Here is a 57,671-nt window from a genome sequence, read left to right on the forward strand (position 1 = left end):
GGAAGAGCCCCGTCGCTTGGTTCGTAAGATAGCCGGGCATATCTGTGCCGTGACCAAGAAAGTGGATGAGATGGTAGAGGCCCGCAAGAAAGCGAACCGCTTGACCGATATGCGGGAAAAGGCGATCGCTTACCACGACTCGGTAGCCCCTTATTTGGATGAGATCCGTGACCATATCGACGATCTGGAGCTGATGGTGGACAACCAGATGTGGCCGTTGCCGAAGTATAGGGAACTCCTGTTTATCCGATAAAAAACACCAGTACTGGCGTTGCCTTGCGCCAGTATCGGCATAGCCTCACACTGATATAGGCGCAGCCTTACACCGATACTGGCATAAGGCTACGCCTATACTCCCGTTTACCACTTCACATAAGAAGCATTCATCAAGAAGTCATAATCATGTTTCATCGCTTGCAACGGTGTCATATTATAACGCTCTTGCTCAATGAAGTAATCCTCTAATCCGGCTTTCTCCGCCACAGCGAATAAGGATTTGAAGTCTACGATTCCGGCGCCCATCTCTGTGCTGCCCTTTCCATCTGCGTTCGCGTCTTTCAAGTGCCAGTTGGCGAAACGACCGGGATAACAGTTCACGTAATCATGACATTTAAAACCGCCATACACTAATTGAGCCGTATCGATCTGGAAAGTAACCAGCCCTTTGTCCGTATTCTCGATCATCACGTCGAACGGGATCTTTCCTTCCAACTCATGGAATTCATCCACATGGTTATGGAAAGCGAAACGCAACCCGTTCGCCTTTGCGATCTCACCACATTTATTAAATTGATCCGCTAAACGCTTCACGTCCGAAAGGCTCTTGATATCTTTGGAGGGATAACCCGCCTGAACAATCCATTTACAGCCTACCTCTGCCGTATCGGCGGCATTCTTTTTCCAGAAGTCCCATCCCTTGGTATCACCCTCCGCCAGCAAACCGCTTCCGGTATGGGAACCTACCATACGGGCACCCAGATCCGCCAGATATTTCTTCATCTCGGCCGGGGATTTCCCATAGAATTTGCCATCCCGGTAACCGGCGGCTTCCATCCGTTTATAACCGATATCCACCAAAGCCTTCATCGTACCGTCAAAATCCGTCTTCAAGTCGTCCCGGACACTATACAACTGTACACCTATCGCTTTCTCTTTCTTAGCCAAGATAGAGGCAAAGCCGTTCGGTACTACACTCAGCGCAGCCACAGCGGCACCCGCTTTCAAAAAATTCCGTCTCGTTATCATCATACTATTCTTTAAGATTAACGGCGCTAAAGGTAGCAAAATTATTTCTACTTTCGCGCACATTTAAACAAACGATCATGCAAGGAACAAAAAATCTGACCGAAGGGGTCATCTCCCGGCAACTATTCAATCTGGCGATGCCGATCATGGGTACCTCATTTATCCAAATGGCCTATAGCATCACCGACATGGCTTGGGTAGGCCGGTTGGGAAGCGAGGCCGTAGCCGCTATCGGCGCCGTTGGTATCCTTACTTGGATGACGAACTCGATCTCTTACTTGAATAAAGTAGGCTCGGAGGTGAGTGTCGGGCAAAGTATCGGGGCGCAAAACGTGGAAGATGCCCGAGGATTCGCTTCCCATAACCTAACGATCGCCTTGATCCTCTCGCTTTGCTGGGGATTCTTGCTATTCGTCCTCGCTCGTCCGATTATCGGCTTCTACAAACTGGAGGAACCGATTGCGTTGAACGCCGTGGAATATTTGAGAATCGTCGCTTCCGCATTCCCATTTATCTTCCTCTCGGCGGCGTTTACCGGGATTCATAATGCCTCGGGATTGAGTAAGATTCCATTTTATATCAGCGGAACAGGTCTTTTACTGAATATGGTGCTAGATCCTTTATTTATACTCGGCTTCCATTTGGGTACGGCAGGTGCGGCTTGGGCTACGTGGATCTCCCAAGCGGTGGTTTGCGGACTATTCGTCTATCAGCTAAAATGCCGCAATAAATTGTTCGGTGGATTCCCTTTCTTTGTCCGTTTAAAGGAACGCTACACCAAGCGGATCTTCCAATTGGGCCTGCCGGTAGCGTTATTAAATACGTTCTTCGCGATCATCAATCTTTTTATGGCCCGTACAGCTTCCACCTACGGAGGGCATATCGGTTTGATGACGCTTACGGCAGGTGGACAAATGGAGGCGATCGCATGGAACACCTCACAAGGCTTCAGTACGGCCCTCTCCGCTTTCACCGCCCAGAATTACGCCGCACACAAGAAAGAACGTATCCTGACCGCTTATCATACGACGCTTAAAATGACTTCGATCATCGGCGTGCTCTGTACCTTGCTATTCGTCTTTTACGGTAGCGAGGTCTTCTCACTGATCGTGCCGGAGCAAGCCGCTTACGAGGCTGGCGGCATATTCCTCCGGATCGATGGCTATTCGATGATCCTCATGATGTTGGAAATTACCACGCAAGGCATGTTCTACGGTACCGGCCGAACGGTTCCACCGGCGATCATCAGCATCTCGTGCAACACCCTGCGCATACCTTTGGCCATCGGGCTGGCGGCAGCGGGACTGGGTATTACGGGTGTTTGGTGGGCGATCAGCCTTTCCAGCATGCTAAAAGGTATCGTCGCTTTCATCTGGTTCAGTATCTTACAGAAGAAGATCTTGTAAGCGGAACAATTCTTACCGATTTTCCGTACATTCGCGATTAAAATGACATTCAATAAAAAAAACAACCTATATGGATAACAAATTCAAACCGGAAACCCTGTGTGTACAGGCCGGTTGGCAACCCAAGAAAGGAGAACCCCGTGTCCTCCCGATCTATCAAAGCACGACATTCAAGTATGAGACGAGTGAGCAGATGGCTAAATTGTTCGATTTGGAGGAAAGCGGCTATTTCTATACCCGCCTTCAAAACCCGACAAACGAGGCTGTAGCCGCCAAGATCGCGGCGTTGGAAGGTGGCGTGGCTGCCATGCTGACCTCATCCGGGCAGGCCGCTAGCTTTTTCGCTTTCTTCAATATTTGCGAGGCTGGCGACCATATCGTAAGCGCAACCAGCATTTATGGAGGTACTTATAATCTACTGGCCGTTACCTTGAAGAAGCTGGGAATCGAATGCACGTTCGTAGATCAAGACGCGAGCGAGGAAGAGATCTCCAAGGCGTTCCGCCCGAACACGAAAGCGATGTTCGGCGAGATGATCTCCAATCCGGGCGTTATGGTATTGGACGTGGAGAAGTTCGCCCGCATCGCCCATAATCATGGCGTACCCTTGATCGTCGATAATACGTTCGCCACGCCGATCAATTGCCGTCCGTTCGAATGGGGAGCGGACATCGTCACGCACTCCACGACCAAATATATGGACGGCCATGCCACGAGCGTAGGCGGTTGTATCGTGGACAGCGGCAATTTCGATTGGAAAGCGCATGCCGAGAAGTTCCCGGGACTTTGCCAACCGGACCCTTCTTACCACGGATTGACCTATACCAAGGCATTCGGGAAATTAGCGTTCATCACGAAAGCGACTAGCCAACTGATGCGTGACCTTGGAGCGATCCAATCCCCGCAAAACGCATTCCTATTGAATCTGGGATTGGAGACCTTGCATCTTCGTGTACCGCAGCATTGCAAAAACGCCTTGGCGGTAGCGCAGTGGCTACAGAAATGTGATAAGGTAGCTTGGGTTCATTATCCTGAATTGGAAGGCAATCCGTACCATGAACTCGCCAAGAAGTATCTACCGAATGGCTCTTGCGGCGTATTATCCTTCGGATTGAAAGGTGGACGTGAGGTGGCGATCAAGTTTATGGATAGCTTGAAACTCGCCGCTATCGTAACTCACGTAGCGGATGCCCGTACTTGCGTGCTTCACCCGGCCAGTCATACGCACCGCCAGTTGAGCGATGAGCAATTGATAGAGGCTGGCGTAGCTCCGGACTTAATCCGCTTCTCTGTAGGTATCGAGAACGCCGATGATATCATCGCCGATATCGAGCAAGCGTTGAATAAATAAGACTTCAGTGCCACGCTGATGGCACACCCATGTCATCGGCATGGCACACCCGTTCCATCAGCGTGGCACACCTGCTTCTCCAGCATGACACTGCTATAAGTTCCTAGATAGGCAGGAATCTCCCCAGACGCACCACCCAATTTGTCGTAATCCTCCCTAGGCTCGTTACCGGATGTTCCTCACGCAACAAATCCTCACGGAACTCACGAAGAATAAGCCAATCCGCCTGTTTCACCCAATGCCGGAAAACCGGATTCTCCACATGGCTTTCCGAAATGGATAATAACGCATCCAGATCAAAACAATCAGCGACAACGCCTGCGCCAGACAAAGAGGCATCGTAAGCATTGCAAGCTTGCTCAATATGTGTAGGAACCATCAATACAGGTTTATTCAGATACATCGCCTCACATACGGATTCGAACCCGGCGGTCGTAGCATAAGCCTTCGCCCCCGACATATAACGTAGAAACAACGTATCATCCAGCTGATGGAAAGAAAGGCAATCGTCTATTATCACCTCGGCTCGCTGATCTTTCTTATCCCAAAAGAAATGCATCGGAACCGAAGGATGACGGGAATGCCAAGAACGGATCTCCTCACTAAACCCGCTATTCAACAAATAACCATGCAAATAACTGCCGTTCGAGGGAACCGCATCCAAGACTTCTTGCCTTAATAAAGGAGGAACCACGACTATTCCTCCCAACGGCGCCTCACGCATCTTCCGAAAAGACAAGGCTAATTTTTTGACGGAGCCTATCGCCGTTAATCTCGTAAAAAATCGTAGCGACGCCAACGACAATGTGCTCTGCTTCGGGAAAACGAAGTCCGGATGCAAGAATAGATATTGATGGGCGATACATACCATCGTCGCTTTCGGACGGAAAAGTAAGTAAGTCAGCCCCGTCAGCAGCTCGTAGAAATTCACGACAACATCCGCATCCGTCTGCCGAATCATCCGGTCGATATAACGGATACTTCCCATGTATTTGTGCAGACGCAATACATTATATAATACGCTACGCATCAAACTCACTTGTTTATTCTTAGCCGTCGGTAAAAAATTCGGACTCTCAAACGGATATACCGGCGATTGTATCTTATTCAAGAAGAAATCCGGCAAACGGCGGGCCGGACTTTTTCCTACCAACACACCAACGATCTCATGTCCTTCGGCCATCAATTTCTGGCGTAAGGATAACGCTTGGGTCAAGTGCCCACGTCCCTCACCTTGTATGATAAACAGGATTTTCATACGGCATCCGCATATAGTTGTACATTATTATATGTAACAATATCCCACTCTCCTTGTTCATCCTCCACGAGAGCGGTCATGCTTTCCACCCAATCGCCGGAATTTAGATAATGCACATTACCATACCATACGTTCGCCGCTTGGTGAATATGGCCGCAAATAATCCCATCCAAATGCTTGGCCTCCGCTAAGCGTACCAACTCTTTCTCAAACTCCGAGATATAAGAGACCGCACTTTTCACCCGGTGTTTCACCTCTTGGGATAAAGAGAAATAAGGTTTTCCTTGCCGCTCTCTACGATGATTGTAAACCTTATTCAACCACAATAAAAAAGTATACCCCACATCCCCAAGCATGGCAAGCCAACGCATATGGGTCGTAACCGTATCGAAAATATCGCCATGTGTCACGAAATAGCGTTTTCCTTGTCTCGTCTTCAGCAAATAATCCTTTACGATCGATATATTGGAGAACTTAAAAGGAGCCAAGCTGTCGAGAAAATCATCATGGTTCCCCACTACATAGATAATCTCCGTACCCCTTTTCTCCATCATCTTCATCAATACCTTAAAGAAATCGGTATGCTTTTGTTTCCAGCGTTTACCGGATTTCTTCAATTGCCAGCCATCGATGATATCACCATTCAGAATCAATCGATCGCAATCTACGTGCTTGAGAAAATGGGTGACCTCCTCCGTCCGGGAATGTTCCGATCCCAGATGGATGTCCGAGAGGACAATAGTCGGATAGTACTTTCTTAATATCATCTTTTCCTTGTTTAAGATGATACAAAAGAACACCTTCGGTATTACAAGTTCACGACAACCTAGTGAAAAAGACATAACAAAAAGGCCAGCTCTTCACAAAGCCGGCCTTTTCTCGTTTAACTTTAAATATTAAAAAATTATGATGACATTTTACTTTACCTATTCTTCTGATTGAGTAGCCTCGTAAGCCTTTAACAACTTCTCTTGTACATCGGCAGGAACTAACTCGTAACTAGCGAACTTCATCGTAAAGGAAGCACGTCCGCCCGTAATGGAACTTAGTGAAGTAGAATAGTTAGACATCTCTTTCAAAGGAACTTTCGCCAATAGTTTCTCAAATCCCTTCTCGCTATTCATACCCATAATCAAGGCACGGCGTCCTTGCAAGTCACTCATCACATCTCCCAGATAATCGGCAGGAACGGAAACCTCGACATCGTAAACAGGCTCCAAGATCTTAGGGCCAGCCTCCTTGAAGGAAGTACTGAAAGCATTACGTCCGGCAAGCATGAAAGAGATCTCATTACTGTCTACCGGGTGCATCTTACCATCGTATACGCAAATACGCACGTCGCGAGCATACGAACCCGTCAACGGCCCTTGCTCCATACGAGCCATGATACCTTTTAGGATAGCCGGCAAGAAACGAGCGTCGATAGCACCACCAACGATACAGTTTACGAACACGACTTTACCACCCCAATCCAAATCGATTATTTGAGTATCACGAACATTCATCTTATACTCCTGTCCGCCGAAACGGTAGGTATCCGGAGCAGGCATACCTTCATAATAAGGCTCGATAATCAAGTGAACTTCACCGAACTGGCCTGCGCCACCAGATTGTTTCTTATGGCGGTAATCCGCACGGGCCGCTTTCGTAATCGTCTCACGATACGGGATCTTCGGCTCCAGATATTCGATCGGCAATTTATCATTATTCTCGATTCTCCATTTCAATGTACGAAGATGGAACTCACCTTGACCGGAAACGATTGTCTGCTTCAATTCCTTGGACTGCTCGATTACCCATGTCGGGTCTTCCTCGCGCATACGTATCAAGATTTCCATCATCTTCTCGGCGTCAGCCTCATTCACCGGCTTGATAGCACGACGATATTTCGGATCCGGATATTTAATGAAGTCGAAACGATAATCACAACCCTTTCCGTTCAATGTATTACCACGGCGAACATCCTTTAACTTAACGGTCGCTCCAATATCACCCGCCACCATTTCCGTAACCGGGGTACGAGTTTGTCCGGCTACCGCAAATAACTGTGCGATACGCTCCTTGGAACCACGATCGGCATTCATCAAATCGTCACCTTCTTTTACTTTTCCTGATATCACTTTAAAATAGGAAACCTGACCAATATGAGGTTCCACGGTAGTCTTGAAGAAGAACAAGCTAGTAGGACCATTCGAGTCCGGAGTCACCTCTACGCCTTCCGTAGTAATCAGACGAGGCATCTTGTCGGTACAAGGAACCACGTTACCCAAGAACTCCAACGTACGACGAACACACATATCACGACCGGCACATACGCAGAATACCGGGAACATACCGCGAGTAACCAAGCCCGCACGGATACCGGCACGCATATCATCCTCGCTCAAGGCACCTTCCTCAAAGAATTTCTCCATCAAAGTATCATCGTTCTCAGCGGCGGCTTCCACCAAGGCTTGATGCAACTCCATCGCCTTATCCATTTCCTCGGCGGGGATTTCCAATACATCAGGAACTCCACCTTCCGGTTTCCAACGATACATCTTCATTTTTAATACATCCACCACGGCATTGAAAGAAGAGCCGCAGCTAATCGGATATTGGATCGGAACGATCTTACTGCCCCAACGGTCTTTCAACTGGGCGATGGTTCCCTCATAGTCGGCTTTATCATTATCAAGCTGATTGACAACGAAAATCACCGGTTTATGAAATTGTTCAGTATACCGGAACTGGTTAATGGTTCCAACCTCAACACCGTACTGGGCATTCAATACCATCAGTGCCGTATCCGTGACATTCAGAGCGGAAACAGCTCCTCCCACGAAATCATCCGAACCCGGACAATCGATGAAATTCAGCTTCCGATCCTGCCACTCAACACTGAAAACGGTTGAGAAAACTGAGTATCCATACTCTTTCTCAACCGGGAAATAATCGGACACCGTATTTCCTGCCTCAACGGAGCCGCGACGTTTTATAACTCCACCCTCGTAAAGCATAGCTTCAGCGAGAGTGGTTTTCCCAGAGCCCGAACTTCCCAAGATAGAGATGTTCTTAATTTCATTTGTTTGGTATACTTTCATGATATCAGGATTTATTTGAGTTTAACAATACGTTTATTTGGCGTGAATCACTTTCACGAGGGCGCAAATTAGAGATTGTAAAGGAAAAAAGCAATTATCGCCCGGTGTTTGAGAACTATGTTGTGCAGCAGCAAGGTTTTTTGAAATTTAAATTATATCTTTGTGTAAAGATATAATTGTGTCCATACAGATGGCAGGTTTATACATCCACGTTCCTTTTTGCGCCAAGCGGTGTTTATACTGTGACTTTTTTTCCAATACGGAGATGAAGTATAAAGAGCCGTATATAAACGCACTTATAAAAGAGATGGAATTGCGGAAGGGATATATAGGAAACGAAGCATTAGAAACCATTTACTTCGGGGGAGGCACCCCCTCTCAATTAGACGAGAAGGATTTTGGCAAGATATTCGAGGCCATCTATCGTCATTTTGATGTAGCCGAGCAAGCGGAGATTACCTTAGAGGCGAATCCGGATGACATGAAACGAGAATATGTATCGCTTCTCCGTAATTATCCTTTTAACCGGGTCAGTATGGGTGTACAGAGTTTTCATCCGGAAGATTTGCGTTTTCTGAATCGTCGCCATGACCGGGAACAAGCGATTAAAGCAGTAGAACTATGCAAGGAATATGGGATTACAAATATCAGTATCGATTTGATCTACGGACTCCCCAACCAAACGCAGCAAGCATGGGAAGAGAATTTGCGACAAGCGATCCGGTTGGATGTTCCCCATCTTTCCGCCTACCACCTCATTTACGAGGAAGGTACCGCACTTTACAAATTGCTGGAAGCGGGAAAAGTGACCCCCATAAACGAGGAGTTAAGCGTCTCGTTCTTTTCCACATTAATAGATCGGTTGGCAGAAGCAGGCTATTTGCATTACGAGATATCTAATTTCGCCCGTCCCGGGTTCTTCTCCAAGCACAATAGCTCCTACTGGACCGGAAAGAAATATCTAGGCCTCGGTCCTTCCGCCCATTCTTATAACGGGATAGACCGGGAATGGAATCCATCTTCTCTACCTATATATATAGAAGGTATAGAAAATGGGCATCCGACAATAGAATCCGAGGATTTAGACCTATGCACCCGGTACAACGACTTCATCATCACCGGCCTTCGAACCATGTGGGGAGTCTCTTTCGCTGATATCCAGACAAAATTTGGCAGGAAGCTCCTTTCTTATTGTCAAAAGCAAGCTCAACCCCATATCAACCAAGGTCTCTTATTACAAACCGGTGACAAATTGATTTTATCCAAGTCAGGAATCTTCGTTTCCGACGGAATCATGAGTGATCTACTTTGGGTATAAAAATTAACAAAACCACCACTTTCTCCAACAAACCTGTTAGTTAAAAGTACATTTCCTGCACATTTTCACGATTTTTGAGAAATAAAACGACGCATATTAAAAAACTATTACATATATTTGCAGCATCAAAAACAGCAAACAGTGCCATATTTGTATATAATATCAGGTTGCAACGGAGCAGGAAAAACAACAGCTTCCTTCACGATTTTACCAGAAATGCTAAAATGTAGGGAGTTTGTTAACTCAGACGAGATAGCCAAGGGACTTTCCCCTTTTAATGCAGACAGTATAGCCGTCGCCGTTGAAGCTAGTCGTATTATGTATAAGCGGATAAAGGAACTCATCGGTGCTGGTGAGACTTTCGCAATGGAAACTACGCTGGCCACCCGTTCAGTCGCAAACCTGATACGGGAAGCACAAAGGGAAGGTTATTATGTTACATTGCTTTACTTCTGGCTGAATACGCCGGATCTAGCTGTGGAACGTGTGAAAATGAGGGTAGCCGCCGGAGGTCACAATATTCCGGAAGCAACGATACGGCGTCGGTATGAGGCCGGTATCCACAATTTATTCGAGCTATACCTTCCTATTAGTGACTATTGGATGATAACTGATAATTCGATGTCTCCCATGGAAGTGATCGCCAAGGGATTCAAGAATGATAAAAGGGAAGTGTATAATCTAGATATTTTTACAAAACTTGAACATCATGAATGAGCAAGAAGTTAGAGAATTCGAAGAGAATATAGTAAAAGGTGCAAATATAGCTTTTCAGCGTTTGGTGAATCAGAAGAAGAAGGAAGACGGAGAGTTGGTATTCTCTCGTAACGGTCATATCTTCAGAGTCAAAGCTGTTGATCTTGACAAGATTTATTAAGTTATAGATATACATATACAAAAAGAGGAGACGTATCTTTCAAGGATATGTCTCCTCTTTTTGGCTTTATAGAAAAAGGAACTTAGGTTCATGGGCGAAGTATGTTAACATACTTCGGCATTTCAGTTAACATACTTCGCCCACGAAGTTAACTTACTTCTCTATCTTGAGAATTCCATCTCGTTCAATAAATAACCGGCTCCGGCATATTTATCGATTACGAATAGGACATAACGGATATCTACGATAATACTGCGTTGATAATCGGGCAGATATTGGATATCCCCTCCTACTCCTTCCCAGTTACGGTCGAAATTGATACCGATTAACTCTCCTTGTCCATTCAATACCGGACTACCGGAGTTCCCTCCCGTTGTATGGGTCGTAGCACAGAAGGCAACCGGCATTTTACCGTTAGGCATCTTATAAGGGCCAAAGTCTCCTGCTTGATATAATTCCTTCAAACGAGTAGAAACCACAAATTCCCAATTCGTAGAATCCTCCTTCTCCATGACGCCGTCTAAAGTGGTTTGATGACCATAATAATCGCAATCACGAGGACTGTAACCTTTCACCTGCCCATAAGTCAGACGAAGCGTAGAGTTTGCGTCCGGAAAACTAGCCAAGTCTCCATACATCGCTAAAAGTCCTTTCACATACGCACGATGGGCGATCGCATATCCGGCATCAAAATCAGCCAAGGCCTTATCTAACGCCTTTTTCTCATCCTTTACGGATTGTGCGAACAGAATCATCGGATCTTCTCTCAAAGTTTTGACAGACGGATGCTCCTTGAACGCATTGAAGTTCTTCTCACTACCATAGATCGATTTATCAAACAGATAATCAACGAATTTATCCACATCCCCCTTAAACTTGCTATCGATTACGGAAAAATAAGCCGGCTGCGACTTCGGAGCGACCAAACGCCTATATTCCTTTAACATGACTTTTGCTATCTTCTTATCAACCATCGGCGCATAATCCTTATCAGCGAAACGGTGGAAAGCCCTCTCCAATTGAGTGACCTGTTTTTGCTGCTCGGAACGATCTTTCCCCTCCAAAGCCTCACAAACAGTCTCGATATCGGTCGGAACTTTGGAGAACTCGATGCCACGGCTCAATGCCTCATCCAACATCCAACTACGGAAACGCAAATCCTTACGATCATTAACGATCTGCTCCAATGTCAGAAGCGCTTCCGGATAAGCAGGCTCACACATCTTCTTCGACCAAGCGATCAAACGATCCTGCTCATCGTTTTTCACCTGCTCAAAATTACGTTTGTTGATCGCCCAGTTACTACCGATCGCATTCTTATAAGCGTTCGTAGAACCTGCATACTTACTAGCGTATTGAATCCGGACTTGCGGATCTTTCAGCATTTCTTCCAGCATCGCCTCTTGACGGAGATTACGGATATTAATACGTACCGCATTATCTATATCCCGACGTTCAGCTACCTCCCATGAGGTATAGTATTTATTGGTACGGCCGGGGAACCCCATGATCATGGCATAATCGTTCTCCTCCACACCTTTTAAAGAAAGCTTTAGCCAACGTTTCGGACGAAGCGGGACATTGGTTTCCGAATAAGGTGCCGGATTTCCGTTCGCGTCGGCATACACACGGAAAAGAGAGAAGTCTCCGGTATGGCGAGGCCACATCCAGTTATCCGTATCCGCCCCGAACTTACCGATAGAGGAAGGGGGAGCACCGACTAAACGGACATCCGAATAGATCTTCTTGGTAAACATATAGTACTTATTACCTCCATAAAAAGCCTTGATCTCGACTTCCGTACCGGGGTTATCCTGTAAGAACTTCTCACCTACTTTCGCTTTAGCGAGGCCATTCAAGTACTTAGCGGACAAGAATTCCATGCTGTTCGGATCCGTGATCTTTTTCAGTTCCGTCCTCACATAATCCGTCACGTCGTCGATCTTATCGATAAAAGTAACCGTCAATCCCGGATTCGGAAGCTCCTTATCACGAGACATCGCCCAAAAGCCGTCCGTCAGATAATCATGTTCCAAGGTACTATGCCGTTGGATGCTACTATAACCACAATGATGATTCGTCAGCACCAACCCGTCCGGAGAGATCATCTCGCCCGTACAACCACCGCCAAAACGAACCACGGCGTCTTTCAAGGAAGGAGCCTCGGCGCTATACACTTCCTGATCGCTTAATCGCAGACCAAGGGCCTGCATCTCCGCAAACTTTTGTTGCTTCAATAAAGGGAGCAGCCACATGCCCTCATCGGCCAAGACCGGAAACGCCAATATAGCGGCCGCTACAGATAAAAAGAGTTTCTTCATGTATTTGAACTATTAAAAGGATGTTTTGTCAACATTGAATTATAATAACGGCGATCTCCACTTACCTCCTTACCAAGCCAAGCCGGTTTCTCAAAAGGCTCGTCCTCAGACGATAACTCGATCTCCGCAAGGATCAACCCTTCATTCGCTCCGTGGAAAACATCGACTTCCCACGTATGGCTGCCTCTGGGAACCAGATAACGAACCTTGTCGATCGCACCCGGCTCGCAAAGTTCCAACAACCGCTCGGCATCCACCAGAGGAATCTTTTGTTCGAACTCATAACGGCTCAAGCCTTTCTCATCCGAAGCGCCTTTGATCGTTAGGAATCCCTCCTCTCCCCGGATACGAATACGAACCGTACGTCCGGGCTGTGAGCAAATATATCCCTGCACGATACGGGTGGAGCTAACAGCCTCCGGTAAGAAATCACCGGAGACCAAGAATTTCCGTTCTATCTCAATGGCCATGTTTCGAGGTATCAGCCTTAATCGTTACCATCGTCGCACCAAAGCCATATTCGCGGAAAGAAGCGTCTTGAAAATAATGTTGCTTATAATGGGTCTTCAAATCCTTCTCGATCGCCTTACGCAGTACACCATCGCCTTTTCCATGGATAAAGACAATCTTCTGTCCGTTATTAAGAGCGTACTGATCCATCACCTCACGGAATTTTCCCAACTGGTACGTCAGCATATCCGCATTGCTCAATCCATTCGTATTATCCAACAATTCGGTTATATGCAAATCGATCTCAAGGATAGCGCTATTCGTCGGCTTCTTTTTCACGATTTGCCGGGGAACCCTACGTTCCTCACGAACCTTTTGCTGCATAGCTTCCTTCAACTCCGCCGCAGAGACCAATAGTTCTCTCTCGGGCAAGTCATTGCGGATAATCGGATAAATCAAGGCATCCTCCTCAAAGAAATCATTCTCCATAAAGCAGTGAAGCTTGTAGAACTTAACCGTATCCAAGCGCAACTCTACAGATACGGCGTTTTTCAACGAATAGGGTTTATCCTTCTTGAAAGCGATCAGTTGCACGCAGATCCTTTCCAGATCATTCAACTCCGGCTTACCGAACTCCTCTAGGAATATTTTCGTATTCGGCTCGATAATCCCGTTATAACGACTTGTCCAGCTATTATTCGTTCGGTTCATATAATTGAAGAACAAATAGTAATTGCTATCATTCACGAAATACGTCTCATAGCCACATTGCTGAAACGCCTTCGGATCGACCGGGAGATAAGCCAGATACACATTCAGACGCTCTCCCTCCGGTGTCTCCTCGACCTTTTCCTCTTTGGGTTCAGGCTTCTTTGGGGAAGGAGTCTCTACCGGAGCCTGTACTTTCGGGCGATTCGAGCTATGCACTTGCATATCATTGCCCCCAACCACGACACATTCCTTGATCAAGGCAGGAACCTCAAACCCATCCTCATCCTCAACCAACACTTGGTCCTTTCCACGGAATCCACGTACGACTCCACCTCCCACACTATTCAGGAAGCGAACTTTATCACCTATTTGAATACTCATATTCTATACCTTATTATATTATGCGCACAAAATTAGGGAATAATCCGCGAATCCGAAACCTATTTACTACTTTTGCACCCGGAATCCGTACAAACGGATGTTTTTTAACAGGACAGAAGAAGTAATGAAGACGCAAGAAATACGTATTGAAGATTATAACTATTCGTTACCGGACGAACGAATCGCGAAGTTCCCATTGCCTAAAAGGGATGAGTCCAAACTTTTACTCTACCGTAACGGGGAAATAAGCGAAAGTATCTTTAAGCATATCACGGATTATCTTCCCCAAAACACCTTGATGGTATTCAATAATACCCGGGTCATACAAGCCCGCCTACTTTTCCAGAAAGAGACCGGCGCACGCATCGAGATTTTCTGTTTGGAGCCCATCGAGCCTCATGATTACGCCTTGATTTTTCAAGAGACCCGACGCTGTAGCTGGACTTGCTTGGTTGGCAACCTTAAGAAATGGAAAGAAGGCACTTTATCCAAAACGATCTTCATTAAGGATGAACCGGTCGTGCTGACAGCGGATAAGAAAAAGTCTCATGGTGACACACATTTGATCGAATTCACTTGGGATAATGAGGCTTATACGTTCGCCGATATCTTGGATGCCGCCGGGGTCTTGCCGATTCCTCCTTATTTGCACAGGGAAACAGAGAAGAGCGACCTACAGACCTATCAAACAGTTTATTCTAAGATAAAAGGCTCCGTCGCCGCACCGACCGCCGGACTTCATTTCACTCCGGAAGTACTTGCCGATATAGATGCTCGGGGCATCGGGCGGGAAGAAGTCACCTTGCATGTCGGAGCGGGTACCTTTAAACCGGTAAAAAGCGACACGATCGAAGGGCACGAGATGCACACGGAATTTATCTCCGTCCGCCGCAGTTCCATCGAACGTATCAAAAGCAACCTTGGAAATATCATCGCCGTAGGAACGACTTCCGTACGGACCTTGGAAAGTCTCTATTACATGGGCGTGATCCTAGATAATAACCCGGAAGCGACTTCCGAAGATCTCGTCGTAAAACAATGGATGCCTTACGACATGAATAACAACCGGCTGACAGCGGAGCGTTCCCTTCAAAACATCCTCGATTATCTGGATAAGCATGATGCGGATACGCTGGTAACGGCTACGCAAATCATCATCGCCCCGGGCTATGAGTTCAAGATCGTAAAAGGAATCGTCACCAACTTCCACCAGCCCAAAAGCACCTTGCTCTTGCTGATCTCCGCTTTCGTAAAAGGAAACTGGAAATCCATCTATGAGTATGCCTTAGAGCACGATTTCAGGTTCCTGAGTTATGGGGATAGTTCCTTGTTATTGTAACAGACATACAATAAGATCCCATACAATTCGTTATATTTGCACGAATATATTCCAGATTGAATGAAAGCGCATTTTACTATATATGTTTTATTTTTGCTTATCGTATCTTCCTTGTATTCCTGCAAATCGGCGAAGTTGAGCGATGCCGAGGAGAAGCAGCGTATCGGGGAATACTATGAGGCAGCTGCCATTTATCGTAAGGTTTACACGAAAACATCCCCGAAGAAAAGGGATTTGCGCGGCTATATCGCTTACCGTATGGCCGAATGTAACCGGTTGATCAATAATACGGCGAAAGCGACTAGCGCCTATATGAACGCCATCCGCTATGATTACCCCGATAGCACCGTCTACCTACGCATGGGACAGATGTTACAGAAGACCGGACGTTATCCGGAAGCGATCAAGAACTACGATATCTATATGGAGAACGATCCTAGCAATTTATTAGCCATCAACGGCATACAAGGATGCGAGTTAGCTCCCGGATGGAAAAAGAACCCTACCCGCTACGAGGTAAGACGCATGGATAAATTCAATTCCCGCCGGGGAGAATTCAGTCCGATGCTGGCCGGAGATAAATACGACCAACTATACTTCGCTTCTTCCCGCTCGAAAGACAAAGACGCGAAAGTTAGCGCCATCACCGGGCAAAATAACAATAACCTCTTCCTTGTCAAGCAAGACGAGAAAGGGGCTTGGCTAGCTCCCGTAGAGCTCGAAGACGAGGTGAATACGGAATACGACGAAGGAACCCCCTCTTTCTCCCCCGATGGAAACACGATGTATTATACCTATTGCGCCCAAGATCCGGAAGGCCCTCGTACCGCCGAGATTTACATATCTACCCGAAGCAGCGCTAAATGGGGAAAAGGAACCCGTGCGACGATCGTAAAAGACTCGGTTACCGCCCTCGGTCATCCTTCCATCTCGCCGGACGGCAAATACTTGTATTTCGTATCCGACGCCGTGGGCGGTTTCGGTGGCAAGGATATTTTCCGTGCCCGGGTAGCGGGAAACGATTTCGGCCCGATGGAGAACCTAGGAGAAGAGATCAACACCCCGGGAGACGAGATGTTCCCGTATGTCCGGGATTCCGTCACCCTTTATTTCGCGTCCAACGGACATCCGGGAATGGGTGGTCTCGATCTGTTCAAGGCCACGCAAGACAGTACAGGGAAGTGGAAGGTCGAGAACCTAGGCGCTCCCATCAACTCTATGGCAGACGATTTCGGTATCACCTTCGCCGGAAAAGAGGAACGGGGCTTCTTCTGCTCCAACCGCAACGACGCACGGGGCTATGACCATATATATTCCTTTGAACGGCCTACGATCACCATCTTCATCGAAGGAATCGTAAACGATGTCGATGAATATCCGATCGAGGACGCTACCGTACGCATCGTCGGAAAAGACGGACTGAACGTGAAAGTCCCGGTCAAGAAAGACGGTACCTATCGTGTCGAGTTGGAACGGGACATCCGTTATGTCATGATGGCCAGCGCCCGTGGTTACCTCAACCAGAATTACGAGTTGCATACCGGCCCCGAGGAGAAAAACGAGACGTATATCGTGGATTTCTTTCTCTCTCCGATCAGCAAGCCGGTTGTTATCGATAACATTTTCTACGATTTCGATAAAGCGACCCTTCGTCCGGAATCCAAGAAAGCTTTGGACGAGATGATCAAGATGCTGAACGATAACCCGAACGTAACGATCGAACTGGGTGCCCACACGGACCGGAAAGGTACGGACCAGTATAACGAGCGTTTGGCTCAACGCCGTGCGCAATCGGTCGTGGATTACCTAATAGCGGGAGGTATCGAGGCGGCTCGTCTGGAAGCGAAAGGATATGGAGAAAGCGTTCCCAAGACGATCAATAAGAAGATGGCTAAACAATTCGATTTCTTGAAAGAAGGCGATGTGCTTACCGAGGAATTCATCCTTGCCCTGCCGCCGGAACAGCAAGAAATCGCCGACCAGATCAACCGCAGAACGGAATTCAAGGTCTTACGTACAAACTATAACTTATTTTGAGGGAGCAAAGAGCGTGATCTCCTTAAAAGAGACCGGCCAATCGATCGCACTCATCAGCACATCGAAGGACAGGCGTTGCTGATAAGAGACCGAGGACTCCCTTGAATACAAGTCATGAGCTACCAAACCGATCATCATCTTAACCTTATAATGCAATTCCTTGGATAGTACCAAGCAGGCAAGTACACTCAAATCTCTCGCTTCTTCCCAATCCCGATCCGCAAAACACATCTCCCTTTGAAGTGCCGGATAATGACGAGTCCGCATGATCAGATCCGGATCACGGACCTCACACGCACCTTCCACTACATCCAATAATATACGACAGACAGCCAAACGTTGCTTTTTAATTACCTCCATATACGTTTCCCTCAAACCGGACCGTTCACCTTGTTCGGTATTTCTATATGCTACAAAAAAGAAGCGTGGGAACTGTTAATCTACTATTCGAAACTGAGGCATCGCCAAACACCCATCGGACAAATAATAAACAACAGCCCACGCCTTATTACGTATACTATTAGGCAGTATATATAACAAGCGTGAGCGTTTAGTTGCCTATTATCTCTGTCCGACTTGAAACTTGGCGATTTTCAGTTCCAAAGATAATATCTTAAACGCTTATCGTAATCACACTTTGATTCATAAACCCTTGAATTTCCACAAGAGTTTACTTTATCGATACAAATATAACGCTTTTTCTCATACATCATATGGATTTATTTTTCTCTTTTAAAATCTATTGGGAAAAGATAGCGTATACTCTCTAGCGATAAATTCTTCCACTATAAACAAGATGCTTCCGTGAGTAAAAAAGAGAGGCGCATATACATCCTATTTATGTATATACGCCTCACCATTATGTGGATATTTCCAAATCCGGAACTTTCTTCCTTATTTACTCTACCGAGAACTTATAAATACACTCACTCGTATATTTCTCGCCCGGACGAAGCACTACGCTCGGGAATGCCGGCTGGTTCGGGCTATCCGGGTAATGTTGAGTCTCCAGACATAGAGCGCCACGATGCGGGTAAACCACACCTAACTTGCCTTTATCACCCGCTTTCGTCATTGAGTTACCGGCATAGAATTGAAGACCCGGCTCGTTGGTGTAAACTTCCATAACGATACCGCTTGTCGGAGATACAACTTTAGCGGCTACCTTATTGATATCGCCGGCGGCGTTCAATATCCAGTTATGATCGTAACCACCACCGTAAACCAATTGCGTAAACGGATTGTCGATATCAGCGCCTACCACTACCGGTTTGCGAAGATCCATCGGCGTGCCTTCCACGGGTTCGATACCGGTCGGGATCAAAGTCTCGTCCACCGGATTATATGTATCCGCGTCGATCATGATCGTATGATCCATGATTTGCGAGCCGGGAACACCGGAAAGATTAAAATAACTATGGTTCGTCAAATTCACGACAGTAGGTTTATCCGTCGTCGCCTCGTATTTAATATCAACGGCGTTATCATCCGTCAGCTTATAGATCACCTTGATATCCAGATTACCGGGGAAACCTGCCTCACCGTCTTTCGATAGATAAGTCAACTCCAAGGTTTGGTCATCGATCTGTTTCGCGTCCCAAACTACCGCGTGATATCCTTTCGGACCTCCATGCAAACAATGCCCGTTATTATTCTGTGGAAGTTGATACTCCGTTCCGTCCAACGTAAACTTACCATTCGCGATACGGTTGCCATAACGTCCGATCAAACCACCATAGTTATTATCCGGAAAAGCTACATACTGAGCGATATTATCATACCCAAGCACAACATCCGTCATCTTACCGTTCTTATCAGGCACCATCACGGAAACCAAGCGTCCGCCCCAATTCGTTACGCAAGCCTCAGCCCCTTTCTTATTCTTCAACACATACAAAGCAGTCGGCTTACCATCTACCTCAGATACAAAATCCGACTTCATCAAACCAGAAAGAGTGGCCTCTTCCGTAGCCGCCCCCTTCTCATTCTTACCTCCGCATGACAATAACATACACATTGCCATGACCGCAAAACAAAGTTTTTTCATCTCTTTCCTTTAAAATTAATAAATGTTATTCTTCGGGCAAAGATACGCATTCTATCCACATGAGGTCCAATATCCTTACGCATTTTCTCGGGAATCCTTACCGATTTCTACTCGAAGTACTACACCCTTCCTCTTGACATCTTAATCATCCACCAATTGGTAGATGATCATGCAACAGCCGTTGGAAGATCATGCAACAGCTGTTAGATGATCATCCAACAGCTGATAAATAAGCTAGACCTTCATACAAATCCCCTAATACCTCCCGAAGAAACAGCCAAGGATACATGAAGAAACCGTTTGAATCCTCAACTGATTTCATATTTTGACCCGTTATTCTAGTATAATACGATTCACTTTTGTACATTTGCACACTATTGTAATAAGTGAGTAATGAAACAATATTTAGAGCTGCTCAATAGAGTGCTTACCGAGGGAGTTAGAAAAGAAGACCGGACGGGTACGGGAACGATCAGCGTATTCGGTCATCAGATGCGGTTTAATCTGGAAGAGGGATTCCCGCTACTCACTACCAAGAAGCTGCATCTGAAGTCTATCATCTACGAATTGTTATGGTTCCTGAATGGAGATACCAACGTAAAATATCTGCAAGATCATGGCGTACGCATCTGGAACGAGTGGGCCGACGCGGATGGTAGCCTTGGGCATATATACGGTTACCAATGGCGGTCATGGCCGGATTATAAAGGAGGATCTATCGACCAGATCACCGAGGCCGTGGAGACGATCAAGCATAACCCGGATTCACGACGAATCATTGTAAGCGCATGGAACGTGGCGGACTTAGACAACATGAACCTGCCTCCTTGCCACGCTTTCTTCCAGTTTTACGTGGCGAACGGACGGTTGAGCCTACAATTGTATCAACGCAGCGCGGATATTTTCCTTGGCGTTCCGTTCAACATTGCCTCCTATGCCTTGTTATTACAAATGATGGCACAAGCTACCGGCCTTAAAGCCGGAGATTTTGTTCATACGTTGGGAGACGCCCATATCTACAGCAACCATTTGGAGCAAGTTAAGTTACAATTGACACGTGAGCCACGTGTGTTACCCCGTATGGAGATCAACCCGGACGTAAAGAGCATCTTCGATTTTAAGTTCGAGGATTTCAATTTGACCGGATACGACCCGCATCCCCACATCAAGGGAGAAGTGGCTGTCTGAGAATTGGCAGTTGACGATGGACAGTTGACAGTTAATTCATAAATCATAAATTACAAATCATAAATCAATAAGTCTATGAGTACAATTTCTATCATCGCAGCAATCGCAGATAAAAGCGCGATCGGAAAGAATCAGCAATTATTATGTCACATGCCTTCAGACATGAAGCGTTTCAAGGAATTAACCACGGGACATGCGGTAATCATGGGACGTAAGACATTCGAGTCTCTCCCTGTAGCGCCACTGCCCAATCGGAAGAATGTCGTATTGACGACTATGCCCGAAGCTGGTTTCGTGAATTGTTTCGCTTGCGAGTCTATGGGGGCCGCTCTGGATTTATGTGAGAAAGAGGACGAGATATTCATCATTGGCGGCGCGTTGGTCTACAGACAGGCTTTGAGAATAGCCGACAAAATGTATATTACCCGCATCCATCATGAGTTTCCCGACGCTACCTCGTTCTTTCCCGTCGTAAACTGGGACCTTTGGGAAGAGACTGAACGTGAGGAGTATCCCGCAGACGAGAAGAACCCTTACCCCTACACCTACATCACCTACGTGCGCAAAAAATAAACATTAACGTACGTTTTACAACTTTTTGCTCTTTCTTTGTATCTATATAGGAAAGGTTTATTGTTAAACTTATAAAACCCAAAAGATATGAAGATAAGAGCAATTATTTTATCTGCCCTGATACTTTGCGGCATCTCGGCGGTTATTATGTATAGCCGGGCCGCCCAGCCTCAACAAAAAAGTTCTGTTATCACGCAAGCTATAAACGATAAGAATACCCCTATGGTGATCAAGAATCTTATCCTTAAAATGAAAGAACAGATGGAGGTAAACGATGATCAGTTCCCGGAACTGATCAAGGAGGTGGAGAATTACACCAACAGCCTAGCCGACTCGGCTTCCGTGGCGGTATTACATTCCATGTTGGCGGAGATGTATCAGAACTACTACCAGCGGAACCAGTGGACCATCAACCAACGCACCCAATTAAGCGGTTATATCCCGGAGGATATCCGGGAATGGACTTCCAACTTATTCACGGATAAGATCAAGGAAGAGATCGATTTATCATTGCGACCTACGGCTTTATTGCAAAATACGCCTGTCAGCAAGTTCAAGGATATTCTGGAGATCGGAAAGGACTCGCAAACCCTGCGTCCGACCCTCTATGAGTTCCTTGCCTTCCGGGCACTGGACATCCAACCGACCGTACAGATCTATAAAGACTTGATCGCCTTTCAAAATAAGGAGCCGAATATGAAATCGGTCCTCCTTACGGAATTGGATTACCTACGATTCCTTTACGGGGATAAAAGGGATAAAGAGTCTTTCGAGGCTTACATGAACGCATTGGATGAGCTTTACAGGAACTTAGCTTCTCAAAACTATGCAGCCGAGATCTTAATCGCCAAATTGGATTTGGTTAGCGGCAGTATGTTTCGTTACGTCTCTACCCAATGGGATTCTATCAAAGCGGAAGAGGTGAAACTATGCGAGGAGGGTATCAAACGATATTCCGGTTACCCTCGCACGGCTATCTTAAAGAATCGCTTGGCACAATTGGAACAACCTACTTTATCCGCATCTACAAACAATACGGTTTATCCGGGACAGCAACTGGGGATCAAGCTGGAATATAAGAATGTACAGAAAGTCATCGTACAAATCTATCGAAGCTCGAAAACACCTTTACAAGCGGCAGCCCATACATCCGCAAAAAAATCAAGTAGCAGCACCTTGGGACAACTCGTAAATGAGAAGACATTCTCTTTGCTACTGCCCAACAGCTATTCGCAGCAAGATACGACCTTACATATATCTATGGATCAACCGGGATTGTATGAATGTGTCGTAACCGTACCCGGACAACAGCTAAAGACGATCAATACGGTTAGCGTAACCCGATTGGCCGCGATCTATCGTAATCTTTCCGGTAATAAACAAGAGGTCATGGTTACCGACTATCTTAGCGGGAAGCCTGTTGATGGGGCTATCGTTACTTATTACGGAGGTCAGCGTCGTAGCTTGCAAGAACTGGGTACCGTCAAGACAGACCGGGAAGGCTTGGCCACGCTTCCGGCGAACAGTCAAGTATTGGCGTTCCAAGCCAGCAGACCAGGAGATACCAACGCTATGTTGACAAATATCTATCCGATGGGTTCCGGCCGCAGACCGGAAAAGAACCCGGTAGAAGTCTCGATCTTTACGGACCGTGGACTTTACCGTCCGGGACAAACCATTTTCTTCAAAGGTCTCGCCTACGTAAAAGACTCGAACGACCCGCATGCCGTGGCCGGACAGACTTTTACGGTGACTTTGTATGACGCTAACGGGAAAGAGCTAGCCCAGAAGAAATTCACGACCAATGAGTTCGGTTCCTTTAACGGAGAGTTCTCCCTCCCCAAACAGACCCTAAGTGGTGTCTTCCGGTTAAGTACCGGACAGATGAGCGTATATATTCATGTAGAGGAATACAAACGTCCGACTTTCCAAGCGTACTTCCTCCCGATCAAGGGCGATATCGCTTTCGGCGATTCCGTTACCATACAAGGCAAGGCGGCTACATTCTCCGGCGTGTCACTGCCCAGCGGAGATGTCACTTGGCGTATTACACGCAGGCCCTTCCTGTCGTGGAGGTATTTCCGTCCGAGCGCTCCGACACAAGTTGCGGAAGGGAGTACCACCCTTTCCGGCGATGGGACATTCAACGTATCTTTCCGTCCCCAAAAAGAGGAGGATACGAATCCATACGCTTCCGCATACCAGACCTACGAGGTATCGGCTACCGTAACCGATAGCAAGGGAGAGACCCAAGAGGCGAATTACACCTTCTCGGTAGGAGAATCCAGTATCGTCTTATTCACGAACCTACCGCCACAAATCGAGAAAGACTCGGTAAAAGCCGTAGTCGAAGCCCGGACAATCAATGGGGAGATGGTTTCCACCTCCGGTACTTTCAAGATCGTAGAACTGATCGCGAACCGATCCGATAAGAACAGCGGAGAGAGCTATAAAGAAGGCAAGCAAGTAGCTTCCGGTAGCTTTACCAGTGGCAAAGAGATCAGTCCGGCTATTTTCAGCCAATTGCCCTCCGGGCGTTACCGTATTTTAGTAGAAGCCAAAGATAGCCAAGGACGGCAGAGTAAGAACCAGTCCGATTTCATCCTATACGGAAAGAACGACAAGCGTCCTCCCGTATTTACCCATACTTGGCTGCTGAAAGAGAAGACAACTTGTTTACCCGGGGAGGAGGCGGAGATCGTATTCGGCACCTCCGACAAGGACGCCTACGTACTCTATGAATGGTTTGCCGGAAATAACCGCATCCATCACGAGTTGATAAAGCTAAGCGACGCGAACCATCGGTTTAAGATCCCGTTCAAGCCGGAATATGGAGAGGGAATCATCGTATCCTTTACGTTCGTAAAAGAGGGTGAGCTATATATTACCCAAGTACCCGTAGAGCTTCAGCTACCCAACCGGCAATTAACCATCAAGCCGATAACCTTCCGGGATCGTTTACTTCCGGGAAGTAAAGAGAGCTGGAAATTCCGTATCACCGACGCGGACTCCACGATCGTATCCGCCGAGGTACTGGCCAGCATGTACGATGCCTCACTAGATAAAATCATACCGTTCAATTGGTATTTCTCCCCGCAGCGAACGATCCTGCTACAAGCTCCCCGTTTCTCAACCGGAGCCGGATTCCAGCGTAGTTATCAATATGACCAGACAGAGGCCAAGTATATAAAAGTACCTCAATATCAGTATGACCGTTTAAATTGGTTCGGTCTATTCAATGAGATTGTCATACGAGGATACGGCTCCAGCAACCGGGCTTTCGCCACGGGAGGTATCATGTTGAAATCCGCGGCAGCCCCAGTAGTGGCGGAATCCATGAACATCATGGAAGACAGCGCCGTGTTAGAAGAGCCTAGTGTGGAATCTACGGAAGGGGAACCCGTGTTCAGCCTATCCGATCCTTTCGCCAAAGAGAGCAGCCAGCCGATAAGTCCGGAGCAAATCCGGCAGAACTTCGCGGAAACCGCCTTCTTCTACCCGACCTTACAAACGAACGAGGAAGGAGACATATTCGTAAATTTCACCCTGCCGGAAAGTAATACGACTTGGAAACTACAGCTATTGGCCAACACCCAAGACCTGAAATACGGTCTGTTAACGAAAGAGGTCATCAGCAGCAAGCCTTTGATGGTTTTACCGAATCTGCCTCGTTTCGTCCGCCAAGGGGATGAGGTCAGCATCAGCACGCAAGTCATCAACAATTCCAAGGAAGCGGTATCCGGCCGTGTACGCATCGAACTATTCGATCCCGCTACAGACCAACCGATTATCTGCTTGAGCAAGTCACAACGTCCGTTTGAGTTGCAACCGGATAGCATCGCTACTGTAAGCTGGATAATCCCGGTCCCCAAACAGATCAGCCTGCTGGGCGTACGTATCCTAGCCGACTCTGAAAAGGGAAGCGACGGGGAGCAGCAGATCGTACCGGTTCTTTCCAATCAATTGCTTATCACGGAAAGTACCCCGTTCTATTTGCTCAAGGAAGGAGAGAAACAAATCCGTATCTCCGGGAACTCGGAGGGAGCGACACCATTCCGTCTCACGCTGGAGATGACCGGGAATCCGATTTGGTACGCGGTACAGGCATTACCGACGATCACACAGCCGAACAATGATAATATCTTATCTTGGTTTGCCGCTTATTACAGCAATACGTTGGCTTCCTATATCGCCCAAGCCCATCCCCGCATCCGGAAAGTGATCAGCCAATGGACCGCCCAAGGAGGGAATGCCTCTACCCTCTATTCAAACTTGGAAAAGAACCAAGAGCTGAAGAACATACTCTTGGAAGAGACGCCTTGGGTACTGGCCGCCGATAACGAGACAGAGCAAAAACAACGCTTGTCTTTATTGTTCGACCTAAACCGTGCGGACGGATTACGGGAAGCGGCCTTGCAACAACTGATCCAACAACAGAACGAAGAGGGTGGATGGAGCTGGTTCAAAGGTTTCCCCGCAAGCCGTGCGATCACGCTTTCTATCCTGAAAGGTATGTCACAGCTTGTACAGCTAAACGCAATCCAATATGGGCAAGCGGAGAAAGAGATGCAAATGAAGGCCCTCAAGTTCTTGGACAAAAGTATGCAAACGGATTATGAGAACTTGCTGAAATACGATAAGAAATGGCAAAACGCATGGCCCTCGCCGGAGCAGGTAGAGTTCTTATTCGTCCGCAGCTCCTACCGGGATATCCCGGAACTGGGAGACGCCCGGGAAGCGATCCGTTTCTATACGAACCAAGCGGAGAAGCACTGGAATCAATATTCCTTAATCAGCAAGGGCGAAATCGCCTTGTTAATGCATCGAAACGGTAAAAAGGAGGTGGCGACAGCAATCCTGACATGGCTAAAGAAGACCGCTACGATCTCCGAGGAGAAAGGTATGTATTGGGCAAACAACCGCAGGGGGAGTGATTATTTCACCTCACCGATCGACACGCATTGCTTATTAATGTCCGTCTTTAACGAAATCGCGCCGGATACCCAGCATACAAACCGGATGAAACAATGGTTGCTAAACCAGAAACGTACACAAAACTGGGAATCCGTACCCGCCACGGTAAACGCCATTTACGCCTTGCTACTCACAGGTAGCGATTGGCTGAACACGCAAAACACCTGTGTAGCGACATGGGACGGCAAGACCTATAGTACAGCGGAAGGGGAAATCGCTACCGGTTACCTCAAAACGATACTTCCGAACGAGCCGGCAAATAGTTCCGCCAACCCCGTGCTCTCGATCCGCAAGGAAGGAAACACTCCGGCATGGGGAGCTGTTTACGAGCAATACTTCCAAGAGATCGACAAGGTAAAAGGACAAAAAGGGGTGTTGAGTGTCGAGAAGAAATTATTCGTCGAGACCAATAACGGTACCAACTGCCAAATCCGTCCCGTAACGCCGGAGCAGCCGCTCCGCATCGGAGACAAGGTAATCGTTCGGCTAACGATCCGGACAGACCGTGAAATGAATTACGTATTCTTGAAAGATCTACGTGCGGGCTGCTTCGAACCGGCCGATCAACTTTCCGGCCCGGAATCAAGAGACGGTATCTGGTATTACAGATCCCCGAAAGACGTATCCGAGAATTTCTTCATCAATCGTCTGCCGGAAGGTACGTTTGTCTTGGAATATCCGGTCTACGTATCCCGTAGCGGCGAATACGCCGGAGGTATCAGTACGATTCAATGTATGTACGCCCCGGAATTCGTGTCGCACACCGCCGGAGAAAGCTTGCGGATCATGCCCTAAACAAGCCTTTTCTTACAATGCCCGTTCTAACCTCCTTACAATGCCCAGTATAAGGAGGTTAGAATGGGCACCGTAAGAAGGTAAGAATAGGCATCGCAAGAAGCGTTATCTTCCTCTAATTTTCAATTTTCAATTCTCAACTTTCAATTGAAATGACTATCTTTGTAATTCGAATTAAAACTAAACGATAAGATGAAACAAATAGTTTTTATTTTCATGGCGATCCTGTTAGCGACAGGAATGGCTTCAGCTCAGAAGAAAGCAGTTATTTCCGCGGAAACAACCAGTTTCGATTTTGGTACCATCAAGGAAGCAGACGGAAAAGTATCCCATACGTTTGAAGTATCCAATACGGGCGATATGCCTCTAGTCATTACACGTGTAATCGCGTCTTGCGGATGTACGACCCCGGAATGGCCGAAAGAACCGGTAGCTCCGGGTAAGAAAGCCCAGATCAAGGTTACTTTCGATCCGGCAGGACGTCCGGGTCCTTTCACGAAGACCATTTCCGTATACAGTAACGGGAAAACCGGAAGCTTCATCATGAACATCCGGGGAGAGGTTGAATAAGAAATACGTAAAAAACCCCCAATTGAAATGCTGAATATAAAAAGGTTGATCCTTGCTCTTACAGCAATTATATCTATAACGACAGCTTGGGCACAACAAGGCGCCCAAATCTTGTCGGACGAGTTGACTTATAATTTCGGGACAATAGCCGAGGCCGATGGATTCGCCAGTCATACTTTCACGATAAAGAATACGGGAGATGCCCCTTTGGTCATCACCCGTGTTACCGCGTCATGCGGTTGTACACGGCCTGAATGGACCAAGTCGCCGATCGCTCCCGGTAAGACCGGTGAAGTTAAGATAACGTATAATCCGAAAGGACGCCCCGGCCCGTTTTATAAAACCGTATCGATATTCAGCAATGGAAAGAAAGGGAGTTACAGTCTAGCCATTAAGGGAAATGTCACCCCGAAACCTTCGCAGCCGGTCTTTACGTATCCTTATTCTATCGGTGATCTGAAGCTGCATACGAAGACTGTTCTATTCAGCAGTATCCGTCCGGAGGAAACGTTGGGCGAGAAGATCAACATTAAGAACGAGGGAAAGACCTCGGCTACGATTCATCTGGGTAAAGTACCTCACTATCTCAACGTACAGGTGAACCCGGCTACCCTTCAACCGGACGAGGTCGGTGCCATTACGATCCTTATGGATGCCAAGGTCTTGAAGCGAAAAGGACGAGTCTCTACGCTTTTGCCGGTCATGGTACAGAACGCCGGAAAGAAGGAAGTATCCGGAGATATCCAGATCTCCGCCAACGTGATCGATAATTTCAGCAAACTATCCGCTGCGGATAAAGCCCAAGCCCCAATAGCGGAATTATCCGGCACTTTACTGGAATTCGGCAAGCTACCGAACAAGAAAAGTATCGTTCCGTTGATCGGTGGTAAGGTATCGGGTACGTTTGAGATTACGAATGCCGGAAAGACTCCGCTCACGATCTACAGCGTCACTTGTGATGATGAGCGTGTCGATTTGTCCGGCGGCAAGAAAGAACTTAAACCGGGAGCGACCGCTACTTTCAAAGTAACCTTGCGACCGAAAGAGATAAAGACAAAACTTGAAGCACTTATTAATGTCGTATGCAACGACCCGAACGGGCCTATCCGCTTGATCAAGGTGACGGCATACAAATAATAGATTGATATGGAACATCCAGAAAACGATGATCAGTACAAGGGATTGAAAGTGAATAAGGGCATTGCGGATGTCCCTACCGTAAATCCTTATATAAAAAAGCGTGTCCAACGCAAGGTATATACGCCTTCCGAATTCGTGGAAGGTATCTTAAAAGGGAATATCACGATACTCAGTCAAGCAGTTACCTTGGTGGAAAGCTCCAAGCATGAGCACCAACAGGTGGCGCAGGAGATTATCGAGAAATGTTTGCCTTTCGCCGGGAAATCGGTTCGTATCGGTATTACGGGTGTTCCCGGAGCGGGAAAGAGTACCTCTATCGACTCTTTCGGTATGCACTTGATCAACCAAGGGCGTAAGCTTGCCGTACTAGCGATCGACCCGAGTAGCGAACGCTCGAAAGGTAGTATCCTAGGAGATAAGACTCGTATGGAGGCCTTGTCGAGAGAGAAAAACGCCTTTATCCGTCCTTCACCATCCGCAGGCTCCTTAGGGGGGGTCGCCCGTAAGACCCGTGAGACGATCGTATTATGCGAGGCCGCCGGTTTCGATACCGTATTCGTAGAGACCGTGGGTGTCGGACAAAGCGAGACGGCCGTACATTCGATGGTGGACTTCTTCCTGTTGATTCAATTGGCCGGTACCGGAGATGAGTTGCAGGGTATCAAACGAGGTATCATGGAAATGGCGGACGGTATTATTATCAATAAGGCGGATGGAGACAATATCGAAAAGGCGAATCTCGCCGCCGCTCAATTCCGGAACGCCTTACATCTTTTCCCACCTTCGGAATCGGGCTGGTTCCCGAAAGTATTGACTTATTCCGGCTATTACAACCTAGGTATCAAAGAAATATGGGATATGGTCGGAGAGTACATGGAGTTCACCAAAAAGAACGGCTACTTCGATTACAAACGTAACGAGCAAGCTAAATACTGGATGTACGAAAGCATCAACGACACGTTGCGGGATAAGTTCTATCATAACCCGGCGGTAGAAGGCATGCTGGAACAAACGGAGAAGCAAGTCTTGAACAACGAGATCAGCTCTTTCGTGGCAGCCAAACGGATGATCGATCTGTTCTTGGATAATATCGCTACGAAATAGGTATAAAAGCATAAGAGTGTCGCACGATCTGATCATGCGACACTCTTTTTTACTTGAACCTTACATCGACTCCTTTGTCTTCTTTCGCTTTCACGGCCAACGCACGCCCTTGTCTCTTTACCTCTCCTGTGATGAATTCAGGTATATTGTAGGATTTCATAAAACGAAAATAAAAATCCGTATCCTTCTGAGGTAACAGGAAAGGTTTGCAAGCCTGTCCTTTCCCATCAATATAAGCGATGAACGGCCTTGTATACAAACCATCCATCCGACGGCTGCTAAACACGATCCAACGGCTATCGCTACTCCATGAATGATAGCTTTCCACATCGTCGCTATTCGCCGCCTCCAATGGATAACTTTGCAGAGTCGATAAATCAATCATGTACAAATCAGCATCCTTATGCCAAATAGAGAAATTTCCATAACCGGACAAGGTATAGAGCAAATACTTTCCATCCGGGGAAACCCGGGGAAAAGAAACGCTTTTATCGATCTCCGATGCCTTATATAAAGTATCGACTACCGTCCCGAAACGGCGTGTAGCGGGATCGAACGAGACTGAGCATAGATCGTATCTCACTTGATCGTATTCCTTGGGCATCGTACGGGCTTTAGCCGAACAGAAATAGAGCGTATTTCCATCCGGGGAAAATGTAGGGAAAGTCTCGAACGCTCCCTCTGAAGACAGCAGCGGAGAAGTCACGATCTCATGCTTTTGCGTATCATAGACGACCACATCCGAGGCCGAGTCGAATACCTCCACCCGATTCCTATCGTTCATATGAAACGCTTGCTTGGTTTTATTCACAGAGAAAGCGACATATTTTCCGGAAGGATGCCAAGAAGGATAGACCAGTGGAGAAAGGGTCTGATCGGTCTTCGTATTCAGCTTCTCCACTTTATCTCCATCGATCAATAAGGTACAAGAGTAGGTCTCACGCATATGGAAAAGCATTTTCTCCGGATTCTGCATACAGAAAGAATGGCAGTTCATACAGTTATTGCCGCTCATCTTATTTTCGATGATCGCGTTCTCCGTATAATTTTCCAAGTTACGTTGATAGATACCCATACGGTTCCACAACTCATAGCCCGGTTCGATTAAACGATAAGCCAACCAACCATCGACCGGCTCCTTCGCCACCTTGATGATGAAGGGGGCATACGCGATCCATTCATCATTCACGAAGGCTTGTACGGTTACATTCAGATGATTCCCGGAAGCGGCACGCAACAGCCTTTTCCAACCGGAGGCCGGGATCACGAAACAAGCGTCTTTCCCGGTCTTGATCTCTAATTTCTCCGGGCCACATTCGAGAATGGCACGGGCCTCAACGCAAGCATCTTTCAGCTTAAAATTCAAGGGAGCTATATTCGGCGGGATTGTCACATCCACATAATCCGGAAAGATCTCCGGCTTGACTTCCAGATTCTTCTGTATACGTACCGGACCGGAACAAGCCATCAAGCCCAGAATCATCCACAGACATATACATCTTATTATATACATTTTTCTCATCTCCTATTTAAACATATAATAATACCAATAGGTATCGCCATAAGAGCGATACATCAAACCGGGCAGCGCATTACTATTATTCCGCCCAGCGAGCACTTGCCTCTTATAATCGGTGAATCGCCCTACGATAGATTCCGAGACACCGAAACGTTTCCAGTAATCCGGATCTTTCTCCGATAGGATGATGACCGCCTCTTGAAAAGAGACCGGTAAAGAAGGGAGTAAATCCGTTCCGTAATAGGTTTCCACCAACGTCTTAAAGCGCGTCACATCTTTTGCTAAAAGATAGAACACGCCGGCATAGTGGAAAGCGGCTTTATTGGAAGGATTCTGCTCCGCCAAGCGAATCAAGTCCGTGTCGAATCCATCCATCTGGATCAGATGATTCTCAGCTAGCAGGTTCCTGCGCATATTCCCCAATAGAGGATCTGTCTCGACCGCCTCATCATTATACAGGAATTTCCGCTGCGCTTTGGCCCAATCCTTATAATAGAAAGTATTCTCTAAGACAGCGATATATTTCTCCGCGACCGGATAGGCTCCATAAATCAAGTTCGTTTGCACCAAACGTTGCGTCATGCGGGGATTTCCATCACATAAAGCGCCGATATTACTCTCGAATGCCATCTCTTGAGCCGCGGCGACATTTCCCATCGTAAAATAAACATCACTCAACAAGGCGGATATGGTGGTCGATTTATTCCATGCCACCATTAATCCACGAGGCCCGTGCTGCGTGTACTTAAACGCCTCATCCGCCAGAATACCTTTCCGGGCCAAAGCCATATTTTGGTAACATAAATAGAGTTGATTAGTGGTCGGCTCCTTGCATGATACCAAGATCCGGTCCCATTGCTCTGTCCGAGTAAAATAGTCCATCATCTTCAAACGGTATGATTTCTGTTCGCCATATAGATCGAAGCCTTTCCAGAAGATAAGCCCTAAGATAATGAATTGGGAGATTCCCAGCGCTAGACGCTTTTTACCAGCCCATGATTCCTTGTTTTTACAGAGGCAGGTTACAACCAACGCCGCATAGAAAGCGATCCATGAGAAATAAATTACCTTATCCGGCACCAAACGGAAATAATAATAACTATCCGGTAAAAAGACAAAGCGGTATTCTCCGATCACCGAGTAACGCACACATAATCCACCCAAGATCAACACGATCATCGGTAAAATCGCAGAATAATACCAACGGGGCGTCCGGCTCATGGCCTCATATCCGACCATGGATAAGGCAAACAACAAAGAGACCGGCCCGGCCAACCCAAAGAGTAACAGGGAGGCAAACAGACTTGCTATCAAACGAGGTATGAAATTCCTTATCCCTAAAACGAGATATAAAGCAAGCAGCATCATACCGAAGGCGACCGTTCCTTGAAACCTGTAATTAAAATCCCATTGCACAAACAACAAGGATAGGACGGGAAGCCAAGCCCATAAAATACCATGGCTTCGCGGATCGATCCGCTTCAAGATCACCCAGAACAAGGCCCCTAGGCTTGTCAGCAGGGCCGCCGTTATCATAGCTCCCACATTCGGGAGAATGAAGAACTGCACCAAACAACCGGAGAGAACCATCGCTAAACCTCCCGGTTGCATTAACTTATCGATAATAAAAATGGGAGTCAACTGGAATAACTGGTTCTGCTCGACACAGTAAAAGTGGTACTCACTGAATATCCTCAAGAAGATAAACAGAAAGACAAATACGATTACATTCAAGGCCACGCCGCTATACTTCTTCATGATATCAGGTTCTTCAAATAAAAACCCGGATGTACGCAATCGCTACATCCGGGTTCCTATTCGTATAAATATATGCCTTATTTAGATTGAAGAAACACGGAGCGTGTTCAACAAATCCCGGTTAATAGGCTTATCATTCTTGATCGCTTTAGAGAACGGTACATAAACGATCTGGTCGTTCTGGATACCCATCATCACGTTACGCTGGTCATCCAACAAGGCATCGATCGCGGCCACACCCATACGAGTCGCCAAGATCCGGTCTTGTGCCGTAGGAGAACCACCACGCTGCAAGTGACCTAAAATAGAGACACGCACGTCGAACTGCGGATATTCCTTCTTCACACGCTCAGCGACACCCATAGCGCCACCGGTTACCTCACTTTCGGCAACCAATACGATACTACTGTTCTTGGACTTACGGAATCCATTCTCGATCATCTCGGCCAATTGGTCTTTCTCCAAGGAGATTTCCGGGATAATAGCGGCTTCGGCGCCAGAAGCGATCGCTCCGTTCAACGCCAAGAAACCGGCGTCGCGCCCCATAACCTCCACAAAGAACAGACGATCATGCGAGGTAGCCGTATCACGGATCTTATCCACGCATTCCATGATCGTGTTCAAGGCCGTATCATAACCGATCGTCGTATCCGTGCCATACAAGTCATTATCAATCGTACCCGGCAATCCTACGATCGGGAAATTAAACTCCTGAGCGAAAATACGCGCTCCCGTCAACGTTCCGTCACCACCGATAGCGATCAAGGCATCGATCCCATGCTCTTGCAACTTATCATAGGCCTGTTTTCGTCCCTCGGGAGTCTTGAACTCCACGCAACGGGCGGTCTTAAGAATTGTTCCACCGCGCTGAATTATATTACTGACATTTTGTGTCTTAAACTCTTCAATCTCATCTAGGATCAACCCTTTGTAACCACGGTAAATACCTTTCACTCTCATTCCGTTATAAATAGCGGAACGTGTTACCGCACGAATAGCGGCATTCATTCCCGGGGCATCACCTCCGGACGTTAAAATACCAACACACTTTACTGTAGACATAGCGTCATTGATTTTAATGTTCTCCGGCAAAAGTAGTAAATATTTAGTTATCCTTCTGTCTTTCTCCCGGAAAGTTCACGTAATCTTAATCAAAATATCATTCCGAAGCATTCAGTTCCTTGATCCGGACCGCCACTTCCTCCATCAACCACTTGGGAGTGGATGTAGCGCCGCAAACCCCGACCCGGCGCACGCCCTCGGGCAAAGGCTCGGTAATCTCTGATACCTCGGAAATAAAAAGCGTATTCGGGTTCGCTTTCCGGCACTCCTCGAACAGCATCTTTCCGTTGGAACTTTTACGACCGGCCACAAAATAGACCCAATCGTGGCTGGAGGCGAACGCTTTTATATTCGGAAGACGATTCGCCACCTGACGGCAAATCGTATCGTAATAATTAAACTCCACCCCTTCCGCCATCCGCTGCTTGATCTCCGCCACTACCGCCTTGAATCCATCCAAGGACTTCGTGGTTTGGGAAAACAGACTGATCGCACGGGTAAAGTCCAGACGATCGAGGTCTTCTATTTTCTCGATAACAATCGCCGTGCCTTCCGTCTGGCCCACCAAGCCATTCACCTCCGCATGGCCTTTCTTTCCATAGATAACCAACTGGGTGTTATTCGCCCGGGTCTCTTGATAACATTTATGGATCTTGCGCTGCAAACGCAAGACGACCGGGCAAGTAGCGTCTATAATCGTGATATTGTTTCGCTTCGCTAAAGCATAGGTAGAAGGCGGCTCGCCATGCGCCCGGAGCAACACCTTCCGGTCTCTCAACCTTGAAAGTCCCTCATGGTCGATCGTATGCAGCCCCATATGCTCCAACCGCTCCACCTCCAAACTGTTATGAACGATATCGCCTAGGCAATACAGCGTATCCGTATTACCCAGCTCCCGCTCCGCGCTTTCTATGGCGGTGACAACCCCAAAGCAGAATCCGGAATCTTTATCTATCTCGACTTCTATCATATCTATAATATCATTAACAAACAAGCACTTACAGTTTTCTTAATTTTCAATCACAAGAAACTAAAGTTTCTTCATAACAAAACTAGAGTTTTCCCTAAGAGAAACTTTTGTTTCCTAGTAACGAAACTATAGTTTTCATTCGAAGAGACAAAAGTTTCTTTATAGGAAACTCCAAGCACTCGTTTATGAACCGATCGCTTTATGATATTGTTCCAGCAACCAAGCCTTTTGCTCGTCCAAAGTCATATGGGAATTATCCAATACCAAGGCATCATCAGCTTGTCTCAAAGGACTTTCCTCCCGGGTTGAATCTATATAATCCCGCTTCTTCACATTCTCCAGCACTTCCTCGTAAGAAGCGGGGATCCCCTTCGCCTCCAGCTCATCGACCCGGCGCTTGGCACGTACCTCCGGCGAGGCCGTCACGAAAAGCTTCAACTCCGCGTCCGGGAATACGACCGTACCGATATCACGGCCATCCATCACGATGCCTTTCGCCTTCCCCATCTCTTGTTGCTTAGCGACCAACGCACGGCGCACAAAGCCTAGAGTGGCTACCGGACTCACTTTATCCGCCACTTCCATGCCACGGATCTCTTTCTCTACATTCACACCGTTCAAATAGGTATCCGGCCGGCCAGTCTCCGCGTTCAAACGAAATGAAATATCGATATCATGGATAGAAGCCTTCAGCTCTTCCTCCTTAATCTTCTCTCCCTCAAAAAATCCATGCTGGATGCAATACAAAGTCACGGCCCGATACATGGCACCCGTATCGATATACGTATATCCGATCTCCTTGGCAAGATCTTTTGCCATGGTACTTTTGCCACTGGAAGAGTGGCCGTCTATAGCGATAACTATTTTCTTCATATATATATTAATGTATAGGTTTATTCTGTCACCTTCTTAAAATCGGCCAAGGTCGTAGATACGCTAATCATCATCGACATGGCGGACGGATGATATTTCGCCAGCGAGAAGCCCACGTCAAACATCTTGATCCTTACGCCTGCGCCAGCCGAGAAGCCGGAGAAACTTCCCCCGCCTTTCAACTTCATATCCATATTGACCTTCGGATTGAATCCTACGCCCACCCAAAAGTTCTCGGACGGGATAAAATCCACGCCGATGATAAAATGCTTCGCCAACGTCTTAACAAAAGAATCCCCTTCATACTCTTTATCCGTATTATCGATATAATCGAACTTCCAACGGTTCAAGTATTGGGCCGTCAAAGAAAAACGAATCGGGGCATGCGCCATTTTCTGCGTGATACCCATCTGGATATCCCAAGGCATCTTTTGTCGCTCATCCTCGTAAGCTTTCAGTTGCGCGCCGATATTCTTCAAGGCAAAACCAAAGGAAAAGCCCTTATCCGAATTATAATAACTCAATCCCGCATCCACGCATAAACCGATAGAGGTATAATCAGCCAGCCCCGAATACAAGAACTTCAACGACAATCCACCCCGCCAACGCTCGCTCAAGTCGCGGGAGTAGAAACCATTCACGCTGATATCTTTCGCCGAAAGACTTGCTCCGGTCACGACATTATCCGGCAACACCTCCTGGATATCGCCATAGCTTATAAACGTAGCGCCTACGCCCCAAGCCCCTTTCTCGCCATGCGCTTTCGTGAACAAGGCACTCCCTACGTTGATATCCGAGATGTAATTCATATAATTCAAGTTGATCATCCCATCCATCTCCGCGCCTAGCAACGCCGGATTATGAAAAATAAGTGAAGGATCTCTTTCTACCAACGCCACGGTATGCCCACCCAAGGCGTTAGCCCGGGTCGAGGTCGGGAAACGTAAGAAAGTATACGCCTCGCTCCCGTTTTGCGCTGAGACAGACAGTGTAACAACGAATAAAATCAGTATAAATAGTTTATTTCTCATATTTTCATGCAAAAAATCGTTCAAAGATACATTAATTCGGAAAAATGTTTTTACTTTACACCCGCAAATCTCAGAAATACGGATTTCACATTAACAGAAACGGGAAAAATGCCAAAAAGGTATATTATCGCTCTCATTTTTGTTTGATATATGAAATAATTTGTATTTTTGCAGAAGTGAAAAACACTTATAAATTATTATAAACGTATGGAAATTAAAAAATCACCGAAAGCGGACCTTGAGAGAGGTAAGTCTCTAAGTATCCTGATGGGATTCGTAGTGGGCTTAGCTGTCTTGTTCGTGGGCTTCGAATGGAGCACCCGCGATGTAATGGTCGTTCAGGCTAGCGAGGGTGTAGCAGACATCATCGCCGAGGAAGAAGTGGAAATCACGAGACCGGAGAATACGCCTCCTCCACCTCCACCACCTCCAGCACCAGTTGTAACCGAGGTATTGAACGTTGTTGAAGACGACGTTGAATTGGAACAGCAAGATATCTTATCATCAGAGGATAATCAGCAAGAGGCTCAAACAGCCGTTTATACACCGCCTGCAGTAGTAGAGGAAGAGGAAGAATCCGCTCAGCAGATCTTTACGGTTGTAGAGGAAATGCCGAAGTTCCCGGGTGGAGACGCAGAATTGCTGAAGTTTATCGCTAAATCAATCAAGTATCCGGTAATCGCACAGGAAAATGGTATCCAAGGTCGTGTAATCTGCGCATTCGTGGTTAACCGAGACGGATCAGTAGTAGACGCTGAGGTATTACGTGGTGTAGACCCATCTTTGGATAAAGAGGCCCTTCGTGTGATCGGTACCATGCCTAAATGGTCTCCGGGTAAGCAGAGAGGTAAACCAGTACGCGTTAAGTATACTGTGCCTATCACGTTCAGATTGCAATAGTATAACATTAAACATATCAAAAGGGCTGCTTTATTTTCGCAGCCTTTTTTTATTTCATAACTCCATTAATTGATACAGCTATGTTAGCATTCGAGAATATACTTCAAAGAATAGAGAGCGAGATCTCTCAACTACAATTCACCAATCCTCCCAAGAGCTTATACGAGCCGATAGAGTACATCTTGTCCCTCGGAGGAAAAAGAATACGTCCGGCGTTAACGTTGATGGCATGTAATATATATAATAATAGTATAGAGAATGCGATCAAGCCCGCTTTAGGTCTGGAAGTTTTCCATAACTTCACCTTGCTGCACGACGACCTGATGGATGAAGCTGATAAAAGAAGGAACAAACCTACCGTACACAAGGTATGGAATGCCAATACGGCGATTCTTTCCGGAGACGCAATGCTAATAGCGGCTTATCAATTAATCGGATCAACGGAACACGGCCACCTCAAACAAGTGTTGGATTTATTTACGCAAACCGCGGCGGAAATATGTGGCGGCCAACAATTCGACATGGAATTCGAGTCTCGCATGGATGTGAGCGAGGAAGAATACATCGAGATGATCCGGCTAAAAACAGCCGTATTACTGGCCTGCGCCCTTAAGACGGGCGCCCTACTCGGAGGTGCCTCACAGGAAGACGCAGGCAACTTATACGCGTTTGGTATCAATATAGGTCTAGCGTTTCAACTGCAAGATGATTTACTAGATGTATATGGTGACACCGCCACTTTCGGGAAAAACATTGGCGGCGATATCCTTTGCAACAAGAAAACATTCTTATTGATCAACGCTCTCAGACTGGCCAACAAAGAACAAGCGGAAGCTCTCCGTAACTGGATGGATAAAAAAGAATTCGACCCAGCTCAAAAGATACAGGCATTCACCTCTATCTACAACGAATTGCAGCTAAAACAATTAACAGAAAATAGAATCCAAGCCTATTACGACGCATCTGTAGAGAACTTAAACGCTTTACAAGTCGCTCCCGAAAAATTAACGATCCTAAAAGAGGTTTGTGATCATTTAATGCATAGACAATCCTAATCCATGAGGTTAATAGACACACATTGCCATTTATATCTGGAGGATTTCGATCCTGAACAAGACGAACTGGCTCAAAAAGCAAAAGACTCAGGTATCGACACCCTGCTTCTGCCAAACGTAGACCTGACGACGATTGACAGAATGCACGATTTATGCGATCGATACCCAGAGTTCGCTTTCCCCATGATGGGATTGCATCCGACCAGTGTGGATAGCAATTATATCGATATCCTAAAACAAACGGAATCCTACCTATCTAAACGTACTTATTGCGGTATCGGTGAAATCGGGATCGATCTATATTGGGATAAGACTTATTTGAAGGAGCAACAAATCGTTTTCGAGGAACAACTGCGTTGGAGCATCGATCTGAACCTGCCCGTAGCCATCCATACCCGCAACGCATATCCGGAAGTTCTGGAATGCATACATAAAGTCGGAGCGGAAAGACTTAAGGGCGTATTTCATAGTTTTACCGGCACAACGGAAGAGCTGGAAGAAATAAAGAAACTGCCCACCTTCAAGATCGGGATAAACGGAGTTGTTACCTTTAAAAATTCAAAACTGTCCGAAGTCATCCGGCAAACGGATCTTAAAAAGATACTCTTGGAAACAGATGCACCCTATCTTTCACCAGTCCCCTACAGAGGTAGACGGAATGAGCCTACTTACATATGGAAGACGGCCGAGAAAGTGGCGGAAACATTCGGCCTCACGCTAGAGGAAACCGTAAACGCTACTCGAAAAAACACATTAGAATTGTTTAAAAGCGTAAATAAACCCATATAGACACTTTTTTTCGAATGAAGTCAAAATTTATTTCGTGGATATTGTGTATATGTCAAGCAAAAACTATAGATTTGTGCACTGAAAAGATTGCATATGGGAATTTTTTCGTATTTTGCGGTCGTTTTAGAAGAAGCTAGGCGAATAATTGGAGAGATGCTCGAGTGGTTGAAGAGGCACGCCTGGAAAGCGTGTAAACCCCTAAAGGGTTTCGCGGGTTCGAATCCCGCTCTCTCCGCGGTGGAGAATACCATGAATTAATTAACAATAAAATAAAAACAAATAAGAGAATTATTAATCTTAAAAATTAAACACACAATGAAAAAGTTATTTGCAAAAGCATTCTTGGGCTTATGTGCCCTTGGAACTTCTACCGTAGCATTCGCGCAGGACGCTGCAGACGCAGCTACAGCTGTTGAAGGAGGTATGTATCAAGCATTAAAAACAAAGTTTATCGAAGGTGGTGCCGACTTTATGAGTTTGGTTGCTATCGCTTTGATTTTCGGTTTGGCTTTCTGCTTAGAGAGAATTATCTACTTGAACTTAGCTGAAACAAATTCCAGCAAATTGTTGAAGGGTATCGAAGATGCTTTAGACAAAGGTGATGTTGAAGGCGCTAAAGCTATCGCTCGCGACACAAGAGGCCCTATCGCTTCTATCGCTTACCAAGGATTGATGAGAATTGACCAAGGTATCGACGTTGTAGAAAAATCTATCGTTTCTTATGGTGGTGTTCAAGGAGGTCTTTTGGAAAAGAATATGTCTTGGATCACATTGTTTATCGCAATGGCTCCGTCTTTAGGATTCTTGGGTACTGTAGTAGGTATGATCATGGCGTTCGATAAAATCGAGCAAGTTGGTGATATCAGCCCGACGGTTGTAGCAGGTGGTATGAAAGTGGCCTTGATTACTACTGTAGGTGGTTTGATCGTTGCTTTGATCCTTCAGGTATTCTATAACTATTTGTTAAGCAAATTGGAGGCTATCTTGAATCAAATGGAAGATGCTTCTATCTCTTTGCTTGACTTGGTTATCAAATACAACGTCAAATTCAAAAAATAATAACGAATTATGGCAGTTACTAAAATAAGAAAAATATCCAGTTGGACTTTACTGATAAGTTCTATTATCAGTATTATTGTTCTGGGTATGTTTTATGCGGGTGGAGTCGTTGACCCTGCCGCTGAAATGAAAGAGCCCATCTATACCGGGTTATTGATTAACTGGACTTCTGTATTGTTCTTCGTGACAATCATCAGTACAATGTTGTTTGCCGTTTGGCAATTTTTGACGTTGTTGAAGACAAACGCTAAATCAGCGATTATGTCTTTGGTTGTATTAGTTTGCTTCGTTGCCGTTTTGTTCATCACTTACACGATGGGTGACGCAACTCCTTTAACAGGTTTGAACGCAGACTCTCAAGTTTACAACACTCCGGGTTGGTTAAAGATCACAGATATGTGGATCATGTCTACAATCGTACTTTTGGTTCTGATCGTAGCATGTGTAGTTTGGGGTTCTGTAAAGAGAATCATGGGTAAATAATAGTAATAACGAACTGATAAAACAAGAAAGAAATGGGTAAGAAAAGAAAGACACCGGGTATCAATGGTTCTTCTTCGGCCGATATCGCTTTCATGTTGCTTATCTTCTTCCTTATTACTACATCAATGGATACAGATAAAGGTTTGGCAAGACGTTTGCCGCCCCCTGTACCTAAAGATCAGAAGAACGATACCGATGTTGACATCAAAAAGAGAAACTTGTTGGTTGTATTGATCAACAGTAATAACCAGATTCTCTGCGGTGATCAATTTGTCGATATCAAGCAATTGAAAGAGAGAATCAAAGAGTTCATTGATAATCCTTATAATGACGAACATAAGCCTGAGCGTGTAGAGGCTGATGTTCCATTCTTCGGAAAGATGATGGTAACGAAGAACCACGTAATTTCTTTACAGAATGACCGTGGTACCGAATACCAAGCTTATATCGATGTGCAGAATGAAATTGCGGCTGCTTATAACGAATTGAGAAATAAGGTTTCTAAGGAAAAATTCGGGAAGAATTTCGCTGATTTGGACGAAGAACAACAAAAAGCTGTACAGCAGATTTATCCGCAAAAGATATCAGAAGCTGAACCTAAAAATTATGGAGGTAAAAAGTAATGGGAAAGTTTAGTAAAGCGGGCGGTCGTGAAATGCCCGAATTGAATACATCATCATTACCTGACTTGGTGTTCGCTTTCTTGTTCTTCATCATGATGGTAACATCTATGCGTGAGGTAACATTGAAAGTAGAGTTCCATGCTCCACAAGCTACAGAGCTTCAAAAATTGGAGAAGAAATCTTTGGTAACATTTATCTATGTCGGTAAGCCGACTAGAGATTTGAGAGCGAAGATGGGTTCTGAAACTCGTATCCAGTTAAATGACGCTTTTGCGGAAACTTCGGAAATTCAGGATTATATCGCACAGGAAAAGTCCAGTATGAAGGAAGAGGACCAGCCGTTTATGACAGTTTCTATCAAGGCAGATAAAGAGACCAAGATGGGAACAATTACAGACATCAAGCAGGCTCTTCGTGAAGCATACGCATTAAAGATTAGTTATTCTGCCGCTCAACGTGTCGACGAATAATGATCTACAAATAGAATATCTAAAAAAGGCGGGAAATAGAATCCCGCCTTTTTTATTTCACCCCATAGACATTTTGGTGAATAATGGTCTTAACTCGCTCAAAAGATCGCTCCAGATCAAGCTCCCCATGAGTCATCAAACGCATTTCTAAAAATGCCTCTCCCTTACGATAGGGAGGTTGGAAATATACATGGTGATCCAAGACAAACCCCAGACGTTCATAAAAACCGATTCTACGTTTACTCATCTCCTCTGTCGGCATCTCTACCTCTAAGACAACCGGATCTTCGTGGAGAGCTATAAAACTTGTCATTGCTTTCGCTCCGATTCCTCCGTTACGAGCGGACTCGTCGATCGCAAAATGCTCCACATAAACAAAACCCTCAAATTGCCATCCGGTAATGAAACCCACATAAATACCATCCCGTAGCAAGGCATACATCTCGAAACGGCTATCTTCCTCCAAAAGCTTACGTACCAAAGAGAAATCACGACGCTCTTCCTCGGGGAAAGAACTAGTATATGTTTTCTCTACTAGATCCAATAAAGGATCGGCTATCTCCCGGACAGGCTTACTAATTATTACATGATCTTCGCTCATAAAAAAAATACTTAATAATTGAATAAAGAATGCTTACAAAATCAAAATAATCTAACATAATCTTTAGGTGATTATAAGATTATCATTATATTTGTATTAAATATGAAAGATATAATCTAACAGTAATACAAATATACTGAATATATGGCACATCATCAACTAGATGAACTGGACGAGAAGATACTTAAACTAATCATCGGCAATGCGCGTATGCCATTTTTGGAAGTAGCGAGGGAATGTAACGTATCCGGAGCGGCTATTCATCAACGCATACAAAAGCTGACTAATTTAGGGGTTATCAAAGGCTCAGAATTCATCGTGGATAACACAAAAGTTGGGTATGAAACTTGCGCATATATGGGGTTATTCCTAAAGTCTCCCGGACAATTTCCAAGCGTTACAGAAGCGCTGTTGCAGATACCGGAAGTCGTGGAATGCCATTATACAACGGGGCAATACGACCTGTTTATAAAAATATACGCAAAGAACAACCAGCATTTGCTAAGCATCATCCACAACAAGCTTCAACCATTGGGCTTGGCTCGCACCGAATCGCTTATATCCTTTAAGGAGGCATTCAAAAGGCAAATTCCTATTGATCTGGACGACGATTAAACAAAGGAAGCTATATAAGAAAAGGGTCCGTAATCCGGTTGAAACCGGTTACGAACCCTTTTTATCATGATCACTAAGCGCTATTAGAACTCAGCGTTATTCGGTGTACGCGGGAAAGGTATCACGTCACGGATATTTCCCATACCCGTAACGAACAACAAAAGACGCTCAAAGCCCAAACCGAAACCAGAGTGAGGCACCGTACCAAAACGGCGAGTATCTAAGTACCACCACATATCCTTCATCGGGATGCCCAATTCGTCAATACGACTCATTAGCTTATCATAGTCAGCCTCACGCTCGGAACCGCCGATGATCTCTCCGATCTTCGGGAATAATACGTCCATCGCACGTACCGTCTTTCCATCCTCGTTTTGCTTCATATAAAAAGCCTTGATCTCTTTCGGGTAATCCGTTAAAATTACAGGACGTTTGAAGTGATCCTCCACTAAGAAACGTTCGTGCTCGGAAGCCAAATCTACACCCCAATAAACAGGGAACTCAAATTTATGTCCTTTAGCGACAGCCTCTTCCAATATCTTGATTCCTTCAGTGTACGGCAAGCGAACGAATGAGTCTTTCAAGACCCCTTCCAGACGAGCGATCAATTCCTTATCGAACATATCGTTCAAGAACTTGATATCCTCCATACAGTTATCCAACGCCCATTGTACGCAATATTTAATGAACTCCTCGGCCAACTCCATATTGTCCGTGATATCATTAAAAGCGACTTCCGGCTCAATCATCCAGAATTCCGCCAAATGACGAGGCGTATTTGAGTTCTCCGCACGGAACGTAGGGCCAAACGTATAAATCTGTCCCAAGGCTGTAGCAGCCAACTCTCCCTCCAACTGTCCGGAAACCGTCAAGCTAGCCTGCTTGCCGAAGAAGTCGTCCTCATAAATGATAGAGCCGTTCTCATCCTTTTTCAAGTCGTACAAATTCTTGGTAGTAACTTGGAACATCTGTCCGGCACCCTCACAGTCGGAAGCCGTGATGATCGGCGTATGGAAATAGAAAAAGCCTCTATCATGGAAAAACTTATGGATAGCGTAAGCCATATTATGACGAATACGGAATACCGCTCCAAATGTATTCGTACGAGGACGCAAATGAGCGATCTCACGCAAAAACTCCATGGAGTGTCCTTTTTTCTGCAATGGATAAGTAGCTGGATCAGCCGTACCGAAGATCTCAATCTCGGTAGCCTGTATCTCCACATTTTGCCCCTTACCTTGGGATTGTGTCAAGATACCATTTACGCTGATACTAGCTCCCGTGGTAATCGGTTTCAAGAACTCATCACCCAATTTATCTACATCCACAACGATCTGAACATTATTAATTGTAGAACCGTCATTCAAGGCGATAAAATTCACCTGTTTGCTACCACGGCGGGTACGTACCCATCCTTTCACATTCACGGTAGTACCGAAAGCGTCGCTTTTCAGCACGTCTACAATTTTTGTTCGTTTAATTGTTTCCATCTGTATCGTTTTTTGTTATTCGAAAGCTCCCATCCTAAGAGCGTTCACTTCCCTTTCATTTAAGTAACGCCATTTACCGCGGCCTAAGTTCTTCTTAGTCAAACCGGCGAAATAAACACGATCCAATTTCGTCACATGATATCCCAACGATTCGAAAATACGGCGCACGATACGGTTACGGCCGGAATGGATCTCTATACCCACTTGGCTCTTATCGTCCTCGCTAGCATAGCTGATAGCGTCCGCATGGATCTCTCCATCCTCAAGCTCAAGGCCGTTGGCGATTTTCTCCATATCCTCGATAGCCACGTTCTTATCCAACCACACATGGTAGATCTTCTTCTTCTTGAAAGATGGGTGAGTCAATTTAGAAGCTAAATCACCATCGTTCGTCAACAACAAGACTCCTGTCGTATTTCGGTCCAAACGGCCTACCGGATAAATACGTTCTTGGCAGGCGTTCTTCACCAAATCCATTACCGTCAGGCGTTCTTGAGGATCATCAGAAGTCGTTACGCAATTCTTCGGCTTGTTTAATACAATATATACTTTGCTCTCGATCTGAACCGGCTTCTCGTTAAATGTAACAACATCTTGACGAGTAATCTTAGTACCCAATTCCGTTACCACGACATCGTTTACCTTAACAGCTCCTTTCTGGATAAACTCATCAGCCTCACGACGAGAACAAACACCAGCGTTAGATAAGAATTTGTTCAAACGAATCGGTTCGTTTGGATCCGCCAAGACTTCCTTATACTTGATCTGTTTCGGACGAACGTTGTATCCCTGCGATCTTTGGAAGCCACCTCCTCCACCGGGACGGCGATTATTATTGTAAGAAGGACGGCGATTATTTCCATATCCACCACCCCCTTGACGATTACCGCCATAAGAGTTATCGTTACCATACGAACGTCTGGGTGCGTAACCGTCCCCGCCGCTTGAACGTGAATCATTGTAATCAACCCGGGTATCACCTACTCTAGGTCTTCTTTTCTTCATACCATCCGCAGACATTCCCTCTCCGGAAGGACTAGCGGAATAAGCCTTTGCCGGTCCATCATAATTAGGACGAGACGGACGATTGTATTGCCCTCCTCCATTCCCATATGACGGGCGGTTATTTCCATAAGACGAGCGGCCGCTGTTGTAGCCACCTTCACGGTTGTTGCCATAAGACGGGCGATTATTTCCATACCCACCTTCGCGATTGTTGCCATAAGATGGACGACTATTACCATAGCCCCCCTCACGGTTGTTGCCATACCCGCCTTCACGGTTATTATCGTAAGAACGCGGACGGCTCGGACGATCCCCGTATGAAGGACGGTTATTTTCTCCATAAGACCGATACGGTCTACGTTCATAGCTACCCTCAGGTTTATTATAACCCTGATTGTAAGGTCTTCTTTCACCTTCTTGGTCTGTGTTTTCCCGTCTGATACTTGGTATCACTTTTTTTGGACGCGGTTGAGATTCATCTCTTTCTTCTGTACTCATTTGTTATAAATTAAACAATGGTTAAAAACTTGGTAGCCTCACGGCTACCTGTATTATCACTAAATTCCTGTATAATTATGAGGCGTTATAGCCCTTAATTCATCTTTAATCCGGTCGCTAACATTCAAGGTTTCGATAAATTCCTTGATAGATTGCTCCGTAACAGTCTGGTTCGTACGTGTCAAAGCTTTTAATGCCTCGTAAGGCTTCGGATAACCCTCACGGCGTAAGACCGTCTGGATACCCTCGGCTACCACAGCCCAGCAATTATTCAAATCCCTACTTAGGGCGCTCTCGTTCAATAACAATTTACCCAAGCCTTTTGTTAAGCTCTTGAAGGCAATTTCTATATGTGCCAAAGGCACGCCTACATTTCTCAACACGGTAGAATCCGTCAAGTCTCTTTGTAAACGAGATACCGGCAATTTCGTAGCCAAATGCTCTAAAATAGCGTTAGCGATCCCTAGATTACCCTCAGCGTTCTCGAAATCAATCGGGTTCACCTTATGTGGCATAGCAGACGAACCGATCTCACCCGCCTTGATCTTTTGCTTGAAATACTCCATGGAGATATATTGCCAGAAGTCACGATTCAAGTCGATCAAGATCGTATTGATACGCTTCAAGCCATCGAAGATCGCTGCCAGATTATCATAATTAGAGATCTGGGTAGTCCACTCCTCACGTTTCAAGCCTAACACCTCACTAACGAACTTATTACCGAATGCCCTCCAATCATATTCCGGATACGCTACATGATGCGCATTGAAGTTTCCTGTAGCACCACCGAATTTAGCGGAGATAGGAACGGCCTTTAACAATGCCAACTGTTGCTCCAAACGGTAAACAAAGACCATCACCTCCTTACCCAAACGAGTCGGAGATGCCGGTTGCCCATGTGTCTTAGCCAACATCGGGATATCCATCCATTCCTCGGCGTATTTTTTCAAGGCGCCGATCACCTCTTCCAAACCCGGATAATACACCTCTTGCAAAGCGTCCTTGATCGATAAAGGCACAGATGTGTTATTAATATCCTGAGAAGTCAATCCAAAATGAATAAACTCGTGGTATTTCTCCGCAAGGAAATGATTTGTTTTTTCCTTAATAAAGTACTCCACCGCTTTCACATCGTGGTTTGTCACGCTCTCGATCTCCTTCACTCGTAAAGCGTCCTCCTCCGTAAACTCCTGATAAATTTTCCGGAGCCCCTTTTTTACTTCCGCCGCATTTAACTCGCTTAATTGCGGAAGAAACTCAGATAGAGTAATAAAATACTCGATCTCAACTCGCACCCTATACTTGATAAGTGCGTATTCTGAAAAATAAGCCGCCAGATTCTCAGCCTTATTCCTGTATCGCCCATCCACGGGCGAAATAGCAGTCAGTGTCGATAATACCATATACATTATTAATATAGAGTCGCAAAGTTAAGTCTTTTCCATTGAATAATAAGGTAAGCAATCGTTATTTTTAACTAAATGCCCCGTTTTTAGGACCATCAGACACTTACGTAGCCACATCCAAACAAAATTCATATTCATCCACATTTTTTCGTCAAAAAGTTTGGTGGTAATAAAAAAAGCCGTATCTTTGCAGCGCTTTAGAGAGATAAAGCGAACGAAAAAATAAGTTTAAAGGGCGTTTAGCTCAGCTGGTTCAGAGCATCTGCCTTACAAGCAGAGGGTCGGCGGTTCGAATCCGTCAACGCCCACCTTTAAATTTATTATTTCACCGAAAGATTTTCGGGCGTTTAGCTCAGCTGGTTCAGAGCATCTGCCTTACAAGCAGAGGGTCGGCGGTTCGAATCCGTCAACGCCCACAATAGAAAAGATTGTTTGGTTTCCAGACAGTCTTTTTTTATTTAGGAACCAGAGAGTTTACCCGAGGTTCCAGAAACTTTTCCAAAGCAAGTTAACTTCCCTACAATTCCCTATCTCTTCTGCGACAAGAGGACAGCGATCAGACGATCTAACGAGAACTTACCAGGTCCTGCTATATACATCAAGATAAAAATGACCAAGTAAACGAACGCCAACTCTTTCAAAGAAAACGGATCATTCCCGTGAATCACGAAGAAAGCCACTCCCATAGTAAAAATCATCGGGATCATTGCCAACCGATAGAGCGCACCGAGAATAAAGCCAATCGAACAAAAAAGCTCCCCAAAAATGGCCAAGCCTAGAGAAACCGAATGTCCAACTCCCAGTGGGTCCGGAAATGCGGCGGACATGCTCTCAAAATTCGTCCACTTCTGTATCCCATGCGAAAGCAATAGACCTCCAAATAACAAACGAAGCGCCAACAACAGTAACGATATAGCTGTACCATCCGGCTTCATTGGAAAAAGAAATTTGTAAAATGCTGACATAATTCCCCTATTTTTTATCTTATCAATTCATCTTTCTGGTAATAAAACAAAAACGAAGTAAGGTTAGTTCAGCAAAAGCTCCGGGAATTGACAAGCGGCTTATCTTTCGCCTTGCAAAACGTTTGCCACTACTATCATAACACTATTTACCTTATTATAATACAACGACTTGAAATAATACATCTTCAAAAGAATAACAATTTAACAACATGCTAATTACCTTTGTTTTCCGTGTTCTTTCATTACTTAAATAACTCCATCATAAACGTACATAAAAACTTTCGGTTTTTTCGTAAGTTTGTAGTCGAAAATATATTTCACTGAATATGAGAAATTAAATTAAGGAGAACAGGAGTAACAGTGAATATATCAAATGAGTAAGTATATTACGAATTATTACATTTAGACTATGCTTTTAGAAAAACTACTTAAAGGATTTAATTATAGCACCAGTACTTTCAATTTGAAGGAATCTAAGTTATTTGACCAATATTTTGAACGAATATTGATTAGTAAAGGTACATTTTTGGTCAAGGAAGGAGAAATAGAGAGGTATAGTTATTTCGTTTTTGATGGAATATTACGTTGTTGGCTATTAAATCATAAAGGAGAAGAACAAATCTTTTGGTTTTGTAAAGAGGGTACGTTCTCAATGTCGAACATATCTTTTACATTACAAACAAAGTCTGCGTTTAATGTGCAAACAATTGTAGATAGCGTTATTTACCGAATAGACAAGAAACAAGAAAATGAACTATACACCGCTATACCTAAGGTAAAAACTGTATTTGAAGATTTGAATGCTATATTGCTGAATAAACTCTTGAAAAGAAATATCGACTTGATTAAATATTCCCCTGAACAGTATTATCTACAGATGATTGAAGAATATGGCATTACACTAAACTATATACCGCTAAAAGATATAGCTTCTTATTTGGGTATCACACCACAAGCACTAAGCAGAATCCGTAAACGTATTTTTTAACTTAGATTCAGTGCTTTAAATGTAAAAGTTCCGAACTTTGTAGCTTTAAATAGTAATTACAATTATGATTAAAAAAATTAAAGTTACAGATCATCCACGTTTGATGGAAATCTGGGAAAGTTCAGTATTAAATACACATGATTTTCTTAAAGAGGAAGATTTTCTATACTATAAGGAACAACTTCCAGTATATTTTCAACATGTCACTCTATTCGGATTTGAACAAGAGGGAATCTTAGTAGGATTTATGGGAATCGCAAAAGGAAATCTTGAAATGTTATTCATTGACAATAATTATCGAGGTATAGGAATAGGAAAAAAATTAATCACTTATGCCATAGATAATTTGCAAGTAACAAAAGTCGATGTGAATGAGCAAAATAATCAAGCTGTCGGTTTTTATAAACATATAGGCTTTAACACATACAAAAGGTCTGATTTGGACGGAGAAGGTAAAGAATATCCTATTTTACACATGCGGTTATAGTTTTCCTTAAAATCACATAAACAAAAAATCCTTGGAAATCTAATGATTACCAAGGATTTCTTGTGACCCGGGTGGGACTCAAACCCACGACCTTCAGAACCGGAATCTGACGCTCTATTCAACTAAGCTACCGAGCCAAAGACTGCGCAAAAGTACATATAATATCTTAGTTTAGCAAATACAGGAGAGAAATATTTTATTTTTGATATTTTGCATATAAGTATTCTGCTTATTCTGCCATTTTGCAAATAAAAGCGATCACATTCTTGTTATTTTGCCATTAATCATTATCTTTGCCGCACATATTTTACAAACACAAAGTACAACAAGTATATGAGCTATCTTATTAAACCCGCAGGGTATAAAGCCTTACTTAACTTATCCCAGACTGAAATGGGAATCAAGAAGATCAAGGACTTTTTCCAGCAAAACCTCTCATCCGAGCTACGCCTAAGACGCGTAACCGCACCGTTATTCGTACTTAAGGGCATGGGTATCAATGATGATCTCAACGGGACCGAGCGAGCCGTTACTTTTCCAATCAAGGATTTAAACGACTCTAAAGCAGAGATCGTACACTCACTCGCCAAATGGAAACGACTGACACTCGCCGATTATCACATTGAAGAAGGTTACGGTATTTACACCGACATGAACGCCATCCGCTCAGACGAGGAGCTAGGCAATTTACACTCTTTATACGTGGACCAATGGGACTGGGAACGTGTAATGAGCGAAAGCGAACGTAATATCGATTTCCTCAAGGAAATCGTCCGTCGCATATATGCCGCTATGGTCCGTACCGAATATTTAGTTTACGAGATGTTTCCTCAAATCCGCCCGACGCTCCCCCAACAGATTCATTTCATCCATTCCGAGGATTTGTTACAAAAATATCCTACCTTTACACCGAAAGAGCGGGAAGACGCTATTACCAAGGAATACGGGGCCGTATTCATTATCGGTATCGGATGCTCGCTAAGCAATGGAGAGAAGCATGACGGACGTGCTCCGGACTACGATGATTGGTCTACGATCGCCGAGAACGGACAAACCGGATTGAACGGGGATTTATTGGTTTGGGATGATGTACTAAACCGTTCTATGGAACTATCCTCTATGGGTATCCGCGTCAACAAGGAAGCCTTGCTACGCCAGTTGGATATTTGCAAAGCCGGGGAGAAAAAGGAACTATATTTCCACAAACGCCTCTTGAGCGGTGAACTTCCGCAAAGTATCGGCGGTGGTATCGGACAAAGCCGGTTGTGTATGTTCTATCTTCGTAAGGCCCATATCGGAGAGATACAGGCAAGTATCTGGCCGGAGGAGATGCGCAAGGAAGCACGTGCGGCTGGAATGATGCTTATTTAGTTAACAGCCAACTATTATATTATGGATGTAAAGATTGAAGAAAGCTGGAAAAAACGGTTAGCCGACGAGTTTGAAAAAGATTATTTCAAGCAATTGACCGATTTCGTTAAACAAGAATACCGCCAAGGTACTGTTTATCCTCCCGGTCCTTATATGTTCAACGCTTTTGAGCACTGCCCGTTCGATAAAGTGAAGGTCGTTATCCTCGGCCAAGATCCTTATCACGAGCCGGGACAGGCGCACGGACTTTGTTTCTCCGTGCAGGATGGGGTACCTTTCCCCCCTTCCCTCATCAATATATTCAAAGAAATACAAGATGATCTAGGGCATCCGGTTCCAAGAACGGGCAATTTGATTCGTTGGGCAGATCAAGGCGTATTATTGCTAAATGCCACTCTCACAGTACGAGCGCATCAAGCCGGTTCCCATCAAAATAGAGGTTGGGAGACCTTTACCGATGCTGTTATTCATCGTCTGGCGGCTGAAAGAAGCCATATCGTTTACATATTATGGGGTTCCTACGCACAAAAGAAAGGTGCTTTCATCGATCCATCCCGTAATCTGGTTCTTAAATCAGCCCATCCGTCCCCTCTTTCCGCTTACCGGGGATTCTTCGGAAACAAGCATTTCAGCAAAGCCAATGATTATTTAATCGCAACTGGGCAAACTCCCATCGAATGGTAAGATCATTGAGAATTGAAAATTAGCTATACAATCCAATAATTTTCAATTCTCAATTTTCGGTTCTTAATACCACTGCTGTCCATCCCTATAATTACTTCTCTTATCATACTTCAAATCTTTCAATAAAGCAGAGCTTACAGCGATACTGAATGTATAGGATTTATAAGGACCGACCGGAACGAAACTAGCCGTCATTTGCCAGCAGTGCAAGTTACGAGTTACGTTACAAGTCATATAAGAGATCTTCTTAGCGTCAAAATCATAAGTAGCGTTAAAGTTAAAACGCCAGTTCTTTGTCGGCTGGATATTTCCGTTAAAGCTCAAAGAGTGAGTCAAGGCGTAATCATACTCCAGTTTAGAACGATTAAAATCACCATACCGCAAACTCAAACCATAACTAAACGAGAGGCTCCAAGGAATCTTGGAAATTAAATAGCCATCGGCATCTGTCTCACCGGTCTCTTTCTTTTTGCCCAACAGACGGCCACCACTTTCCTTATTCTCGCCCTCTCCTTCTCCATCCGGGTTCAAGCCATCCGGATCTGCATTCGGATCCGTGGAAGCCGATTGATTCCCGGATTTATCCGATGAGCTATCACCTCCTCCAAACAACTTCTTGAACGTATCATTATTAAATGTATAAGAAAAACTGGTGCTAGTCCCTCTCAAACGGCCAATACCCTTGCCTGCTTTCCAACGGGGAATATCGACACGATGCCCATTCTCATCGTACGTATAGGTATCGAACTGACCATTCAAGTTCAACGTATAACTCTTGGATAATTTCAAACGTAAACCGACACTCAAGTCACTCCACTTAAATGAATCCGCCGCCATATTATAACTCATGCCTAACGACAGCTTATCGATCAGACTAATTTTCTTGAATCCGGTAGAGTCCTTATCCGAACGCACCTTCATCTCGATATTGTTATTTACGTCAAAACTGATATTTCCTTGTTTTCCCGTTCCCGGAACGCCATACATATTATGAGCGAACGGAGAATACGTATATTCACGATCCTCACCATTCGCGTCTTGATATACATAAGTCTCATAAAAACCAAAACGAGAAGAAGCGAAGTCCGGCTGGGCGCTTACCGTAATAGACGGCTCGAAACGGTGACGGATCATCTCAACCTTATTACCCAAGAATGGCAACGGTTTATAAAAACCATACAAGGTAGTAGACGCAGAGATAGAAGCGTTAAAATCGTAAATACGATAAAAACCATACGTAGTGTCGCGGGCTACCAAAGCCTGTTTCTGCGTATCATATTCCTGTTCGATCTTGCTGGTGTACCAACGTTCCTTATAATTGAAAGAGGGAGAAATATTCAAGTACTTGAGCACGGAGAATGTAGCGCTTACCGGAATCGAGTGCTGCATAGCATTCTGCCAATCTTTGATCAAATTCGATTTGAATAATAAGTTTTCTTTTGTCGTTATACTATTACTAAACGTACCGGAATAACTCATGGAGATCTTCTCGTACCAACGCTCCTTCCCGACCGGATGTTTCCGCTTGAAAGGGAAGATACGACTCATCGTAACCGTCATGCTAGGCAAGGTCACGGCGATAGAAGAATCCCGGGTCGTCTGGTTTATACTCATCGTACCAGAGATCGTGAACGGGTTATTCGGGAAACGTTTCGTTACGTTGATGGATGAACTCTTCGTATTCTGGTTCACATCGGCATACCCATTCGCATTCGGGTATAAACTGTTCTGATTATTGCGGTCATACGAAGAGGTCGAGAAGTTTACGCTCGCCGAGAAAGACAGATAAGGATTCGCCTTAGGGTCTTGCGTATGCGTCCAGTTTACCTTGAAGTCCTTAGACAAATTATAGTCGGGTAATCCCTTATCTCCCAATTTCGTCACCAAATAAGAAGCATTAAAACTGCCCGAGAATTTATAACGTTTGCGGTAAGCCGACTTGGCCGACAATCCCCAAGATCCCTTGGTATAAATCTCTCCCAACAAAGCCAAGTCCATATAATCGCTCAAGGCGAAATAATATCCACCGTCACGCAAGAAGAAACCTCTGGTAGACTCGTCTCCGAAAGTCGGCATAATAATACCGGATGAATATGTACTCGAGAACGGGAAGAAACAGAAAGGTAACCCGATCGGATACAACGGCACGTCCTCCAAAACTAGATAGACCGGACCCGTTACGATATTCTTTTTCGGGCGCACCTTCGCTTTTGTCATCTGAATGTAAAAGTGAGGATGCTCATGCTCGTCGCAGGTCGTATACTTACCACCCACCATGTTCAAGATATCCCCTTCCATCTTTTTCGTTCGCCCGGCGGTAACATACCCTTCGCCCTGCTGGGTAATCACGTCCGTGATATATCCTTTCTTGGTACCAAAATTATACCGCATCGTCTTCGACTCATACTGCTGATCGCCCTCCTTAAACAACGGATAGCCAAACTCCTGCCCGATAGAGTCGAGTCCAAACTTAGCGAACACGATGCTACTATCCATATTCATCTCGATCAATTCGGATTGCAGCTCGATATTCTGGTATTTGACATCGCCTTCCCCGTAAAGATATGCCCAGTTGCCAGCCGTCATCACGATAGAATCGGTCGCTTGATAACTGACCGGAGCATCTAGCCCGGTCTGCTTTTCTGGAATCGAATCTCCCGCTAACGTTGTACTATCCGTAGGAGCCACCAAGAGAGAATCAGTCTGCGCCAAGCTATCGGCAGGAGCGACAATCTCCTGCGCTTGCACGCCCAAGCCTCCCAAGAGGAAAACGAATAGAATGATTAGGACTCTATATATCAAAAACATTACTTCGTTCTTTGCAGTGTGTTACAGCGTGCAAATGTATAATAAATAAACGAGCCCTTATGCTTTTATTCCCCTAAAAAGAGTTTACACCAGTGTTCAAACTGCTCAACTGTCTCATTTCCATACTTGGATAAGCTCTGTTTTATCTTATCAGCCGGTTTCTCTTTCGTCAATTTAGTCTTGCTAAAGAATTTATCAGCGAAACAGATCAATTGTTCTTCCAATGACACGGGACGCATATCCCGATGTGGAACAGGCAGGTTCCGTTCCTCGATCATGGCAAGAGAAAGTCCTGTTCCCGTATGCCTCTCGCAAACTAAGGCGTGGCGAGGATACCCCTCTTTCCGCATTAAATCGGCTCCCAGATAGCCATGGCAGATATAATCGGCCTCCCCATGGCAATCGATATCCGGTGCGTTACACAAAAAGATCCCTATGTCATGCAACATCGCCGCTTCCTCAATAAAAGTCAGATCCAGATTCATCTCCGGATGCAAACGGGCCAATGCCAATGCCTTATCCGCCACGCTGCGGCTATGAGTCACCAAAATCCGGTAGGCATCCGAACTTTCCGGATAATATTTCTTTATTATATCAAGAGGTTTCATCCTATTTATTTTTTTGCGAGACAAAAATAAACAATCTCTCTCACATATACTACTTCTCATCACTGATACCCCTGAAACCAATTGCCCAGTTTCAAATCTTTTATATCCGCACCTGTTTCCCGTTCGCCTCTCAAATACTCAGAGAAGTAATCGACCATCCGCCAGTAATAATACTCATTATAGTCATCAAAATGATGACGTTTTCCCGGTACGATCAACATATCAAAGCGTTTGCCAGCCTTGATCAACTCGTCCACGACAACAATGGTATTCGCCGGATGCACATTATTATCGATATCGCCATGGATCAATAACAGACGGCCTTTCAAATTCCTCGCCAATTCCTGATTGGTCGGGATGCGAATATCGAACGAGATATTTCCCATATCATCCGTGATCTCCTTTACCCCATGATGTTTCTCTCCCCACCACCGGTTATAAATGTTATTGTCATGATTGCCGGCACAAGATACCGCTACCTTAAAGAAATCCGGATAAAGCAGCATAGCCGCTGTAGACATGAAACCGCCACCGGAGTGTCCGTGTATGCCGACCCGGTTGATATCCATGAATTTATATCGAGCGCACAACTGCTCGATAGCTACTTTATGATCCGCCATCGGATAATCACGCAAATTTCCATATCCATAATTATGATACCACTTGGAGCGACTGGGATGCCCTCCCCTATGTCCCATGCACACCACGACAAATCCGGCTTGCGCCAAACGATCCGTACGAGGATTCATCGGGATGTAGCGAAAGAAAGTTCCCTCCTGTTGCGGTCCGGGGTATACATAGTTAATGACCGGATATACTTTCGTGGAATCAAAATCAAAAGGCTTATACATGACACCATACAAATCGGTCACCCCGTCGGCCGCCTTTACCGAAAAAGGCTCAGGGAATTTATAACCTGCCATGAATAATTGGGAGAAGTCACTCTCCTCCAAGGTCATCAATCGGTTACCTTGGTTATCATACAATGCCGTAGCCGGGATCGTATTGACACGAGAATAGTTATCCACGATATATCGCATGGATTTATCCATAGAGACCAGGTGGAAATAATCGCCCGGAGTAATCAGCTTTAAGCCCGAACCATCCAGATTCACCCGATACAAATGCTCGTAATAAGGAGTCGTATCTCCCTTTTCCCGGGCATTCGCCTTGAAGTAAACGACTCGATTCTTACTGTCCACGTCTACGATGGCGTCCACATGCCAAGGTCCTTTGGTGATACGGTTTTTCAAATTTCCTTGCGCGTCATATAGATACAGATGCGCCCAACCATCCCGTTCGCTCCAATGGATCAATTCCTTACCATTATCGGTCATCGCTAGCGGGCGGGTTTCCATAGAGGTATTTAGACGTTCCTCAATGAT

The 57,671-nt window shown here is 45.4% G+C and carries 48 protein-coding genes, 4 tRNA genes and 1 pseudogene (1 of these 53 running past the window's edge); 29 read left to right on the plus strand and 24 right to left on the minus strand.

Annotation, left to right across the window (positions count from 1 at the left end; genetic code table 11):
* Positions 1 to 253 (plus strand): annotated as a pseudogene (locus QVP94_RS18630) (glutamine synthetase type III); the annotation flags it as partial.
* 107 nt (positions 254 to 360) lie between these two features.
* Here the strand turns inward: QVP94_RS18630 and QVP94_RS18635 are convergent.
* Positions 361 to 1,248: a TIM barrel protein gene (locus tag QVP94_RS18635; RefSeq protein WP_288213318.1), complete on the minus strand. Its 888-nt coding sequence runs from the start codon at positions 1,246 to 1,248 to the stop codon at positions 361 to 363.
* 74 nt (positions 1,249 to 1,322) lie between these two features.
* Between QVP94_RS18635 and QVP94_RS18640 the strand changes: the two genes are divergently transcribed.
* Entirely contained in the window at positions 1,323 to 2,651 is a 1,329-nt protein-coding gene (locus QVP94_RS18640; RefSeq protein WP_005858825.1) for an MATE family efflux transporter, read from the plus strand.
* A gap of 70 nt (positions 2,652 to 2,721) precedes the next feature.
* The gene (locus tag QVP94_RS18645) at positions 2,722 to 4,002 is read left to right on the plus strand and encodes an O-acetylhomoserine aminocarboxypropyltransferase/cysteine synthase family protein (protein ID WP_005858827.1); all 1,281 of its coding nucleotides are present in this window, start codon (positions 2,722 to 2,724) and stop codon (positions 4,000 to 4,002) included.
* 103 nt (positions 4,003 to 4,105) lie between these two features.
* Here the strand turns inward: QVP94_RS18645 and QVP94_RS18650 are convergent, their stop codons facing one another.
* The 3 genes from QVP94_RS18650 to fusA2 all read right to left on the minus strand — a co-directional run bounded on the left by QVP94_RS18650 (position 4,106) and on the right by fusA2 (position 8,343).
* On the minus strand, positions 4,106 to 5,260 hold the full coding sequence (locus QVP94_RS18650; protein WP_005858829.1) for a glycosyltransferase family protein: 1,155 nt from the start codon (positions 5,258 to 5,260) through the stop codon (positions 4,106 to 4,108).
* The gene (locus tag QVP94_RS18655) at positions 5,257 to 6,027 is read right to left on the minus strand and encodes a UDP-2,3-diacylglucosamine diphosphatase (RefSeq protein ID WP_005858831.1); all 771 of its coding nucleotides are present in this window, start codon (positions 6,025 to 6,027) and stop codon (positions 5,257 to 5,259) included. Before QVP94_RS18655 ends, QVP94_RS18650 begins: the two co-directional genes overlap by 4 nt.
* 159 nt (positions 6,028 to 6,186) lie before the next feature.
* Positions 6,187 to 8,343 carry an elongation factor G2 gene (fusA2, locus tag QVP94_RS18660; RefSeq protein ID WP_005858833.1) on the minus strand — a complete coding sequence of 719 codons (2,157 nt, stop codon included), beginning with the start codon at positions 8,341 to 8,343 and terminating at the stop codon, positions 6,187 to 6,189.
* Positions 8,344 to 8,533: 190 nt separating this feature from the next.
* On the opposite strand from fusA2, the gene hemW reads away from it, so the two are divergent.
* From hemW to QVP94_RS18675, 3 genes are all read left to right on the plus strand, one after another.
* Complete coding sequence (gene hemW, locus QVP94_RS18665; protein ID WP_005858860.1) at positions 8,534 to 9,661, plus strand: radical SAM family heme chaperone HemW; 1,128 nt, start codon at positions 8,534 to 8,536, stop codon at positions 9,659 to 9,661.
* A gap of 117 nt (positions 9,662 to 9,778) precedes the next feature.
* On the plus strand, positions 9,779 to 10,378 hold the full coding sequence (locus tag QVP94_RS18670) for an ATPase (protein ID WP_005858862.1): 600 nt from the start codon (positions 9,779 to 9,781) through the stop codon (positions 10,376 to 10,378).
* Positions 10,371 to 10,538, plus strand: a complete 168-nt coding sequence (locus tag QVP94_RS18675) for a DUF8506 family protein (RefSeq protein WP_005858864.1) — start codon at positions 10,371 to 10,373, stop codon at positions 10,536 to 10,538. Before QVP94_RS18670 ends, QVP94_RS18675 begins: the two co-directional genes overlap by 8 nt.
* A gap of 161 nt (positions 10,539 to 10,699) precedes the next feature.
* On the opposite strand, the gene QVP94_RS18680 is transcribed toward QVP94_RS18675, so the two are convergent.
* From QVP94_RS18680 to QVP94_RS18690, 3 genes are read right to left on the minus strand one after another with little or no spacing between them, the layout of a single operon-like run.
* The gene (locus QVP94_RS18680) at positions 10,700 to 12,859 is read right to left on the minus strand and encodes a S46 family peptidase (protein WP_022193209.1); all 2,160 of its coding nucleotides are present in this window, start codon (positions 12,857 to 12,859) and stop codon (positions 10,700 to 10,702) included.
* Positions 12,856 to 13,329, minus strand: a complete 474-nt coding sequence (locus QVP94_RS18685; protein WP_005858868.1) for a CYTH domain-containing protein — start codon at positions 13,327 to 13,329, stop codon at positions 12,856 to 12,858. Before QVP94_RS18685 ends, QVP94_RS18680 begins: the two co-directional genes overlap by 4 nt.
* Positions 13,319 to 14,401 carry a DUF2027 domain-containing protein gene (locus QVP94_RS18690; protein WP_005858870.1) on the minus strand — a complete coding sequence of 361 codons (1,083 nt, stop codon included), beginning with the start codon at positions 14,399 to 14,401 and terminating at the stop codon, positions 13,319 to 13,321. The genes QVP94_RS18685 and QVP94_RS18690 overlap by 11 nt, the downstream gene beginning before the upstream one ends.
* A 124-nt stretch (positions 14,402 to 14,525) precedes the next feature.
* Here QVP94_RS18690 and QVP94_RS18695 point away from each other — a divergent pair, with 124 nt between their 5' ends.
* On the plus strand, positions 14,526 to 15,740 hold the full coding sequence (locus tag QVP94_RS18695; RefSeq protein WP_022193210.1) for an S-adenosylmethionine:tRNA ribosyltransferase-isomerase: 1,215 nt from the start codon (positions 14,526 to 14,528) through the stop codon (positions 15,738 to 15,740).
* A 60-nt stretch (positions 15,741 to 15,800) separates the two neighbouring features.
* Entirely contained in the window at positions 15,801 to 17,777 is a 1,977-nt protein-coding gene (porE, locus tag QVP94_RS18700; RefSeq protein WP_022193211.1) for a PorE family type IX secretion system protein, read from the plus strand.
* Here the strand turns inward: porE and QVP94_RS18705 are convergent.
* Entirely contained in the window at positions 17,769 to 18,137 is a 369-nt protein-coding gene (locus tag QVP94_RS18705; RefSeq protein WP_005858880.1) for a hypothetical protein, read from the minus strand. The two genes, porE and QVP94_RS18705, sit on opposite strands and share 9 nt — an antisense overlap.
* Before the next feature lie 538 nt (positions 18,138 to 18,675).
* A complete protein-coding gene (locus QVP94_RS18710) occupies positions 18,676 to 19,824 on the minus strand; it encodes an aldose epimerase family protein (RefSeq protein ID WP_022193212.1) in 1,149 nt (382 codons plus the stop codon).
* 393 nt (positions 19,825 to 20,217) lie between these two features.
* On the opposite strand from QVP94_RS18710, the gene QVP94_RS18715 reads away from it, so the two are divergent.
* The 6 genes from QVP94_RS18715 to meaB all read left to right on the plus strand — a co-directional run bounded on the left by QVP94_RS18715 (position 20,218) and on the right by meaB (position 30,168).
* Complete coding sequence (locus QVP94_RS18715) at positions 20,218 to 21,012, plus strand: thymidylate synthase (protein WP_022193213.1); 795 nt, start codon at positions 20,218 to 20,220, stop codon at positions 21,010 to 21,012.
* Positions 21,013 to 21,087: 75 nt separating this feature from the next.
* A complete protein-coding gene (locus tag QVP94_RS18720) occupies positions 21,088 to 21,585 on the plus strand; it encodes a dihydrofolate reductase (RefSeq protein ID WP_005858889.1) in 498 nt (165 codons plus the stop codon).
* Between the two features lie 87 nt (positions 21,586 to 21,672).
* Positions 21,673 to 27,354 (plus strand): alpha-2-macroglobulin family protein, encoded by a 5,682-nt coding sequence (locus tag QVP94_RS18725; protein ID WP_022193214.1) that lies wholly within the window; start codon positions 21,673 to 21,675, stop codon positions 27,352 to 27,354.
* Between the two features lie 192 nt (positions 27,355 to 27,546).
* Positions 27,547 to 27,924: a DUF1573 domain-containing protein gene (locus QVP94_RS18730; RefSeq protein WP_005858893.1), complete on the plus strand. Its 378-nt coding sequence runs from the start codon at positions 27,547 to 27,549 to the stop codon at positions 27,922 to 27,924.
* A gap of 27 nt (positions 27,925 to 27,951) precedes the next feature.
* Positions 27,952 to 29,061, plus strand: a complete 1,110-nt coding sequence (locus QVP94_RS18735; protein WP_022193215.1) for a DUF1573 domain-containing protein — start codon at positions 27,952 to 27,954, stop codon at positions 29,059 to 29,061.
* A gap of 9 nt (positions 29,062 to 29,070) precedes the next feature.
* Positions 29,071 to 30,168 (plus strand): methylmalonyl Co-A mutase-associated GTPase MeaB, encoded by a 1,098-nt coding sequence (gene meaB / locus QVP94_RS18740; protein WP_005858898.1) that lies wholly within the window; start codon positions 29,071 to 29,073, stop codon positions 30,166 to 30,168.
* Positions 30,169 to 30,217: 49 nt separating this feature from the next.
* Here meaB and QVP94_RS18745 read toward each other — a convergent pair whose 3' ends face one another.
* The 6 genes from QVP94_RS18745 to porQ all read right to left on the minus strand — a co-directional run bounded on the left by QVP94_RS18745 (position 30,218) and on the right by porQ (position 37,381).
* Positions 30,218 to 31,690, minus strand: a complete 1,473-nt coding sequence (locus tag QVP94_RS18745) for a TolB family protein (RefSeq protein ID WP_121955947.1) — start codon at positions 31,688 to 31,690, stop codon at positions 30,218 to 30,220.
* Between the two features lie 3 nt (positions 31,691 to 31,693).
* Positions 31,694 to 33,445 (minus strand): DUF6057 family protein, encoded by a 1,752-nt coding sequence (locus QVP94_RS18750; RefSeq protein WP_022193217.1) that lies wholly within the window; start codon positions 33,443 to 33,445, stop codon positions 31,694 to 31,696.
* Between the two features lie 81 nt (positions 33,446 to 33,526).
* Complete coding sequence (gene pfkA / locus QVP94_RS18755) at positions 33,527 to 34,507, minus strand: 6-phosphofructokinase (RefSeq protein WP_005858904.1); 981 nt, start codon at positions 34,505 to 34,507, stop codon at positions 33,527 to 33,529.
* Positions 34,508 to 34,604: 97 nt separating this feature from the next.
* Positions 34,605 to 35,477: a 4-hydroxy-3-methylbut-2-enyl diphosphate reductase gene (locus QVP94_RS18760; protein ID WP_009276154.1), complete on the minus strand. Its 873-nt coding sequence runs from the start codon at positions 35,475 to 35,477 to the stop codon at positions 34,605 to 34,607.
* 183 nt (positions 35,478 to 35,660) lie between these two features.
* Entirely contained in the window at positions 35,661 to 36,350 is a 690-nt protein-coding gene (gene cmk / locus QVP94_RS18765; protein ID WP_005867936.1) for a (d)CMP kinase, read from the minus strand.
* Between the two features lie 20 nt (positions 36,351 to 36,370).
* Positions 36,371 to 37,381 carry a type IX secretion system protein PorQ gene (gene porQ / locus QVP94_RS18770; RefSeq protein ID WP_022193218.1) on the minus strand — a complete coding sequence of 337 codons (1,011 nt, stop codon included), beginning with the start codon at positions 37,379 to 37,381 and terminating at the stop codon, positions 36,371 to 36,373.
* A 207-nt stretch (positions 37,382 to 37,588) separates the two neighbouring features.
* On the opposite strand from porQ, the gene QVP94_RS18775 reads away from it, so the two are divergent.
* The 8 genes from QVP94_RS18775 (at position 37,589) to QVP94_RS18810 (ending at position 42,760) form a co-directional block, all read left to right on the plus strand.
* Positions 37,589 to 38,281 carry an energy transducer TonB gene (locus QVP94_RS18775; RefSeq protein ID WP_022193219.1) on the plus strand — a complete coding sequence of 231 codons (693 nt, stop codon included), beginning with the start codon at positions 37,589 to 37,591 and terminating at the stop codon, positions 38,279 to 38,281.
* An 80-nt stretch (positions 38,282 to 38,361) separates the two neighbouring features.
* Positions 38,362 to 39,336 (plus strand): polyprenyl synthetase family protein, encoded by a 975-nt coding sequence (locus QVP94_RS18780; RefSeq protein WP_022193220.1) that lies wholly within the window; start codon positions 38,362 to 38,364, stop codon positions 39,334 to 39,336.
* Positions 39,337 to 39,339: 3 nt separating this feature from the next.
* Positions 39,340 to 40,125, plus strand: a complete 786-nt coding sequence (locus QVP94_RS18785) for a TatD family hydrolase (RefSeq protein WP_022193221.1) — start codon at positions 39,340 to 39,342, stop codon at positions 40,123 to 40,125.
* A 147-nt stretch (positions 40,126 to 40,272) separates the two neighbouring features.
* A tRNA-Ser gene (locus tag QVP94_RS18790) sits at positions 40,273 to 40,360 on the plus strand.
* Positions 40,361 to 40,440: 80 nt separating this feature from the next.
* The gene (locus tag QVP94_RS18795; RefSeq protein WP_008772636.1) at positions 40,441 to 41,184 is read left to right on the plus strand and encodes a MotA/TolQ/ExbB proton channel family protein; all 744 of its coding nucleotides are present in this window, start codon (positions 40,441 to 40,443) and stop codon (positions 41,182 to 41,184) included.
* Between the two features lie 9 nt (positions 41,185 to 41,193).
* Positions 41,194 to 41,667, plus strand: a complete 474-nt coding sequence (locus QVP94_RS18800; RefSeq protein WP_005858922.1) for a hypothetical protein — start codon at positions 41,194 to 41,196, stop codon at positions 41,665 to 41,667.
* A 32-nt stretch (positions 41,668 to 41,699) separates the two neighbouring features.
* A complete protein-coding gene (locus QVP94_RS18805; protein ID WP_005858924.1) occupies positions 41,700 to 42,290 on the plus strand; it encodes an ExbD/TolR family protein in 591 nt (196 codons plus the stop codon).
* Entirely contained in the window at positions 42,290 to 42,760 is a 471-nt protein-coding gene (locus QVP94_RS18810; RefSeq protein WP_005858926.1) for an ExbD/TolR family protein, read from the plus strand. Before QVP94_RS18805 ends, QVP94_RS18810 begins: the two co-directional genes overlap by 1 nt.
* Positions 42,761 to 42,812: 52 nt before the next feature.
* On the opposite strand, the gene QVP94_RS18815 is transcribed toward QVP94_RS18810, so the two are convergent.
* On the minus strand, positions 42,813 to 43,361 hold the full coding sequence (locus QVP94_RS18815; protein WP_022193222.1) for a GNAT family N-acetyltransferase: 549 nt from the start codon (positions 43,359 to 43,361) through the stop codon (positions 42,813 to 42,815).
* 144 nt (positions 43,362 to 43,505) lie between these two features.
* Between QVP94_RS18815 and QVP94_RS18820 the strand changes: the two genes are divergently transcribed.
* Complete coding sequence (locus tag QVP94_RS18820) at positions 43,506 to 43,976, plus strand: Lrp/AsnC family transcriptional regulator (RefSeq protein ID WP_005858930.1); 471 nt, start codon at positions 43,506 to 43,508, stop codon at positions 43,974 to 43,976.
* 83 nt (positions 43,977 to 44,059) lie between these two features.
* Here QVP94_RS18820 and asnS read toward each other — a convergent pair whose 3' ends face one another.
* The 3 genes from asnS to purB are packed head-to-tail and all read right to left on the minus strand — an operon-like array spanning position 44,060 to position 48,372.
* Positions 44,060 to 45,466: an asparagine--tRNA ligase gene (gene asnS / locus QVP94_RS18825; protein ID WP_008772638.1), complete on the minus strand. Its 1,407-nt coding sequence runs from the start codon at positions 45,464 to 45,466 to the stop codon at positions 44,060 to 44,062.
* 15 nt (positions 45,467 to 45,481) lie between these two features.
* A complete protein-coding gene (locus tag QVP94_RS18830; protein ID WP_048928149.1) occupies positions 45,482 to 46,969 on the minus strand; it encodes a pseudouridine synthase in 1,488 nt (495 codons plus the stop codon).
* Between the two features lie 59 nt (positions 46,970 to 47,028).
* The gene (purB, locus tag QVP94_RS18835; protein WP_005867921.1) at positions 47,029 to 48,372 is read right to left on the minus strand and encodes an adenylosuccinate lyase; all 1,344 of its coding nucleotides are present in this window, start codon (positions 48,370 to 48,372) and stop codon (positions 47,029 to 47,031) included.
* A 236-nt stretch (positions 48,373 to 48,608) separates the two neighbouring features.
* On the opposite strand from purB, the gene QVP94_RS18840 reads away from it, so the two are divergent.
* Both QVP94_RS18840 and QVP94_RS18845 read left to right on the plus strand, forming a co-directional pair.
* Positions 48,609 to 48,683 (plus strand) — tRNA-Val (locus QVP94_RS18840).
* A 33-nt stretch (positions 48,684 to 48,716) separates the two neighbouring features.
* Positions 48,717 to 48,791 (plus strand) — tRNA-Val (locus QVP94_RS18845).
* 111 nt (positions 48,792 to 48,902) lie between these two features.
* Here QVP94_RS18845 and QVP94_RS18850 read toward each other — a convergent pair.
* On the minus strand, positions 48,903 to 49,340 hold the full coding sequence (locus QVP94_RS18850) for a DoxX family protein (RefSeq protein WP_005858940.1): 438 nt from the start codon (positions 49,338 to 49,340) through the stop codon (positions 48,903 to 48,905).
* 409 nt (positions 49,341 to 49,749) lie between these two features.
* On the opposite strand from QVP94_RS18850, the gene QVP94_RS18855 reads away from it, so the two are divergent.
* Both QVP94_RS18855 and QVP94_RS18860 read left to right on the plus strand, forming a co-directional pair.
* A complete protein-coding gene (locus QVP94_RS18855) occupies positions 49,750 to 50,328 on the plus strand; it encodes a Crp/Fnr family transcriptional regulator (RefSeq protein ID WP_005858942.1) in 579 nt (192 codons plus the stop codon).
* A gap of 64 nt (positions 50,329 to 50,392) precedes the next feature.
* Entirely contained in the window at positions 50,393 to 50,815 is a 423-nt protein-coding gene (locus QVP94_RS18860; RefSeq protein ID WP_005858943.1) for a GNAT family N-acetyltransferase, read from the plus strand.
* Between the two features lie 63 nt (positions 50,816 to 50,878).
* On the opposite strand, the gene QVP94_RS18865 is transcribed toward QVP94_RS18860, so the two are convergent.
* Positions 50,879 to 50,952: transfer RNA gene (locus QVP94_RS18865), tRNA-Arg, on the minus strand.
* A 196-nt stretch (positions 50,953 to 51,148) separates the two neighbouring features.
* Between QVP94_RS18865 and asnA the strand changes: the two genes are divergently transcribed.
* Positions 51,149 to 52,186, plus strand: coding sequence for an aspartate--ammonia ligase (gene asnA, locus QVP94_RS18870; RefSeq protein ID WP_022193225.1), 1,038 nt, complete (start codon positions 51,149 to 51,151; stop codon positions 52,184 to 52,186).
* A gap of 21 nt (positions 52,187 to 52,207) precedes the next feature.
* The gene (ung, locus tag QVP94_RS18875; RefSeq protein WP_022193226.1) at positions 52,208 to 52,870 is read left to right on the plus strand and encodes a uracil-DNA glycosylase; all 663 of its coding nucleotides are present in this window, start codon (positions 52,208 to 52,210) and stop codon (positions 52,868 to 52,870) included.
* A 63-nt stretch (positions 52,871 to 52,933) separates the two neighbouring features.
* Here the strand turns inward: ung and QVP94_RS18880 are convergent, their stop codons facing one another.
* The 3 genes from QVP94_RS18880 to QVP94_RS18890 form a co-directional block, all read right to left on the minus strand.
* Complete coding sequence (locus QVP94_RS18880) at positions 52,934 to 55,678, minus strand: putative LPS assembly protein LptD (RefSeq protein WP_005867909.1); 2,745 nt, start codon at positions 55,676 to 55,678, stop codon at positions 52,934 to 52,936.
* 65 nt (positions 55,679 to 55,743) lie between these two features.
* Entirely contained in the window at positions 55,744 to 56,286 is a 543-nt protein-coding gene (locus QVP94_RS18885) for an HDIG domain-containing metalloprotein (protein WP_005867908.1), read from the minus strand.
* A 59-nt stretch (positions 56,287 to 56,345) separates the two neighbouring features.
* A protein-coding gene (locus QVP94_RS18890) for a S9 family peptidase (RefSeq protein ID WP_022193227.1) crosses the window boundary here: on the minus strand, positions 56,346 to 57,671 show its 3' portion. The gene runs 1,089 nt beyond the window's last position; the window shows 1,326 of its 2,415 coding nt (coding positions 1,090-2,415); its start codon lies beyond the right edge, outside the window; it ends in the stop codon at positions 56,346 to 56,348.

The sequence above is a fragment of the Parabacteroides sp. CAG:2 genome (assembly GCF_000436315.1).
GTDB classification, from domain to species: Bacteria; Bacteroidota; Bacteroidia; order Bacteroidales; family Tannerellaceae; genus Parabacteroides; species Parabacteroides distasonis.

Coding starts and splice junctions, on each gene's coding strand:
- QVP94_RS18635 (WP_288213318.1), bottom strand. CDS start 1,248: ATGATGATAACGAGACGGAATTTTTTGAAAGCGGGTGCCGCTGTGGCT.
- QVP94_RS18640 (WP_005858825.1), top strand. CDS start 1,323: ATGCAAGGAACAAAAAATCTGACCGAAGGGGTCATCTCCCGGCAACTA.
- QVP94_RS18645 (WP_005858827.1), top strand. CDS start 2,722: ATGGATAACAAATTCAAACCGGAAACCCTGTGTGTACAGGCCGGTTGG.
- QVP94_RS18650 (WP_005858829.1), bottom strand. CDS start 5,260: ATGAAAATCCTGTTTATCATACAAGGTGAGGGACGTGGGCACTTGACC.
- QVP94_RS18655 (WP_005858831.1), bottom strand. CDS start 6,027: ATGATATTAAGAAAGTACTATCCGACTATTGTCCTCTCGGACATCCAT.
- fusA2 (WP_005858833.1), bottom strand. CDS start 8,343: ATGAAAGTATACCAAACAAATGAAATTAAGAACATCTCTATCTTGGGA.
- hemW (WP_005858860.1), top strand. CDS start 8,534: ATGGCAGGTTTATACATCCACGTTCCTTTTTGCGCCAAGCGGTGTTTA.
- QVP94_RS18675 (WP_005858864.1), top strand. CDS start 10,371: ATGAATGAGCAAGAAGTTAGAGAATTCGAAGAGAATATAGTAAAAGGT.
- QVP94_RS18680 (WP_022193209.1), bottom strand. CDS start 12,859: ATGAAGAAACTCTTTTTATCTGTAGCGGCCGCTATATTGGCGTTTCCG.
- QVP94_RS18685 (WP_005858868.1), bottom strand. CDS start 13,329: ATGGCCATTGAGATAGAACGGAAATTCTTGGTCTCCGGTGATTTCTTA.
- QVP94_RS18690 (WP_005858870.1), bottom strand. CDS start 14,401: ATGAGTATTCAAATAGGTGATAAAGTTCGCTTCCTGAATAGTGTGGGA.
- QVP94_RS18695 (WP_022193210.1), top strand. CDS start 14,526: ATGAAGACGCAAGAAATACGTATTGAAGATTATAACTATTCGTTACCG.
- porE (WP_022193211.1), top strand. CDS start 15,801: ATGAAAGCGCATTTTACTATATATGTTTTATTTTTGCTTATCGTATCT.
- QVP94_RS18705 (WP_005858880.1), bottom strand. CDS start 18,137: ATGGAGGTAATTAAAAAGCAACGTTTGGCTGTCTGTCGTATATTATTG.
- QVP94_RS18710 (WP_022193212.1), bottom strand. CDS start 19,824: ATGAAAAAACTTTGTTTTGCGGTCATGGCAATGTGTATGTTATTGTCA.
- QVP94_RS18715 (WP_022193213.1), top strand. CDS start 20,218: ATGAAACAATATTTAGAGCTGCTCAATAGAGTGCTTACCGAGGGAGTT.
- QVP94_RS18720 (WP_005858889.1), top strand. CDS start 21,088: ATGAGTACAATTTCTATCATCGCAGCAATCGCAGATAAAAGCGCGATC.
- QVP94_RS18725 (WP_022193214.1), top strand. CDS start 21,673: ATGAAGATAAGAGCAATTATTTTATCTGCCCTGATACTTTGCGGCATC.
- QVP94_RS18730 (WP_005858893.1), top strand. CDS start 27,547: ATGAAACAAATAGTTTTTATTTTCATGGCGATCCTGTTAGCGACAGGA.
- QVP94_RS18735 (WP_022193215.1), top strand. CDS start 27,952: ATGCTGAATATAAAAAGGTTGATCCTTGCTCTTACAGCAATTATATCT.
- meaB (WP_005858898.1), top strand. CDS start 29,071: ATGGAACATCCAGAAAACGATGATCAGTACAAGGGATTGAAAGTGAAT.
- QVP94_RS18745 (WP_121955947.1), bottom strand. CDS start 31,690: ATGAGAAAAATGTATATAATAAGATGTATATGTCTGTGGATGATTCTG.
- QVP94_RS18750 (WP_022193217.1), bottom strand. CDS start 33,445: ATGAAGAAGTATAGCGGCGTGGCCTTGAATGTAATCGTATTTGTCTTT.
- pfkA (WP_005858904.1), bottom strand. CDS start 34,507: ATGTCTACAGTAAAGTGTGTTGGTATTTTAACGTCCGGAGGTGATGCC.
- QVP94_RS18760 (WP_009276154.1), bottom strand. CDS start 35,477: ATGATAGAAGTCGAGATAGATAAAGATTCCGGATTCTGCTTTGGGGTT.
- cmk (WP_005867936.1), bottom strand. CDS start 36,350: ATGAAGAAAATAGTTATCGCTATAGACGGCCACTCTTCCAGTGGCAAA.
- porQ (WP_022193218.1), bottom strand. CDS start 37,381: ATGAGAAATAAACTATTTATACTGATTTTATTCGTTGTTACACTGTCT.
- QVP94_RS18775 (WP_022193219.1), top strand. CDS start 37,589: ATGGAAATTAAAAAATCACCGAAAGCGGACCTTGAGAGAGGTAAGTCT.
- QVP94_RS18780 (WP_022193220.1), top strand. CDS start 38,362: ATGTTAGCATTCGAGAATATACTTCAAAGAATAGAGAGCGAGATCTCT.
- QVP94_RS18785 (WP_022193221.1), top strand. CDS start 39,340: ATGAGGTTAATAGACACACATTGCCATTTATATCTGGAGGATTTCGAT.
- QVP94_RS18795 (WP_008772636.1), top strand. CDS start 40,441: ATGAAAAAGTTATTTGCAAAAGCATTCTTGGGCTTATGTGCCCTTGGA.
- QVP94_RS18800 (WP_005858922.1), top strand. CDS start 41,194: ATGGCAGTTACTAAAATAAGAAAAATATCCAGTTGGACTTTACTGATA.
- QVP94_RS18805 (WP_005858924.1), top strand. CDS start 41,700: ATGGGTAAGAAAAGAAAGACACCGGGTATCAATGGTTCTTCTTCGGCC.
- QVP94_RS18810 (WP_005858926.1), top strand. CDS start 42,290: ATGGGAAAGTTTAGTAAAGCGGGCGGTCGTGAAATGCCCGAATTGAAT.
- QVP94_RS18815 (WP_022193222.1), bottom strand. CDS start 43,361: ATGAGCGAAGATCATGTAATAATTAGTAAGCCTGTCCGGGAGATAGCC.
- QVP94_RS18820 (WP_005858930.1), top strand. CDS start 43,506: ATGGCACATCATCAACTAGATGAACTGGACGAGAAGATACTTAAACTA.
- asnS (WP_008772638.1), bottom strand. CDS start 45,466: ATGGAAACAATTAAACGAACAAAAATTGTAGACGTGCTGAAAAGCGAC.
- QVP94_RS18830 (WP_048928149.1), bottom strand. CDS start 46,969: ATGAGTACAGAAGAAAGAGATGAATCTCAACCGCGTCCAAAAAAAGTG.
- purB (WP_005867921.1), bottom strand. CDS start 48,372: ATGGTATTATCGACACTGACTGCTATTTCGCCCGTGGATGGGCGATAC.
- QVP94_RS18850 (WP_005858940.1), bottom strand. CDS start 49,340: ATGTCAGCATTTTACAAATTTCTTTTTCCAATGAAGCCGGATGGTACA.
- QVP94_RS18855 (WP_005858942.1), top strand. CDS start 49,750: ATGCTTTTAGAAAAACTACTTAAAGGATTTAATTATAGCACCAGTACT.
- QVP94_RS18860 (WP_005858943.1), top strand. CDS start 50,393: ATGATTAAAAAAATTAAAGTTACAGATCATCCACGTTTGATGGAAATC.
- asnA (WP_022193225.1), top strand. CDS start 51,149: ATGAGCTATCTTATTAAACCCGCAGGGTATAAAGCCTTACTTAACTTA.
- ung (WP_022193226.1), top strand. CDS start 52,208: ATGGATGTAAAGATTGAAGAAAGCTGGAAAAAACGGTTAGCCGACGAG.
- QVP94_RS18880 (WP_005867909.1), bottom strand. CDS start 55,678: ATGTTTTTGATATATAGAGTCCTAATCATTCTATTCGTTTTCCTCTTG.
- QVP94_RS18885 (WP_005867908.1), bottom strand. CDS start 56,286: ATGAAACCTCTTGATATAATAAAGAAATATTATCCGGAAAGTTCGGAT.